Genomic DNA, 55,498 nt, shown 5'->3' with positions numbered 1-55,498 from the left:
TCACCGGTGCGCGGGTGCTCGATCTTGAGCACGTCGGCGCCCCAATCCGCCAGCACCGCTCCGGCAGCGGGGACGAAGGTCCACTGCGCGACCTCGAGCACTCGGACCCCGGCCATCGGTCCACTCATCGCATCCATTCCTCAGCGGTAGCGCAACACCACGGGCAGTCGATCATGCGTATGCACCAGCGCCGACGAGCGCTGCACCCGCTGGCCGACAACCTGAATACCGCTGGCACGCTTGGCGATCTCGTCGAGCAGCAGGCGCGCCTCGCGCCGAGCCAGTGCGGCGCCCATACAGAAGTGCTCGCCGACACCGAACCCGAGATGGCCGGCGGCGTCGGCGCGGTTGATGTCGAACTGTTCGGCGGTGGGTCCCCAGTGCTCCTCGTCCCGGTTGGCCGAGGCATAGGCCATCAGCACTCCGTCACCTTCGTTGACCGTCACGCCGCGCAGCTCGACATCGTGGGCGGCCTGGCGGGCCATGCTCATCACCGGTGTCCAGTAGCGCAGAACTTCTTCGACGACGTTGCCGCTCAAGCTGGGATCGGCGAAGAGCTTCTCGGCCTGGTCGGGATGTTGGTCGAGACAGTCGGCGACGCCCGCGATCAGGCTTTGCGTGGTCTCGCTTCCCGCCGCGAGCAGGGTCAGCGCGTAGATCATCACCTGGGTCTCGGAGAACGGCTCGCCGTCGACTGTGACGGTCGACAGCATGGTCAGCAGGTCATCGGTCGGTTTCTCCGCCCGTTCGGCCACCAATCCCAGCAAGTAGGGGCCGATCTGATTGAAGATCAACTCCATGTCGCCGTCGCTCGCCAGCCCGCTGCCCACATTGGCGATCGTGGTGGCCCAATTCGCGACCTTCGGCCAGTCCTCTTCGGGTACGCCGAGCAGGTAGGCGAAGACGTACACCGGGATGGGCTCGGCGACCTTCTCGATCCAGTCGAATTCGCCGTCGGGCAACGCGTCGAGGGTGTCGCGGACAACCTGGCGAACCCGGTTCTCCATCTTTGCCACCGCAGCCGGCGTGAAACGCACGCCGATGGCCTTGCGATGCGCTCGGTGCTCTGGGGGATCCATGAACATGATGCCGCGGTTCTGGTAGCCCCAGGGGTCTTGACCGTACCGGTGAGCGATCAGGTCCATCATGATCCCGATGCGCTCTGAGCGGAATTTCTCGGGCCGGGCCGAAATGTTCTTGATGTCTTCGTACTTGGTGATGACCCAAAACTTGCCCTCCTCGTACCAGTGCACCGGGTCGGCTTGCCGCAGTTCCCTGAACGTCGCGTTGGGGTCGCCGAGGTAGAACGCCGGATCGTCGAAGCGGGCTGTCGTGATCGTCGCCATAGATGGAACAATAGAACACTCACTGTTAATCTGCGAGAACCGGGCCGATACTGAGGTTCCCACCGGCGCAATTGTCAGCAGAACACTTTTTGTTTTATTGTTGCATGGTGACCGGCGCGCTGTCCCACCTCCGCGTGTGCGACCTCAGCGGGCAGCTCGCCGGGGCGGGAGCCACCAAGATCCTGGCCGCTTTCGGCGCGGAGGTCATCCGTGTCGAAGACCCGGCGACCCAGGGTCTGTGGGACGCCATGCGTGGAGTTGGCCCCTACATCGACGATCGCCGCGGCGTGAACCTCGGCGCGGGCTTCAACAATCACAACGTCGGCAAGCGCGGCGTGACGATCAACTTACGGACCGACGAGGGCAAGGAGTTGCTGCGTGAGCTCATCGCGGTCAGTGACGTTGTGTGTGAGAACTTCTCGTCCGGCGTGTTCAGCGGGTTCGGGTTCAGCTATGACCACCTGCGTCAGATCAAGCCAGACATCATCTACGTGTCGAACTGTGGATTCGGCCACACCGGACCGTATCGGGACTTCAAAACCTGGGGGCCCATCGTGCAGGCCGCAAGCGGGCTGACGTTCACGGCCGGCCTCCCGGACACCGAACCCTGTGGATGGGGCTATTCGTACATGGATCACGGCTCCGCGTTTTACATGACGATCGCCATCCTGGCTGCCCTGCACCACCGCGAGCGCACCGGCGTGGGACAGCACGTTGATCTGGCCACCGTGCCGGCGGCCATCGCGATGCTGCCGACCGAGGTGCTGGACTGGACCGTCAACCGGCGTCGCAGTATGCCTGGTGGCAATCGCGCCGACTTCGACGAGATGGCTCCCCACGGCATTTATCCATGTCAGGGCGAAGACCGCTGGATCGCCATTGCGTGCCGCGACGATCGGGAACTCGGACTGCTTGCCAAGGTGCTCGATGAACCGGCGCTGGCATCCGATCGGTTCGGCACCCTCGAACAGCGGGTGCGGGCATGCGACGAGTTGGACCGGATCGTCGGTGCTGCCACCGCATCTCGGGACGCTGTGCTGCTCGCCGAGGATCTGATTGCGGCCGGTGTGCCGGCGAGCGTGGTCAAGAGCCCACGTGAGCGCATCGACGACGACCCCGAGCTGGCCGCGATGGGCTTGTTTCCGACGGTGGTGCACCCGGACATCGGAGAGGTCCGGGTGGAGGGGATTCCGATGCAATTCTCGGCAACGCCGTGGCATATCGCGTCTGCGGCGCCCCGGTTGGGCCAGCACAATCACGAGGTGTTCGGCGAGCTTCTGGGTCATAGCGACGACGAACTCGCGGCGTGGTCCGAGCGAGGTGTGATCTGAGCGCATTAACCGATATTCGGGTCGTCGAGCTCACCGGCCAGTACACCCCGGTGGGTGGCCGCGTGCTGGCCGAGCTCGGAGCTGACGTCGTGGTGGTCGAACCGCCGGACGGGTCGCCGCAGCGGTCCCGTCCCCCGTTCGTCGACGACGAACGCGGTGACGACCGGAGCCTGCGCTGGTGGGGTCAGAATGCCGGCAAACGAGCCGTCACTGTGGGCCTCGACACCGCCGAGGGCATCGAGACGCTGCAGCGGCTGATCGGCACGGCCGACGTCGTGATCGCCGAGGGCGACCAACTCGCCGACGGTGCGGTCGGCTACCAGCGCAGTCGAGGTGGCCACGACGGATTGATCTGGATCTCGGTCAGCCCATTCGGACTGCACAGCGCCCGTGGCGGTCAGCCGGTGACCGACCTGACGATGCTCGCCGGCGGCGGCCCGGTGTGGAACTGCGGGTATGACGATCACACGCTGCCCCCGATCTGCGGCGCGGGGGACCAGTCGGTCAACGTCGCGGGAATGTACTGCGCCATCGGCGCACTCGCGGCCTTGGCCTTCCGGGACCAGACCGGGCAGGGCCAGCTCGTCGACCTCAATGTCAGCGCCGCCTGCAATGTCACGTGTGAACAGACGACCTACCACTGGCTGGTGAATCAGGGTGTGTGCCTGCGACAGACCGGCCGGCACGCCTACCCCGAACCCAGCGCGCCGGTTCAGGTGCGTTGCGCCGACGGGTATTACGCCACCACGGGAGTACTGCCGCGCAAGCCCGAGGACTTCGCGCGGCTGTCGGTCTGGCTTGACGAACTCAATCTCACCGACGAGCTGCCCGAGGCGGTGTTTCTCGAGCTCGGCGCGCAGCGTGACACACCCGTAGACCTCGCCATGATCGGCGCGGACGATGAAACGACAGCGATCCTGAGCGCGGCCCGCGACGCCATCCGGCTCATCGCCGCCCGGCTGCCGGCCATGGAATTCTTCATCACCAGCCAGAGCCGAGGCTTTCCGGCCGGCGCCGTGCTACCGCCGGACGCCGCTTTCGACGACGACCACACCGTCGCCCGGGGCTTCCACGTCCGCGTCGACCACCCGGAACTGGGCAGAACCATCACCTATCCGGGCACACCGTACCTGTTCAGCGAAACGCCGACCGTCGCGCCCGCGCGGCCGCCGTCGCTGGGCGAACACAACTCATTGCTGCACACGTTGATCGAACGGCAGACGTGAACACGGGCCACCGATTGACCCACATCGGGTTGTGCGTTCGTGACATCCAACGCTCCACCGAGTTCTATCGCACTGCACTGGGATTCAGCGAAGTGGGCCGGATGAAGGTCGACGACGACGCGAGCGCCCGACTGCTCGGTGTGCCCGGCCTGGTGCTGGAGCTGGTTTATCTGGAACGGGATGGCTTCCGCCTGGAGCTTTTGGGATATGCCACACCGCGAACCGTCGATTGCGGCGGGCTCCGCCCGATGAACGCGTTGGGCTTTACCCATCTTTCGTTTCGCGTCGACGATCCCGACCGCCTCGTGGACGCGATCACGCGGCTGGGCGGCGAACTTCACGCCGAGCGCACAACCGTCTTCGGCGGCGGCAATCGCGGGCTGATGCTCACCGATCCGGACGGTAACTGGCTTGAGCTCATCGAGCGTGCACCCCCGACTGGGCAATAGCTGAGCAATTAGGCACTATTCGTTCGATTGTTCAGCCTGATGGTAGAGTTTGGCCGTGCCGGCCACCAGCGAGTTGATGTACTCGCCGTTCTCGAAGGCGGTCTTCGACGACCCGTACCCGGTGTATCGCAGACTGCGCGACGAGGCGCCGGTCTATCGCGATCCGAACGCGCGATGGTGGGTGCTCTCCCGGTTCGACGACGTGTCGGGTGCGCTTCGGGACTGGGAGACCTACTCCTCCAAACGTGGGCCTGCCCCGGAGAATCCGGACGACGATGGTCGCAAGTATTCGGTCATCTCGATGGATCCGCCGCGCCATGACCGGATCCGCGGAGTCCTCAAGGGTTTCTTCAACCCCAGGGCGGTCGCCGCGATGGAGAACGCGCTGCAGGCAGTGGTCAACCGGCACTTGGATCGATTGAGCCGCGGCAGCACCATCGACGCCATGGAGGCGTTCGCGTTCTCGGTGCCTACCGACGTGATCGGCGACCTGCTGGGTGTGCCCCACGCTGATCGTGAGCAGTTGCGCGTGTGGTGGGAGGCATTCCTCACCCGCCATGAGGGCGAGGCGTCGATGCCGCGCGCCGCCGTCGAGGCCAACCGCAAGATCAGCGCTTACATCGGTGACCTCATCGAAGCGCGGCGCACCGATCCCGGCGACGACCTCATCAGCGTCGTGCTGCGGGCGACGCTCGACGATCCCGAGGTCGGCGAAAAACGCTCGCTGTCGCCGCACGAGGTGTTGATGTTCGCCAACCTGCTATCGGCGGCAGGCTCCGAAACCACTCAGAAGTTGATCTCCAACGGGCTGGTGGCGTTGCACGAGCATCCGGACCAGTGGCAGCGGATCGTCAACGACCGCCGTCTGATTCCGGCCGCCGTCAACGAAGCATTGCGTTACGACACGCCCAGCCATTGGGTGGCGCGCACCTTGACTCGCCCGGTGGAAAAGCACGGCGTCAGGATGGACGCCGGCGACTGGGTGCTGCTGCTGCTGGGCAGCGCCAACCGAGACGAGCGCCGCTACGACGATCCCGACCGGTTCGTCCTCAACCGGCCGCGCGGGACCGATGTGTACTTCGGCTGGGGCATCCACATCTGCCTCGGACAGTGGTTGGCGCGCAGGGAAGCCCAGCTGGTGTTCGACTACATCGCGACGAAATTTCCGGACTACGCGATCGGCGCCCGCGAGCGCGTACTCACCGCGACCGTGCGCGGGTACACCAGCGTGGAAATGACGTTGCGCTGATCTAGCCCGGTGCTGCTATCGGAAAACGCCGGGCGACTCCGAGTAATCCACCGTCGACAGCTCGGTCATGCCGCCGTCGATGTGCAGCACGGTGCCTGTGATGAAATTGGCGTCGTCGCTGGCTAAAAAGACGACGGCGGGGGCGATTTCGGAGTCGGGGTCGGCGCCGCGCTTCATCGGTGAAGCCGCCGCGGTCCGGGTGTAGTTGTCCCACTCGGTGCCGATCATGTCCCGCTGCACGTCGGTGAGCGCGAAGGGGCAGACCGCGTTGACGCGGATACCATGCCGGGCCCACTCGTTGGCGGCGACTTTGGTCAACGCCTGGACAGCTCCTTTGGCCGCCGAATATGGTGCCGTGTAAGCGATTCCGGCAAGCGCAGAGCCGGACACGAAGTTGATCACCGACGCCTTGCCGGACTCTCGTAGGTAAGGAAACGCGGCCTGCATGAAGCGGAAACTGGCCTTGGGCCCGGTCGCTTCGGAGAGTTCCCAGTCCTTGTCGCTGACCAGTTCGAACGCCTTGGGCATGGCGAAGTACTGGGCGGCATTGACCAACACGTCGAGTCGCCCGTCGACAGCCGCGATGCGCACCGCGGCCTCGATGTCCTCACGTTTGGCCACGTTGGCCCGCGCGAATTCCGCGGTGCCGCCCGCCGAGGTGATCAGCTCGACGCATTCGCGCGCTTTTTCCTCGTTGAGGTCGACCACGGTGACCCGGGCGCCCTCTTCTGCCAGCCGGCGGGCGATCGCCCGGCCCAGCCCCTGCGCACCGCCTGAGACGAGGGCGTTGCGGTTACTCAACCGAGACAAGGTACGGCCTCCCGGATAGGACAATTGAACACTGAACGTTCTATCATTCACAATATGTCAGATCGTCCCGGCGGTTGGCATACCGGGCCGTCACCGTTGGCTTCACCGGTAACGTCAGGAAAGGGGAACTGGATGCGCGTGGAGGTGGATCCCGATCTGTGCGAGTCCAACGCGGTGTGTGTGGGTTTGGCACCCGACATTTTCGAACTCGGAGACGACGATCTGGCCGGCTGAGCGCCGGTAGGTCTGGTAGCAATGCACATCGGGCTCACCGACGAGCAGCAACTGTTGCTCGACACGGCTTCGCGGCTTGCCGACAACGTGGCGACGGCCGATCCCAGTGACATTCCGAAAGGCGAAGCGCTCGACGATCACTGGCGTCAGGTCGTCGAACTGGGTGTGCCCACCCTGCGATCCCCCGCCCTTTGCGGGCTGGACGCCAGCGGTGTCGAAACCGCCCTCGTCGTCGAGCAATTGGCCAGGACACTATGCGCGGTCCCCGTCCTCGGCCAGGCCGTCCTCGCTACCGAACTACTCGACGCGGCAGGGGCGGAGAAAGAGCTCGGGCTCGTCGCCGAAGGCACCCGGCGGCTGGCACCGGCGCTGTCGCACGATCTCCTGGGATTCGGGACGCCGAACGCACCGGTGGTCGCCTTCGACACCGCGGGCGCCACCCATGCACTGCTCACCACGACGTCCGGCGATCAACGACAGCTCGTCTGCGTCCCCCTCACCGGCGAGGGCGCCGGCCTGGACCTGACACGCGAATTGCGGACATTGGTCGGTGATCTCGACGAGTTCGCAACCCCGATCGGAGAGCCGATCGACCCACATCGGTGGCATCGGGTGGAGGCTCTCGCCTTGGTCGGGGCTGCCGCCGATTTGGTCGGCGTGATGCAGGGCGCCTTGGACGATGCGGTGCGTTATGCCGGAGAGCGCACTCAGTTCGGCATCAAGATCGGGACATTCCAAGCGATTCAGCACCTGCTGGCCGATGCGCTCGTGCGTGTGGAAGGCGCCAGAAGCTGTCTCTGGCACGCGGCGTGGGCTATCGATCACCTGCCGCCCGACGACGCCCGGCTGGCCGCGATGACCGCCAAGGCCTACGCCGCCGATGCCGGACGCGAGGTTGTGGAGGCCTCGGTTCAGGTATTCGGCGGCATCGCGATCACCTGGGAACACGTCGCGCACTTACGAGTTCGTCGGATGCTGCTCGACCGGCGTCTGTTCGGCGACGAGTCGATACAGTACGACGCGATCGCCGCGATGCGGCTGGCGGACGGGGATCTGGGGTAGCCGATGGACTTCAACGACACCGCCGCCGAAGCCGAGTTTCGCGCCCGGCTGCGGCAGTGGCTGAGCGAACACAGCGCGCAGGCGAGCATTCCCGACGACCCCGCAGCGCGGGCAGACGCGCAGAACTCCTGGCACCAAACGCTTTACGAAGCGGGCTACATCGGACTGTCCTTCCCCGTCGAATACGGCGGCCATGGTTTACCACCGATCTACGAAGCGATCCTCAATGACGAATTGGGCCGGGCGGGAGCGCCCCCGATCGAAGGCGTCGGCCACCTCAGCAACGCCCTCCGGTTATTCGGGACCGACCAGCAGCGCGCCGACCTGTTGCCCGGCCTGCTTTCCGGGGCCGTCCGCTGGTGTCAGGGCTTCAGCGAGCCGGAGGCAGGCTCCGACCTTGCGGGCCTGAAGACCAAAGCAGACCTCGTCACGGTCGACGGCAGGCTACTGTTCCGCGTCACCGGCCGCAAGATCTGGACGAGCTTCGCCGCCGTCGCGGACTGGTGTTTCCTGTTGTGCCGCACCGAACCCGATGCCCCGAAACACGACGGAATCTCGGTGCTGCTGGTACCGATGTCCTCACCGGGGATTGAGGTGCGGCCCATCGTCAACGCGGCGCGCAACCGCGAGTTCGCCGAAGTCACTTTCGACGATGTCGAGGTTCCGGTGCAAAACCTGCTCGGCCGGCGGGGCGAGGGCTGGTCGATCGCCAACCAGCTGCTGGCCTATGAACGCGGACCGAGCGACATCAACTGGATCAGTCGATTGTCGCGACAGCTGCGGGACCTGGAGAAGGACGTTCGTCTCGGCAGGCTGGCGGACTCGCCGTCGACCCGCGCGCGCCTGGGGCGCGCGTATGTGGAGTTGCGAGCGCTGCAGATCAAGGTGCAACGCTCATTGAGCGACCGGCAGCGAGGCAAATTGCCCGGCCCGGAGGGATCCGTCGACAAGCTCTTGATGACACGCGCCGACCAGGTCTTCGGACATACCATGATGGACCTCCGGGCCGGCGAGCCGTTGCTGGCCGAGGGTCTGGAATGGGACATCTACGTCTGGTCGCGCGCGGCCGGAATCTATGGCGGAACCGCCCAGATTCAACGCAATATCGTCGCGCAGCGGGTCCTGCGATTGCCGCGCGGCTGACGCTCAGCTTTCGCGCATGCGCGCCAGCGCCTCCTTCATCGCATCCAACCTGCGCTGCTGGATCTCGTCCGCCTGGCCTGCCTCAGCCTTTTTGCCCAGGTCGGCGATCTCAGCCTCGAGCCGCTCGGCCGCTTCATCGCGCGTCAGCAGATCCTGGTCTGCCCAGTCGTCGTGCGGAATGCGGTCCTTGGGATCCATCGGATGCCTCCTGCGGGAAAGCGGCCGGTTGAGCCCGGCCCCCATCCAGCGATATAGTCAGTTGAGCAGAATATGTTTAGTTGTACTGTCACCATTATAGCCTGGAAGGGTTGAGGATCGCGCGATGCCGCTGCAACCATCGATGAAGCTGTTGTCCGTTGACGATCACCTCATCGAACCCCCGCATGTCTGGTCGGACCGGCTACCGAAGAAATACCTGCAGCAGGGTCCGCGCATCGTCGAGTTCCCGAAAAAGGGCGCCGAGCCGGTACAGCAATGGGTGTATGAGGGGCGGGCCTATCCGAATATCGGCCTGAATGCCGTTGCGGGGAAGTCACCGGAGGAGTTCGGCGTCGATCCGGTGCGCTACAAGGACATGATTCCGGGCTGCTACGACCCCAAAGCCCGACTGGCGGACATGGACATCGACGGCGTACACGCCATGTTGTGCTTCCCCTCTTTCCCCCGGTTCTGCGGGACGGTGTTCCTCGAAGGCGACGATAAGGAGTTGGCGCTGCTGGGTGTGCGAGCCTGGAACGATTTTTCGCTCGACGAATGGTGCGCCACCGATCCGGCCCGGTTCATCCCGATGGCAATCACGCCGTTGTGGGACACCCAGCTGATGGTCACAGAGATCGAGCGGGTGGCCGCCAAAGGAGCGCGGGCAATCGGGCTTCCGGACAACCCGACAAACTTGGGTTTGCCGAGCTATCACACCGCGGACTGGGATCCGGTGTTCTCGGCGCTGGAGGAGACCAACTTGACTGCCGTGATGCACTTCGGTTCGGGCGGATTCCCGCCGCAGACCGCTCCGGAGGCGCCGTTCGCGGTAATGGTGACTCTGATGGGTACCACCTCGATGGCAGCAGCCACCGAGCTGATCTTCTCTCCGGTATTTCACAAACACCCCAATCTGAAGGTCGCATTTTCCGAGGGTGGCGTGGGTTGGATGCCCTACCTAGTCGAACGTGCCGACTACGTCTGGCGCAAGCACAAGTACTACCAAAACATCCATCCCACCGTCGCCCCGTCGGAGCTGTTCCACCGCAATATCTCTGGGTGCTTCATCGAGGACGAGGTGGGGATGTCGCTGCGAAACGCGATCGGCGTCGACAACATCACCTGGGAGTGCGACTACCCACATTCGGATTCATTCTGGCCCAAGAGCCGTGCTCGCGCCGAAGAGATGCTCGCCAACGTGCCCGACGTAGAAGCCCACAAAATCGTGGAACTCAACACGCGCCGCTGGTATGCGTTCCCCGAGGAAGGCTTCAAGTCGCGCATGGCCGACGCTGGATGGCGCCCCAACGATGGAAAGCCATCGGACTACGACTACGACGCGGTCATGGCCGACCATGGCGGTGTCGGCTACAACGCATTCCTCGAAAATCTCGCCGAGCAGATGGCCAATAAGGAGAGCTAGGACGCGCCGGCGCCGGATAATGCTTGCGGCGCAACAGCTCCATCACGTCGAGCTAGCGTCCTTGATCTCCGCAGGCCAGTCATCGACGGCCACCAGCCGACCCGACGAAGCCAGCGTCATGTACAACGCCGCGCCATCCGCGCTCAACGTCATGTTGGTGGTCATCGGATCATCAGCGGGGATTGCCCCCAACAGATCACCGTCGGGCGAGAAGACGGTCACCCCACCGGCGCCCAGTGTCGCCACCAGGATTCGACCTTCGGCGTCCACACACAGTCCGTCGGCGCCACCGATGTTGAGCGGACCCCCACTGGGGACGGTCGCGAGCCCGCGTGCACGCCGCACCCTGCCAGGACTGTCGAGCTCGAATTCCCAGATCCGGCGCGTCCTCGTTTCGGCCACATAAACTTTGGTTCCATCAGGTGAAACCGCGGTCCCGTTTGGCATTTCGAGCGGATAGACAACTTCGCGCAACTCGCCGTCGGCGGTGCCGTACAACAGCCCGGTCACGCTGCGGGTGCGCCCGTGCACCGCTCCACCGTCGGTGACGTAGAAGCCGCCGTACGCATCGACACAGACGTCGCTGGGGCGGACGAGCGGCTGCTTCTGGCCGCTGCGCGTGGTGAATTCGGTGGCGAGCGTGCTGGAACGCCCGGTCGCGTCAATCAGTTGCAGCTGCGGGGTCACCGGCGTCTGCGCGGGCCCAGTCGGGCGGAACAGCATCGCAGCGCCGTCGAAGTCATACGGCCACGGCCCGATCCCGAATCGCGAGCCACCGTTTTGACAGACGACCAGGCGCCCATCCGGCAGACGGCCGACGCCGTTGGGTCCGCCGCCCGTGTGCGCGGCGATCTCAGTCGACCCGTCCGGCCGGACCCTGGTGATGCGCCCCGCGGCCATTTCCGAGACCAGCACCGAACCGTCTTCATATGCGACCGGACTCTCCGGGAATGCGAGGCCGTCGACGAGGCATCGGGCGGTCGTTGTCATCGACGACTCCCCCACCAGTCCCGAAATAAGCTGTCGGACAACGGGATGTCTCCTACACCGATCTGACTGGCCGGCCAGTCTGCGGCCGGTTGGTCCAAGGGCGACTCACGGTGGGAGACGCCGTACCACAGTCGATGCTTGCGATGCAGGAACAACCAGCGGCCGCCGTAACGCTCGTAGCGGTCCTCGTACTTGATGAGTTGCTCGACAAATCCGTCGACGGGGTTCTGAGCGAAGCAGTGCGCCCAGACTTGACCACGGGCCTGCTCGTCGCCCACGAGCTCGATCAGATGATTGGCGACAAGGATGACTGCGAAGACGCTGTCCTGGAGGCGCTGTGCCATAAGCCGTCGCAGCCCGTCAGGCCCATCACCGAACTCACCGAAGCGGGCATGGGGCGAAAACAGCTCGACCATCGCGTCGGTGTCGCGCGCCTCGATAGCGACGGCATACCGAAGGGGAAGCTGTCGGATCTCCTCCCGCGCGAGCAGCGCCGTGAGACCAGCCGGTTCACTCATTACCTCAGCCTCCCGTGACGTGGATGTCCTGTCCGGTGATCGCCGAAGAAGCGTCTCCGGCCAACCAGATCGAGAGCTCGGCGACCTCGTGGGGCTGCACCAGCCGGCCCAACTTGTTGAGCCCGACCAGCCTGCGACGTATCTCGACCGGGCTGACCCCCGCTGCCTGTGCACGCCGGCCGACGTAGGTGTCGAACAGCTCGCCGGCTACGGCGCCGACCACCAACGTGTTGACGCGGATGCCGGTGGCCCCGACCTCCAACGCGAGGGTTTGGCAGAGCGCCGTCAAGCCGAGTTTGGCGGCAGCGTAGTGAGCCTTGAGCGGTTGGACATTGTGAGCGGCAGCCGAAGAGAGGAACTGGATGTTGCCCGCTTTCGCCGGAATCATCGCCTGGCACAGTGCCTCTCGTGATAGCACCATCGGTGCGACGAGGTTGGTCGCCAGGACGTTGTTCCAGTTTTCGGTGCTGGCCTCGGCAACGGCTTGGTCCGCACCGGGCACTGCAGCGTTATTGACCAGCACGTCGAGGCGCCCCCACTGCGACACCGTCGCGGCAATGACGTCACGACACTGCTGCTCGTCGCGGATGTCGCCGACCAGGACGAGAGCATCGCCACCTTCTTCGCTGATCGCGGCCGCGGTCACATTCAGTTCGTCGGGCCGCCGGGCGACAAATGCGACTTTGGCGCCGCTGTGCGCATAGCGGCGGGCCAACACACGTCCGATGCCGCCGCTGGCGCCGGTGATCAGCGCGACACGGCCGATCAGGTCACTCACCTGGCGCGCCCTACCCGTCCGGCAGCATCGTGGCCATATCGGCGCTCATCGTGTCTCCCTCAGAACACGGCTTCCAGGCCGGAAGCCAACTGACGGTCCTTACAACAGTACACATTATGTATTGTCGTTTAGGAAGTGACAGCGACCGCGGCCGGCGGCGCGCGCCGCGCCAAGGCGCCGGTACCTCGACACCAAGACCACCTTCCTGGCCTGAGGGCAACACGTTGATGACTCACGAATCTCCGCGCCGGAGAGTCGGTGTGGGTCTCGCCGTCGCTGCCGGCGGAGTGGCCCACTTCGTGTGGCCACAGCGGTTCGAACCACTCAACAAAGCACTCGGATTCAGCCGGCGCACACGCCTGCACGTCTATGCCAATGGAGCAATTGAGACGACGCTGGGTCTGACGATGATCAGCCGGAGAACCCGCAACCTGAACATCGCGCTGTCGATTGGCTATCCGATCTATCTGGCCACCAATGCTTTTCGGGCACGCCGTCTGAGCTAGGCCGGCGTGAGGCGGACCGGCAAATGCGTCGGTCCACGCAGGGAGGTGTTGGTCGACCACGTCGTCTCTCCTGCCGGGGCGATGGCGGCCGCCTGGGTGATCAGTTCGCGAAGTACCGCCTGCGCCTCCATCCGGGCCAACGGAGCGCCGAGGCACATGTGGGCACCGTAACCGAATGCGAGGTGGCTGCGCGGGTTGCGGTCTGCCCGATATTCATCGGGGTCCTCGTAAACCAGGGGATCTCGATTGGCGGCCGCGAACGACAGCAGGATCCGCGAGCCGGCGGGAATGGTCACGTTGCCGACGCGATAGTCGGAACGGGTGTAGCGGTACAGATTCTGGATCGGTGTGGAGAACCGCAACTGTTCCTCGACTGCCATACCGACGAGATCGGGGTTGGCGCGAATGAGCTCGAACTGATCGGGGTTGTGAGCCAGTGTGTCGAACATGCCGCCGAGTAGGTTGGTCGTCGTCTCGTTGCCCGCGATCAGCAACAACATCGCGATGAAGAACAACTGGTCATCGGTGAGGGCGCCATCGTCGTTGTGCGTGAGCAGCCTGCCGAGCACGGTGTCCGAGCCCTTGAGTCCGCCGGCGGCGAACTGTCGCTTGAAATATCGTTGCAGGGCGGCGATCGAGGCCACCGCCTTTGCAGACCGAACAATGCCGTGCAGCGTCGGTTCGAAGTCGACAATGTGGATGCCCGCGTCGGACCAGTGCCGGAACTGCTGGACGTCGCAGTCGGGAATGCCCATGATATGAGCAATCATTCGCACCGGCATCGGAATCGTAAGCCGCTGCACCACGTCACAACCGGGGTTCGCCAGCACGTCGGCGACCAACTCCTTAGCCAGTTTGTCAGTCATGGCCTGCCAACTCGCCATAGCACCCTTGCTGAATCCGGGCTGCACCTGCTTGCGCAGCCGCGCGTGTTCCTCACCGTCGGACAACACCAGGACCGGCGCCGAAATCTTGAAACGCGTGACACCCTCTGCACTGGTGACCGCGTCGGTGTCGCGCAGCGCCGCGCGGACATCTTCATGGCGGCTGAGAATCCACGTTGAGCGCTTGGGGTTGTAGTGCACCCCACCGCGGCGGTGCAGGGCGCGGTACGCCTCGAACGGCTGCGCCGCGGTGGCCCGATCCATCGGGTCGTAATCGGTATTGACCGCCCCGGCCCAGCCGCGGTACCCGCGTCGTCGCGTTCGGATCGCAGCGCCGATGTTCAGCCGGACCGCACTTACCAGTGGCTGCACGATCGTGTCCGGGACTCGTAGTGCCTGCATGATGTCCGTCAATTCAATCTCCCCGAGTGTGTGCTGATGACCGACGTACCGAACTGTTCGATGGCTTCCAGGGCGTGCGCGAGGCTGTCGCCCGGCACGCTCAGCTGCACCGCGCTCACACCGAGGTTCGCGAGTCGTTCCAGCTCGGAAAGGTAGGCGTCGACGTTGAATTCGGCTGTCCCCGGGGTGCCTCGCAAGCCGTTGAACGTGATGACGATCGTCGAGTGGTCTCGCCCCGCGGTGTCGCTGCGACGGCGCAAGTCCTCGATTCCGGCGGCAAGGCTGTCCCCGGCGTCCATGGCCGCAGTCTTGGTGACCCGAGCCAGAAGCGGTGCCGCAGCGAAGGGGCACCACCCATCGCCGTAACGAACGACGCGTTCCCGGGCGGCCGCCGTGTTACCGCCGACCCAGATCGGCGGGCAGCTAGCCGGACGGGGGTGCGCCGTGATCCCTTGCGCGGCGAAGTGCTTGCCAATGAAGGAGACATTGTCGGTGGTCCAAATGGCACGGACAACCTGCAGCGCCTCGTCCATCAGGGCGGCCCGCTGGTCGAAATCCACGCCGAGCGCGGCGAACTCGGCCCTAAGATAGCCCACCCCGACCGCCAACATAAATCGGCCACCGGACAAAAGATCGAGGGTGGCGCCGGATTTTGCGACCAGGAAGGGATTTCGATAGGGCAGTACGACGAGGTTGGGAATCAGCCGCAACGTCGTGGTGGCCGCCGCGGCGTAGGCCATGGCCACAAAGGGATCCAGCGCATCGTGGCCGCCGGATTCCAGCCACCGTTGGGTCGGCGCGGGATGATCGGTGAAGCCGAAGCCGTGGAATCCGGCCTGCTCGGCCGCCGACGCCACCGCGCCGATCGCAGATCCTGTCACCAGCTCGGGGTTGTAGGGATGCGTGTGCATCGGGTGGGTGATGATGAAACGCAATGGTTTTCGCCTTCCGTAACCGCTGGTCTCAGCGTCCACGGAAGTGCGGATCGCGTTTTTCCATGAATGCCGCGACGCCTTCCGCGACGTCATCGGTGCTCGCCACCTGCTCGACCAACAGAGCCTCGAATTTCAGCGCCGTACTCCGATCGGCATCCAGCGCATGATTGAGCATGGCCTTCGCGGCGGCCAGTGCGCGGGTCGGGCCGCTGGCCAGGCGCCCCGCCCAGTCGGTCAGCTCTGCGACGAACTCGGCATCTGGCACCACCTTGTTGATTAAACCGATCCGTTGAGCCTCCGGGGCAGAAAGTTCGGCGCCGAAGAAGAGCAGCTCCTTAGCCACGTTGAATGGGACCTTGCGGGCGAGAAGGTACGCCGCACCGCCGTCAGGAGCCAGTCCTCGGCGCGCGAAAAGCTCTATTATTCGGGCACTTTCGGCGGCAACGATGAGATCGCAGGCCAAGACCATGCTGGCGCCTACCCCGGCGGCCGCGCCGTTGAGCCCGCAGACGACCGGCTTCTCGCAGTCTTGCAACGCCGCGACGACGGCCTGCGACCCGGTTCGCAGGATGCGGGCGGCCTCGCCGGCGGCCCTGTCCGGGCTCGGGCGCATTTGGGGGTCTCGCAGGTTGGGTCCCGTGCAGAAGTGCTTTGTGCCACTGGCGGTCAGCACGACCGCTCTGATCTCCGGATCGGCCGAGGCTTTGCCCAAGTTGTCGATCAGGTCACGCTGCATCGCTCGCGTTATCGAATTGCCGGTGTCGGGCCGGTCGAGCACGAGCCAGCGCACCGAGTCCTTGGTGCGGGCATCAAGCCCGTCGATCATGTCCGGATCGGAACGCTCGACGGCCCGCGGACCGAGTTGGTGTGCACGAAGTCGACCGCGTCGTCGTCGACGTCCCAGGTGGGGAACCGGGCCAGGGTCTCCTCGATCGCGACCCGCGCCTCGAGGCGGGCCAGCGCGGCGCCGAGACAGAAATGCGATCCGTGGCCAAAGCTGATGTGGCGGATACCCGTTCGATTCACGTCGAAAACGTCGGCGTTCGGGTACTGGCGCTCGTCGCGCCCGGCCGAGCCGGTCAACAGGGCGACCTTGGATCCCGCCGGGATTACGGCGTCATGGTAGGTGGCATCCCGCAGGGTGAAGCGACCCTGCACCGGTGACGGGGCCTCGTAGCGCAGCAGTTCCTCGACCGCTCCGCCGATGAGGCTGGGGTTCTCGACCAGCTTTGCGCGCTCCTGTGGATACCGCGCCAACGTCAGTGCGGCCCATCCGAGTAGCCGGGCGACGGTCTCGTTACCCGCCACGTTGATCAGCGCGATGAACATCAAGACCTCGCCGTCATCGAGCCGACGGGTTTTGTGTCCCGGCTGCACAAGATCGGAATCCATCAGGTTGCTGACGATGTCTTCAGTCCGGGTGGCCCGCCGTTTGTGGACTTGATCGTAGTAGTAGCCGATCAGTTTCTCGTTGGCCTGCTTACCGATCTCGCCGAGCTCTGGGCTGCCCTCCTCGCGGTGGAGCTGTGCATCCGACCACTCCCTCAGGCTGTCGTGATCCTCCTCGGGAAACCCCAACAACGAGCTAATGACCATCACCGGCAGCTTCATTGAGAAATCACACACGTAGTCGAACCCACCGGCTCCGACATAGCCGTCCAAGTATCCGCGGCACAATGTGCGCACTCGATCCTCTAATTCGGCGACCTTGCTGCGAAAAAACGTGCGGTTCACCATCTTTCGCATCGCTGTGTGGTCGGGCGGATCCATCATGATCATCGCCTTCGGCGATGCCCACGGTTCGTCGGTGATCGCGTCGAGCGTCACGCCGTGCTCCGAGGAAAACGTGTCGGTGTCCAACGACGCCTCCATGACATCGGCGAACCTGCTCAACACGTAGAAGTCGTATTGTTCGTTGTGATAGAGCGGTGCCTCGTCGCGCAGACGTCGCCACACCCCGTACGGGTCTTTGTGCAGCGTGCGGTCGAACGGATCCCAGCGCAAATCCGCGGTCACCATCGGCACAGTCCTTTCCTCGGACGGGACGGGGCGCTAAACAATGGTACACTGCGCGTATCTCTGTTTAACAGTGGCGTCGAAGGGACGAGACACGTTGGAAACGCGCACTCTCGATCACGTCATCTACGAGAAGGACGGCCCGATCGCCCGGATCATCCTCAACAATCCGGAACGCGCCAACGCCCAGACGTCCCAAATGGTGCACAGCGTCAACGAGGCCCTCGACGATGCCCAGTACGACTACGCGATCAAGGTCGTCATCATCAAGGCGAACGGAAAGGGATTCTGCTCTGGGCACGTGCCTGACGGTAGCTATCCGGAGTTCAAGGCCGAACTCGATGCGTCCGGAAAAGTCTGGCGCTCGGCCGCGCAGTTGTTCCTGTGGCCGGTGCTCAAGCTCTGGGAGTTCCCGAAACCCGTGATCGCACAGGTGCACGGCTACGCCATCGGCGGCGGCACGACATGGGCATTGGTTCCCGAGATCACGGTCTGCTCGGATGACGCGTGGTTCCAGATGCCGCTCGTTCCCGGGTTCGGCCTGCCCGGATCGGAAACGATGTTCGAGCCGTGGGTCTTCATGAACTACAAGCGCGCCGCCGAATACCTCTACACCGCGCAGAAGATCACCGCCGAACAAGCGCTCGAGTTCGGCTTGGTGAACCGCGTCGTTCCCGCGGATCAGCTTGAGACCGCCGTCGAGGAACTGGCCGCCAAGATCGCCAAGGCGCCGCTGATCACGCTGCAAGCCACCAAGGCCGGCATCCTGCGGGCTTGGGAGAACATGGGTTTCCGGACTCACCAGCAGGCCAGCAACGATCTGCAGGCGGTCGTGACCGGGTCCAGGGAATTCCAGGAATACATGGCCGGACTGATGAAGAAGGCCGCCAAGCCCGCCGACCGGGTCTGAGCTATGCCGCTGAAACCGATCGTCCGGTTCGGTGGCGGCGAGCACGTCGATGCGCTGCGGAGCCGGGTGCGCAGGTGGCTCGACGAACATCTGCCCGACGAGTTTCGGCGCACTGCCGCCAACCCGGACTACCTGCCCCGTGATGCGCATGAGCGAGCGGTCGGGTTCTGCCGCGAGCTGCACGGCCAGGGCTGGTTCGTGCCGCACTGGCCAGCCCGATACGGGGGTGGTGGCCTCGGCGTCGTCGAGCAGGTGGTCATCCGCGAAGAGCTTGCCTACGCCGGCGCCCCGATAGTGAACACCAACGGCGTCAACATGCTTGCGCCGGTGCTGTTTGCGTTCGGTACACCGCAACAACAAGGCGAGCACTTACCAGCTATCGCACGCTCGGAGCGGATGTGGGCGCAGGGATACTCCGAGCCCGACGCCGGTTCGGATCTCGCGGCGCTGCGGATGACCGCTCGTCGAGACCACGACTGCTACGTGCTGGACGGGCAGAAGACATGGACGAGCAATGGCGTGCTCGCCGACTGGATCTTTGTGCTTGCCCGAACGTCGCCCGTGGGTGACAAGCGGCAAGCCGGCATATCGTTTTTCCTCGTCGACCTGTCGACGCCGGGGATCACCCGTCGCCCGATCAATTCGATGACCGGCTATCCGACCTTCGCCGAGGAGTTCTTCGACGGTGTGCGCGTCCCGGCGGCGAATCTGGTCGGCGGCGAGGGCGAAGGCTGGAAAGTAGCCAAGGCGCTGCTGGACGCCGAGCGGTCGAACGTCACCCGGGCTGGGCAGGCACAGCGCTTTCTCGACGAGCTTGTCGATTGGTGCCACGGCCAGCGCGGATCGGCCCACGATCCGCTGGCCGATCCGATGAACCGGATGGCCCTGGCGCGTGCCGTCGAGCGAGTGGAGGTGGGCCGCGCACTGTCCTACCGCGTGGCGCACCTGCAGGCCGCGGGTGCGCTGGACCGGGCGCTTCCGTCGCTGTCGAAGCTCTACCACTCCGAGCTCACTGCCGAGCTGCGCCAGCTCGGTGCCAAGATCCTCGGTCCTGCAGGCGAGTTGATGCCCGACGATCCCGAAGCGCTGCTGCACGGTCACTTCTCGGAGGGTCTGCTGCTGTCGTTGCTGCACACGATTGGCGGTGGGACGAGCGAGATTCAGCGTGATCTCATTTCGACCACGGGCCTCGGGCTTCCCCGCTAGCGGAACGCTGCTGGGCGACGGTGGCCATCGCCAACTCCAGGGGGTGAAACGCCGACAGCTGCGCCGCTTCGGCGGCGTTGATCAGCCGCTTGGTCATCTCGATCGCGCCCGCGTCGGACTTCGCGAGTTGCACGGCGGTGTGTTCGGCGTGCGCGATCGCCGAACCGGGCTCGACGACGTCGGTCACCAAGCCGACGTGCTGGGCCTCCACAGCGGACAATCGCGTGCCGCGCAACAGCAGCGAGGCGGCGCGGTGCCGGCCGAGCTGTTGGGTCAGTCGCCAGGCCAGCCCCCCGTCGGGGACGACCGCCCGGGCGACGAAGGGTGCGCTGAAAAACGCATCGGAGGCACAGATCACCAGATCGCACGACAGCGCGAGACTCCAACCCAGACCGACCGCGGCACCCTCGACCGCCGCAATGGTCGGCACCGGCATCGCTTTGAGCTGTTCCATCACTCGCTGCGCGTGCTCGACGCGACCCGCCGGACCTAGAGGTCCCGAGCCGTACGCCGGTCCGGTCTTCAAATCGCCGCCGGCACTGAAGAACCCGCCCGTGCCGGCGATGACGATGCCGCGCACATCATCGTCGGCCACCACCTCGGCGAGAACGCGCGACAACTCCGTCCACGACTCGTAGCGCAACGCGTTGCGCTGACCGGGCCGATTGAGCATCACCCGCGCGACGGCGCCGTGGTCCTCACGCACTATCAGAGCTGCGTCGGTATCGACCATCGACCACTTACCTGTTCAGGAACTTGTCGATAGCGGCCCGATGCTCGGGAGTTGTGAAACATTCAGTCTCCGCGGAAATTCCATATTCTAGGACTGCGGTGATCGCCCGTTCAGCGTGCAGGTTCAGCGTGCGCTTGGTGTCCTGCACGGCGCGCGCCGGCAGCGCCGCGAGCCGGTGCGCCAGGGCGAGCCCCTCCTGTTTGATCGACTCATGCGACACCACCCGATTGGCCAGGCCGAGCTCCACCGCCTTGTCCGCCTTGATCCGCTCTCCGAGCAGCAGGTACTCCTTGGCCTTAAGGAGGCTCATCAACAGCGGCCATAAGACCGAACCGCCATCGCCGGCGACCAGACCGCTGGCAACGTGGGTGTCGGCGAAGAATGCGCGGTCGGACATCAGCACGATGTCGCACAAAACTGCAATGCTGCAACCGAATCCGACCGCGGGTCCGTTGACCGCGGCGACGATCGGCAGCGGGAAGTCGACCATGTCACGCACGATCCTTCTGGCATCGCGCATGCCGGCGCGGCGCGTCACCGGGTTGTTGACATGGGTCTCGAGCCACTCGACGAGGTTTCCGCCCGCCGAGAAGTAGTCACCGGTACCGGTCACCAGTACAGCCCGCGCGTCGGCGTCTTCGCTAAGCCTGCTCCACAGCCGGGCGAACGCACCGTGCATCGCATTGTTCACCGCGTTGGCATCGCCAGGGTTGTTCAGCGTCACGATCCGCACCGGACCGTCGTTGGCCACCAAGATCTCCTCACATCCGGTGAGCTCCGACGTGCCGGGTGGCAGCCCGGTCATCGTAGAGCCCCGCACAAGCGCTCGTTGATGATCTCTTCGGCCTCACTCACGATTCGGGACACCAACTCACCCGCCGTAGGGATGTCGTCGATCAGACCCATCGAGGTCCCGATCCACCAGATGCCGGCGTCTAGATCCCCGGACTCATAGACCTTCGCACCGCGTTTCCCCGCAACCAGATGAGCGATGTCGTCGAACTTCCCTCCATGATCAAGGATTTCGACGACTTCACGAGACACCGCGTTGCTCGCGACCCGGCCGGTGTTACGCAACGGCCGGAAGATGAGGTCGGTGTCGAGCTCGCTGCCAGCGACGACAGCTTCCTTGACGTTCTGGTGGATTGCGGACTCCTCCGTGCACATGAACCGCGACCCCATGTTGATCCCGTCGGCCCCCAGCGCCAACGCGGCCACCAGCCCCCGGGCATCGGCAAAGCCGCCCGAGGCGATCATCGGGATCTCGATCTTGGCCGCCGCGGCCGGGATCAACACCAGCCCGGGGATGTCGTCTTCACCGGGATGGCCCGCGCACTCGAATCCGTCGATGCTGATGCCGTCCACGCCGAGGCTCTGCGCCTTGACCGCGTGGCGCACCGAGGTGCACTTGTGCAAGACCTTGATGCCATTGTCGTGGAACATCGGCAGGTGCGGCGCGGGATTAGACCCGGCGGTTTCGACGATCTTGATGCCGGCGTCGACGATCACCCGTCGGTATTCGTCGTAGGGCGGCGGATTGATCGTCGGCAGGATCGTCAGGTTGACCCCGAACGGCTTGTCTGTCATATCGCGGCACCGCGCGATTTCGTTCGCCAGGTCGGCGGGTTTCGGCTGTGTCAAGGCGGTGATTAAACCGAGTGCCCCTGAATTCGCGACGGCTGCAACAAGCTCGGCACGACCGACCCACTGCATCCCGCCCTGTACGATCGGGTGCTCGACACCGAACACCTCGGTGAATCTTGTCGTGATCAACGGCAGTCGATTCCTTTCAGGAGTCGGACGGCATCCACGCCGGTCTGCGGGTCTGGACAAACGCGTCTCGCTCGTGACCCGCGGTCCAGTTGGGGGATCGCTTTTGTAAGAACGCCGTGAAAGCCTCGATCTGCTCGGCGGTGCCCATCGTCGCCCAGTAACCGGATACGTCCACCGGGGGCAACGCCCGCCACATCTCGCGCTTCATCGCCGCGCGGGCGGCGGGGCCGGTCATGCGGACCCGTTCCAGCAGCGTCTCGGTTTCCGACTCGAGCGACTCGTGCGGCACCAGTTTGCCGACGATGCCCAGCCGTTCGGCTTCGGCCGCGTCGATCCAGTCGTTTCCGTAGATGAGGTGGTTCGCCCGTAATGTGCCGACACGTTGCGGAATACGGGCCGCGATGAAGGCTTCGAATACCCCGCGAGTGAGATCGGGCACACGGAATTTTGCTCGATCCGAGGCGATGACCAGGTCCGCGAACAGCGTCATCACCAGACCGCCGCCAAGGGCCATGCCGTTCACAGCACACAGAACGATCTTGGGAATCTTGCCGAGCGTCTCAAAGGGTGTCGCGTCATAGGCCTCGGTGAAGGCGTCCCAGCCGCGGTCAGGGTTTCCCACGGCGTTCATGTCGCCGCCGGCGCAGAATGCGTCACCAGACCCGGTGAGCACAAGAAAGTTCAGGTCGGGCTCGTCGGCCACGATCATCGCGGCACGTTTGATGCCGTGATAGCCGTCGGCGGTCAGGGCGTTGCGCTTCTCCGGCCGGTCGATCGTCACGGTCAGGGTATCTCCGCGAATACGACCCGCCAGCTCGGCCGCGCCGAGGTCGACCGACTCGGGCAGCTGCGTCACGGTGCCTCGATCACGGCGAGCAACTCGCCGACCCCGTAGCTGCCCCCGACGTCCACCTTCCAGGTCACCACGCCACTGGCCGGGGCTTCGATGTCCATATCGACCTTGTCGGTGACGATCTCGTACAGCGGGTCGCCCTCCGTGACCGACTGCCCGTCCGCCACATGGACCTGCGTGAGTTCCGCTTCGGTGATCGCGTCGCCCGGTTTGGGCATTCGCACCTCAGTCACACGATCCTCCTGACCGCCTCGACAAGCTGGCTGGTGTTCGGGCGACATGCCGCCTCCAGGCTCGCGGCACGCGGCACGGGCGTGTAGGTGCCCGCCACTCGTTGAATGGGCGCCGACAGCTCACCGAACAGCTCCGTGCCGACGGCAGCGGAGATCTCAGCGCCCGGCCCACAGAAACCAACCGATTCGTGAGTAACCACCAGACGCTTGGTCTTGCGGACAGAGTCCAGGACAGTGACGAGGTCCAGCGGTACGAGCGTTCGAAGGTCAACCACTTCAACGGAAACATCTTCGGCCTCAAGCTCTTTGGCTGCATCCAGCGCCGCATGCACCATCACGCCATAGGTGCAGATCGTGACGTCGCCCCCCGTCCGCTTGACGTCGGCCTGGCCAAGTGGAATCACGTAATCCGCAACGGGAACAGGGCCTTTTCCGCCGCCATAGTAAAGCTTCATCGACTCGATGAACAGACACGGATCGTTCTCGGCCAGGCACGCATTGAGCAAGCCGACCGCGTCGGCCGCGGTGCTGGGCCACACCACGTTGATTCCGGGAATGTGCATCGCCCACGCTTCAAAGGCTTGGGAATGTTGCGGTCCCGCAGCCGTTCCCACCATTGTGCGGATCACCATCGGTGCGCCTTTGCGGCCACCCGACATGTAACGGACCTTGGCAGCATGGTTGCCGATCTGATCCATCGCCACACCGAGGAAGTCCATGAACATCAGCTCGGCAACCGGGCGAAGCCCGCCCAGCGCAGCACCGAGGGCCGCACCGATGATCGACGATTCCGCAATCGGGGTATCGAGCACGCGATTGTCGCCGTACTTCGCCGAAAGACCCGCCGTGATCTTGAACATGCCTCCGCCTGAGGCGTCCCCGATGTCCTCACCCAGCAAAATGATCGAATCGTTGGCCGCCATCGCCCGGTCGAGGGTGCGATGAATCGCCTGGACCAGCCCGAGATCTTCGGTGTCGCCGCGCGGCAGCGTCGCATGGACCTGCCCGCGCACGGCCACTTCGGATCCGTTGCCGGTGAATACATCACGGGTGAGTTCGTCAACGTCAGGTTGCGCAGCATCGCGCGCCGACGCGAACGCTTCCTCGATTTCGGCGGCCAGTGTGGAATCGATCCTGTCGAGGTCTGCCGCCGTGGCGGCGCCTTCCTCGATCAGACTCTTGCGATACCGGGCGAACGGCGGGTCGGCGCGTTTGGCGGCGAGCTCGTCGGGGTCGGCGTAGCCCATGGCGTCGCCGAAGTAATGGCCCTGGAGCCGGTAGGCGACAGCTTCTACGAACGTCGGGCCGTGGCCTGACCTGGCCCGTTCGACTGCATCGTGGACTGCGGTGTAGACCGCCCGCGGATCGGTGCCGTCGACGGTGGCTCCCTGCATCGAGTAGCCGGCGGCCCTGTCCGATAACCGTTTTGAGCGGGTGTACCGCGCCATCGCTGTGCATTCGGCCCATGCGTTGTTCTGGCAGAAGAATACGACGGGCAGCGACCACAGCGCGGCCATGTTCATCGCCTCGTGGACGTAGCCGATGCTGGTGGCGCCGTCGCCGAAGCTGACGAGCACCACCTGCCCGGTCTTGCGATGCGACGCCGCCAACGCGATGCCATTGCCGATGAGTGGGCCGGCGCCGACAATGCCGGTTGTCCAGGCGATTCCGTGGTCGGGATCGAATATGCCCATGGCGCCGGCCTTGCCTTTCGACAGGCCAGTGCGCCGCCCGAGGATCTCACCGAAGTAACCGGCCAGGTCGATCCCCTTGGCGACGACGTCGCCCAGCCCGCGATAGGTGGTGACCAGTTGATCGGAGTGGGACAACGCCAGTGCCGCGCCGGCCGACATCGCTTCCTGCCCGTCCACCGGCCAGTAGCTCATCGCGATCTCTCCGGACGACAAGCCTTTTCGAACCCGTTGATCGGCGTGGTGGACCTTGCTCATCAGGCGATACAACTCAATGGCGCGATCGCTGCTCAGCGTTTCACGCCCGGTGTCTAGCTGCGTGGCCATCACTTCTCCTGTTATGAGATGGACTGGCCACGAGTCTACAATATGACGAATTTTGTTCATTCGTTCGATGTCTCTCAGAGTGCGGCTGTCGGGGAGTTCAGCTGGTCGGCCAGCAGCATGCGGTCGAAGTAACAGCGCTCCAGTATCAGGTCGGGCCCACGAAACCCGAAGAGGTTGATGCTGAGCATGTTTATTGTCGTGCCCGGCGCGGTGGTCCGGGTCTCGACAACCAACCCGTTGTCGCCGTGGTATAGCGCCTCTGCCGAATAGCGCAGCAGCGGAAGATCTTTCCACTGCTGCAGCAACATGCCGCGTACCGCTGCATCGCCGTCGAAAACAGCTCCGGTAGGAATTATTTCGTATCGGGGATGGGTGAAAGTGGCCAACGCCGCATCAACATCGCGAGCATTTTCGGCGTCGACGTGCCGCAGCACCAGGTCTTGTCGGTGCCGTTGCAGCTGAGTTGTCATCGGGGCTCGAACACCGCAAGGTTGCGACCGCCGTCGAGCGGCACCCAGGCCACCGAAACGCGATCTCCGACCGCGGGAGGGACACCAAAGACGTTGGACATCAGGCGAACTCCTTCATCGAGATCCACCAGCACCACCGAGTAGGGCACCGTGTCGGCCAGCGCGGGCAATGCGGCGCGGTGATGCACGCTAACCGCGTAGACGACGCCGTCTCCGCTGAGCTTCTCCCAGCACAGCTTCGACTCGCCGCAGTGTGGGCAGATAAAGCGCGGGTACCACACCAGACGTCGACAGGAATCGCAGCGCTGCATCGTCAGCTCGTGCCGGCGGGTAGCTTCCCAGTACGGAGCCGACGCCGCGCTAGGTTCGGGTACCGGAAGGGCGTCGCTCATAAGGTTGCCTCCGTTCCCAGGATTACCGTCGACGTCGCTGACAGCACACCGCCGGTGCCATGTGCCAGCGCGGTCTGCGCGCCCGCGACCTGCCGGTCGCCGCATTCGCCCCGCAATTGCCGGGTGGCCTCGACGAGCAAGAAGACGCCAAAAGCACCAGGGTGGGTGTAGGCGAGTCCGCCGCCGCTGGTCTGGCCCGGCAGTGCGCCGCCTGGGGCCAAGACGCCGTCTCCGACAAAGGCACCGCCCTCCCCTTTCGCGCAGAAACCGAGGTCTTCCAGCGCCAGCAGCACCGTGATGGTGAACGAGTCGTAGAGCTGCACCACGTCGATCTGATCCGGAGTCAGCCCGGCGGCGGCGAAGGCCGCCGGTCCCGATATGGCGCCGGGCGTGAGGGTGAGGTCGGGCATCTGCGAGATCATCGCGTGCGATGCGGCCGACGCGGCGCCCAGCACGTAGGCCGGCGGCTTGGCAAGCGAGCGGGCCCGCTCGGCGCTGGTGACGACGACGGCGGCCGCCCCATCGGTCACCAGGCAGCATTCGAGCTTGTGCACTGGCTCGGCGAGGAACCCCGAGCTAAGTATGTCGTCGATGGTGATCGGGTCACGAAGGTGCGCCCGCGGATTTCGCGCTGCCCATGCCCGGGTGTCGACGGCGATCTGCGCGAGCTGTTCGGCGGTGGTGCCGTAGACCGCCATATGCCGATTGGCCGCGAGCGCGTATGCGCTGATCGGCAACATCACCCCAAACGGCATCTCCCACTCCAGTCGTTCGGGGGTGGCGAACACCCCGAGTCCTTTTTCACCACGCTTGCGCGCGGCGCGCGGTGTCGAGGCGTACACGATCACCACTGTCTCCGCGAGGCCGGCGGCGATGGCGGCGGCGGCGTGTTCGACATACAGTCCGTAACTCGCGCCGCCGATTTGCGTGGCGTCGGTGAATCTTGGTGTGATTCCCAGATATTCGGCCAGCTCCACGGAATGCATCAACGTGCCGCCGGTGCAGCTGCACAGCCCGTCAACGTCACGCAGCGACAACCCCGCGTCGGCCAGCGCAGCGGAAACGACGCGGGCCTCCAACTCCCGCAGCGGTACGTCGATGACGCCGGACGGCGACACCTCGTCGGCGACACCGACTACCGCGGCCGCTCCTCGGGTTTCGACACTCAACTCCGTTTCCCTTCGAACAGTTCGCGCAGTCCGGGCTGGCTGACCTTCAGCGACGGCGTTCGCGGCAGTTCGCCGACGATCACCAGCTTGGCCGGCACCTGATAGCGGGTGAGGCGCTCGCGTGCATAGTCGAGCAGCTCTTCGGTCTCGACTCGGGCGCCGTCGGCGAGTTCGACCGCACCGACCGGCACCGCGCCAAGCCGTTCGTCGGGAATACCGGTGATCCCCGCGTCGCGCACGGCGGGATGGCTGCGCAGCACCGTGACGATGTCGGCGGGAGCGACCTTGAACCCGCCTCGGATGATCACATCGTCGGTGCGGCCCTCGACGTAGAGAAAACCGTCGGTGTCGACCCGGCCGAGATCAGTGGTGCGTACCCATTCGCCGCCCCGGGTGCGAATCTCGATCAGACCTTGCTCCCCGATCGGCAACTCGGCGCCGTCGTCGACAGACACAATGCGGATCTCGCGTCCGCTTTGCGGGCGACCGACGCTGCCGCGCTTGGCCTTTGCCCACTCGCGGTGCAACGCGAGGTTCCAGCCCGCGACGCCGCCGGCGAACTCGGTGGCGCCATAGGACGGCAGCACCGCCACGCCGAAGCGTTCCTCGAACTGCTCCTGAACGGGCACCGGAAGGTGAGCGGTCCCCGAGGTGACCACCTCGACACTCGAGAACACGTCGGGATCAACCTGTGCGTCGAGCACCATCGCCAGCGCGGACGGCACCAGGCTGAGCGCTTTGGGACGGTGACGCACCACTAGGTCGACGAAGTCGGGTACCCGGAATCTGTCCAGCAGTGCGATCCGGCGCCCTTGCCAGATGTTGAGCAGGGCGCGAAACAGCCCGGACATGTGCACCAGCGGTGAGCTGACGATCGCCACCCCGGTCCGCAGCCGCAGGTCGTCGGTGGTGTCGCCCGACCCGTAGTGCGCTGAGGCAGCCGCCACGGTGTGCTCGAATGCTTGATACGCCAACGGTATTCGCTTGGGCGGTCCAGTGGTCCCGCTGGTGAGCATCTCGACGGCGATGCCGTCGGGCTCTTCCCGGAACGGACCGTCGCCGAGCTTGCCCAGCCCCGCAACGGCCGACACGAGCGAGGGTCCGCTGGCCACCTCGATCCCCAGTGAGCCGGATGCGGCCGCGGCGACGCCGGCTCGCTCCCAGTCCGCGCCGAGCCCGATCACCGCGGGAACCCGTAGCTCCTCGATGTCGGCGGCTAGTCCGGCGTCGCCGTGGGATGCGTTGATGGTGACAATGCAGCCGTCGGCCAGTATCACGCCAAGCAATGCCGCCACCATCGCAGGATGATTGCGCAGGACGACGCCAACCGGAGACCCCTCGCTCAAACCCGCAGATCTCAACAAGCTTTCAACTCCGGTGGCGATGTCGCCAATCGCCTGCCAGTCGGTCCAGACGCCCTGGTACTCGATCGCAGGGGCAGAGGGATCGAGCGCCAGGATTGCGCGGATTCGAGCGCTCAGCCGTTGGCTCAAGCCGGCGCCGCCGCGAGCTCGGCCGCCGCCGGAATCACCTCTTCGGCGAACAGTTTCATCGACTCGTAGACCTTGGCCCGGTCCATCGCGCCACCCCGCGACATCCGGAGGATGATGTTGCGCCAGCCCATGTCGACCACGGTGCGCATCTTCTCGATGATCCGGTCCGGGTCACCCATCAGCGTCAGATGAGAATTCAGCACCTGCTCGTAGCTCTGCTTGTCATGTTTCTGGAACCAGTCGGAGTAGGCCTTGTAGTCAGCCGGTATCTCACCGCCGCGTTCGAATGGGTTGGAGTACTGGCGATGGGTCTGGATGGACATCTCGACGCTTTCGCGCGGATAGGTGCGGGCGAACTCGTCGTCAGTGTGACAGAACGCGTTCAGCAGCGCCCAGACGCCACTCGTCTGCGCCGTCCGACCTTTCTTGGCTTGGGTTTCGAGGTAGATGTCAAGCGCGCCCTGCAGGTCCGGGTCGACCTGATAGGGGTTGCCGATGATGGCGCCGAATCCCTTGTCGGCGAGCCACTCGAAGCTCGACGGTGTCTTCATCACCGTGCCCCACACTGGGATCGGATTCTGCACCGGGCGCGGTTCAACGGTCACATCCTCGAGCTGCCAGTACTTGCCCTGGTAGCTCACGTTGTCCTGGGTCAACAGCAAATCGACGATCTCCACGCACTCCTGGTAGCGGGTGGTGGCCTCGTCCATCGATATGCCGAAGCCCTTGAACTCGTGCGCCTGATACCCACGCCCGAAGCCGGCATCGAAGCGCCCGCCACTCAGGCTGTCGACCATGGCGATGCGCTCGGCCAGGTGAATCGGGTCGTGGAAGGGTGCCACCATGCATGCGGTGCCGATCCTGATCCGCTCCGTCTGCGCGGCGATTGCCGCGGCCACCAGCGGGAGATCGGCAAGCGAGCCATACGGCGAGAAGTGGTGTTCGGCCAGCCAGATCTCGTCATAGCCCAGCTCCTCGGCCCACCGCGCCTCCTCGAGCACATTGGCGAAAACCTCCTGGTGGCTGAGGTTGTGGGGCTTGTCGCCGAGGATGAACACGCCGAACCGCATGCCGACACCTCCGTCTAAAAATATAGTTGCAGTTACTGCCACTATATTGCACGATCGAACAGGTATCGTCAATCCGTTCTATCCCAGTGGAGGCCTTGTGACCGTGCCCGCGACCCTCTCCGACACCCTGGTAGGCACCACCCTGGCACCAACGAGCTTCCGGTGGACGAGCGCCGACGTCGTCCTCTACGCGCTTGGCGTCGGGGCACGTCCGCCCGGCGAACTGAACCTGCTCGACGAGCACCGGGGGCCGGAGGTGCTTCCCACCTTCGCGTTGATTGCCAACTGGTGGGCGGTCAAGGATCTGCGCGCCACGCTGAATCTCGGATCCTCGCCGATCGTGCACTCGGCACAGTCGTTACAACTCGACCGGCCGGTTGATTCCAGCGGCGAGGTGAATGTGACAGCGGAAGTCACCGGGATCTGGGACACCGGCAAGCATGCCGCAATCGAGGTGACCTCACGCGGCGTCGACTCCGAGGGCCCGTTGTTCACCGCAACCGGGGAGACGATGGTGTTGGGCGGCGGCGGCTTCGGCGGGTCCCGCGGCCCAGCGCGGGCGGCGGACCCAACGAGCACACCCGACTCGGTGTACGCCGATGTGGTCCGCCCTGAGCAGGCCGCCATCTACCGCCTCAGCGGGGACCGCAACCCACTGCACATCGATCCCACCGCAGCGCGCAAATTCGGTTTTGACGACGTCTTCCTGCATGGCTTGTGCACCCTGGGCTTCGCCGCGCGGGCGCTGATCAAGGCGGTCGGCGGCGGTGTCCCCCAACGGCTGACCTCGATCGAATGCCGGTTCGCCAAGCCGGTCAAACTCGACGCTGAACTGTGCACCGCTATCTGGCGCACTGGCGATTCCGTCCGATTTCAGACCCGGCAAGGTGACGTTGTCGCGCTCAGTGCCGGCGCGGCCACCATGAGGGGATGCTGACCATGGATCAACGGCGAGCCCGCGGCCAACGCAATCGGGAGTCGCTGATCGCCGCGGCCCTCGACCTGTTCACCGCCAACGGATACGACCAGACGACTGTCGAACAGATCTCCGCGGCGGCCGGGGTCGCCCCACGAACGTTCTTTCATCATTTCTCTACCAAGGACGACATCCTCTTTCACGGCTATGCCGAGCGCCTCGAGGAAGCCACCCGGCGCTTTCGCGCATCGAAGTCGGGCCCGCTGGCCAGTGCGCTCGCCGAAGCTTCCGAGGCCGTCGCGCTGGCCATCAGCGAACAGCCGGAGATCTTTCTGGTCCGGGCACAGATGTACCACCGTCTACCCGCACTACGTGCGACGATGCTGCGGATCAACGAAGACTGGATCGATCAGATGACCGCAGAAGTGGCGCGCTGGCTGGGCACCGACCCGCACCTTGATGTGCGGCCCCGGCTGGCCGCCACGGTGATCAACGGCGCCAACCGCGCCGCGATCGACGTCTGGGTGGCCGGTGGCGGAACGGATGACCTGGTCGCCACTATGGCCGAAACAGTCGCGCTGATGCGACCGTCAATCACCCGCATCGAGCGCGCGGTCAAAGGGAGCAGGGGGCGCCGTGTCGGATGAGCGACGCCCACTTGCGGTGGTCACCGGCGGAGCGCGCGGCATAGGCGAGGCGATCGTCGCCGAGCTGATCGAGGCCGGCTACCGGACCGCCGTCGTCGACGTGAACGCCAAAGCGATCGGGCGCGCCCACGACACTGATGCGGCCCGCGCCGGACTGCTCATCCCGTTGCAGCTGTCGATTACCGACCGTGCCGCGGTCGAGGCGGCGATGAACGACCTAGCCGTCCAACATGGTCCGATTCGCGCACTGATCAACAACGCAGGGATGACGCTGCCGGCCACGTTCTTGGATCAGACCGACGAGGACTGGGACCACATCGTCGACGTCAACCTCAAGGGCACATTCATCATGGCGCAAGTGGTCGCCCGACAGATGGTCGACGAGAGGACGGGAGCCATCGTGAATATCAGCTCGGTGTCGGCACACGGCGTGCGCACCGGCCCCCCGGCCTACGCCGCGGCCAAAGCCGGCGTCGAAGGCCTGAGCCGGTTGATGGCCGTGCAACTCGGACCGCTCGGCGTCCGGGTGAACACGGTGGTGGTCGGCACCACCGCAACCCCGTGGCTGCTGTCGCGCAAGTCCGACAGCGAGATCGAACAGATGCGGGCCTCAACGCTGACCGGGCAGATCGGCGAACCCGGCGACGTGGCCCGCGTGGTCGTATTCTTGTGCTCACCCGACGCGAAACACCTCACCGGCCAGCTCATTTCGGTCTCCGGCGGCCAGTGGATGCCCTGATATCCCCAGGCGGAACGATGAAACATTTCCTGCTAAAGTGTCTAGCGTCGTTAGGCGGTCGAGGCAGGGGACTTTCGTGGATTTGAGGCGAATACTGTTCGACGTCAGCGACCATGTCGCGACGATCACGATCAACCGGCCGGACCGGCTCAACGCCACCGATGACCTGACCCGCACTGAGCTGGGTATGGCGTGGGCTCGCGTGCGCGACGACTCGGACATCCGGGTAGCCATTATCACCGGCGCCGGCGACCGCGCGTTCTGCGCCGGCCAGGACATCCGTGCGACCGCCGAAGGCGGAATCCGCAACAAAGTGCCCGGTTCACGCCTTCACCACAACGTATGGAAGCCGGTTATCTGCGCGCTCAACGGGATGGTCGTCGGCGGCGGACTGCACCAGGTCGCCGATGCCGACTTGATCATCGCTGCCGAGCACGCCGAGCTGATCGATACCCATCTGAAAGTTGGCAACGTATTTGCACTCGAGCCCGCGGTCCTGCTGCGCCGGATGCCGTTGTCGATGGTGATGCAGCTGGCACTGATGACCAAAGAGGGACGCATTACCGCGCAGCGAGGCTACGAGATCGGGCTCATCAACGAGGTGGTACCCGCGCCGCGGTTGCAGCAGCGTGCGCGCGAGATCGCGCTGTCGATCGCACAGCTGTCACCGGCCACCGTGCAGGCGTCGATCAAGGCGATGTGGACCAGCCTGGACGTCGGCCTGCACGCCGCTAACGACGTCGCGTATCGCTATGTGCTGCAGCATCAAATGACGCACCCCGACTACCGCGAGGGAATGGTCGCTTTCGCCGAGAAGCGAGAGCCGCGATGGGTTGTCGATTGAGGACATTCGCCTACGACCCCCTCCCCTATCAGCCGGTGATGCCGAAAATGCTCGCCGAAGTGGTTGCCGCGCATAACCACAGCGAGTTCATCGTCTCCTCGGTGGGCGACGGCACCGATCAGCGGATCAGCTATGCACAGGCCGACACGCGATCTGCCGAGATGGCCCGCAGACTCATTGCGGCCGGGGTGACCAAGGGCACGCGCGTCGGGATACTCGCGCCCAATGGTCCAGATTTCGCCGTGGCCTTTCTGGCGACGACACGCATCGGTGCGGTGGCAGTGCCGATCAACACCTTCTTCCAACCAGCCGAACTGGCCTGGCTGTTGCGCGATGGCGACATCCATACACTGCTGTCCGTCGACACGCTGCTCGGCAAAGACATCCACCAGCGCATCGTCGACACCATCGGCGGACCGACGAACGCCGACGGAACGCTCTACCTGGAACGCGTTCCCCAGCTACGCAAGGTCTTTCGGCTGGGTGAACCCGACCCCGGCTGGCCCGAACCGGCGTCGGAGTCCTTTCTGCACGCATGCGAAGCGACTGTCCGCCCAGCCGACGACCTGATGGTTATCTACACGTCGGGCAGTACATCGGATCCCAAAGGAATCATCCACACGCACGCGACGGCGATCGCTCACTCGCGGTTCATCGCCGGCCAGCACGGATGGGAATCAACCGACCGCGTCTACGTCCCGATGGCATTCTTCTGGGTGGGTGGACTGGTATTCGGTCTGCTGGGCCCGATGCAGCTCGGCGTGACGATATTGACCGAGCACCGGTTCGACGCCGGCGATGTGCTGCGCTTGCTACAGGCCGAACGCGCCACGTATGCAACCGGTTTCCCGCACGTCGGGCCCGCGCTTACCAACCACCCCGATTTCGCCTCGACCGATCTGTCCGCTCTGCGCGAGGGCTATCAGCAGGTGCTGTTGACGCCGGACCGCCGCGCCGACGATCCTTCGCTTCGCGTCGCTCAACTCGGCATGACCGAGACCTGCAGCTCCCATACCTGGTGGCCGCCACACGAACAGGTGCCCGAATCCAAACGGGGATCGCTGGGCCTCTCCGCGCCCGGCTACCAGCACAAGGTCGTCGACCAAGTCGGCGACGAGGTGCCCAACGGCACCGTGGGTGAGATCTGTGTTCGCGGTCTCGCAATGATGCGCGGCATCGTCGGGCGCCAGCATTCGGAGGTATTCGACGCCGACGGCTGGTATCACACCAAGGACGCAGGCTACCTTGACGACGACGGGCACCTGTACTTCACCGGCCGTATCGACGACATGATCAAAACGTCCGGGGCCAACGTCGCGCCGATCGAGGTTGAGGCTGCGATCGGCAGACTCGAAGGCGTCCGGATTGCTTATGTCATCGGAGTTCCCGACCCGGACAAGGGCGCGGTTGTGGGCGCCGTTGTCGTACTCAACGAAGGTGCGAGCGCCGCGCCCGACGAATTGGTCGCCGCTTGCCGCAAAGAGTTGGCCGCATACAAGGTGCCCAAGAGGTGGGTAATCCTGCCCGACGCCGACGGGCTGCCCTACACCACGACGAACAAGATCGACAAGGCCCGGCTGACCGCGCTGGTTTCGACGGGACAACTGTCGTGACGTCGCTCGCAGACCTGCAGGCACGCCTCGAACGCCTGGAAGCGCTCGACGAGATCCGTCAGCTGGCCGCGAAATACGCTGTCGCCCTGGACATGCGCGATCTGGACGCGTTGGTGAACCTGTTCGTCGACGACGTGGGCGTGCCCGGCAAGCGCAGCGGCCGCGCTGCCCTGCGCGCCTGGTATGACACCGAACTGCGCCACGACCTGTTGGGCAGCACCCACGGCGTGCTCGGACACATCATCGACGTCCACGACGCCGGCCGTGCCACCGGACTGGTCTATTCGCGCAACGACCTGGAAACCGAGTCCGTGTGGGTCATAGAACTGCTCGCCTATCTCGACAGCTACCAGCGCCGTGAAGGGCGCTGGTACTTCGCGCGGCGCGTCCCATTGTTCTGGTACCAAACCGATATCACCGATCCGCCGGTCGGCCCGCAAAAGATGCGCTGGCCCGGCTCGGCCCGGCACGACGGCGCTTTCCACGACGCGTTCCCGTCTTGGCAGGAGTTCTGGGTCGCCGACCCCGGCCGCCTGGACACCCCGGTGCCGGCACCCGCTCCCGTCGGCGCGTGGCTGCGTACCCTGCGGCGGAATGCAGACGCTCCTCGGGTAAACCCGACCGGACGCGCCGAGACAGATGAGCGAGATCCGTGAGATGGCCAGCACCGCTGAGGGTTTCGTCCTGACCGATGAGCAACTCGAACTGCGCCGCACGGTGCGCTCATTTTTCGAGCTCAAATCGCAAGAGGCCGAGGTGCGCCGCGTCATGCAGACGCCGGAAGGTTATGACGCTGCCGTGTGGCGGCAGATGGCCGAACAGCTGGGGCTGCACGGTCTGGCCATTCCACAAGAGTTCGGGGGCACCGGTTTCGGCTTCGTCGAACTCGGTGTGGTTCTCGAGGAGGCGGGCCGCGCACTGTTGCCAGGTCCGTTCTTCGGCTCAGTGGTGTTGGCCGGCAACGCCCTCATGCAGTGCGACGACTACGAAGCTCAAGCCCATTACCTTCCCGGGATCGCATCGGGAGACACCATCGCCACGCTGGCGCTAACCGAAGGGTCCGGCCGCTGGGACGCTGAGAGCATTCAGCTTCGGGCACGGCGCCAGGGGGAAGCTTGGATCCTCAACGGCACCAAGATGTTTGTGCTCGACGGATACATCGCCGACCTCGTGTTGGTTGCCGCGCGCACCGATGCCGGCGTCTCGTTGTTCGCCGTCCGGACGTCCGATGGCCTGACCCGACGGACGCTGTCCACGCTGGACCCCACGCGACGTCAGGCGCGCCTCGACTTCTCCGACACCTCGGCAGAGCTGATCGGCAGTGACGGCGCCGCCTGGCCCGTACTGTCCCGCGCATTGGACATCGCCGCCGCGGGTCTGGCCGCAGAGCAGGTAGGCGGTGCCCAGCGCTGTCTCGACCTGGCGGTCGACTACGCGAAGACGCGCCGCCAGTTCGGCAGGCCGATCGGCTCCTTCCAGGCCATCCGGCACAAGTGCGCTGACCTGATGTTGGATGTCGAATGTGCCCGCGGGGCAGCGCAATACGCATTACATGTGGCGGCGAACCTCTCCGAGGAGCTACCCGCCGCCGCGTCGTTGGCCAAGGCGTACTGTTCGGACACCTACGTCCGCGCCGCGGCCGCCAACATCCAGATCCACGGTGGGATCGGCTTCACCTGGGAGCATCCCGCCCACCTGTACTTCAAACGGGCCGAGTCATCCGGGCACCTGCTGGGCGACGCCGCTTACCACCGCCGGTTGCTGGCGGATCGAATTGGGATCTGATCACGTCCTTGCCGGGGACGCGTGCAAGTCCACGCTGCCGTCACGGCCGCGGGTTCGCAGGTACTGCGAAAGTTCTCGGAGGTACAGACCGGACGGGTCGGCAACCCGGTGGCCAAAAGTGCGTGTGCCTTGAACACACGAGCAGCAGCGCTTAGCCGATGAGCGGCATCATGTAGTCGCGGGTCGCCCGCCAGCACGCTGGGGGCGCCCCACAACGTCAGCTCCGACCGGCAAGCGCCCAGGGCGGCGTCGACGATGTCGCCAACCCCAGCCTCCTGCGTCCACGCCTGCGACGCCACTGCGACCTCGCGCGCCGGCGGGCCCTCAGTGAACCGCTCCAGGGCTGTCACCAGCGGCATGGCGCGCACACCCAAGATGCGCAGTGCCAGCGCCGCGTCATCATCGACGACCCCCACGGCCACATCCCAACCCTGGGCGGCCCGGTCAAACAGCCAACCACCGGCCGATTGCACTAAATCAGCGGTGCTGTAGGCGAGAACGTCGAGCCGAAATTCGAAGCCCTCGTCCCGGTCGCGCGACCATCTGGTATCGATTTCCGTGGCAACGGCCATGTTGGACCTCCCGCCTTTACCGCCCATCTTCAGGTAACAGTAGCGGAACAACTAGACAACGTATGTTCAGTTGGTTTCCGGCTTTGCCGGGCGCCGCCGGGCCACTGAACCGAGTGCGCGCCTAGAAGTCGGTGCCCCCGTCGATGTTGATTGTCGCGCCGGTCAGGTACGCGGCCCGATCGCTGAGTAGAAAAGCAATCAGCTCACCGGCCTCGTGCGGGCGCCCGCCGCGGTCGAGTGCCACCCGCATGTTCCACGCCGGGTTGCTCGCCAGATGCGTATAGATGGCATCTTCGAGCGGAACGTCGTACTGCTGCGCCCGCTCAGCGCGGATAAAGTCATTGACTTCGGTATCGAAGAGACCAGGGCACACAGTGTTTACCCGAATCCCGTCTTTCCCGTGGGTTTTGGCCAGGATCTTCGACATTGTCAGCACCGCCGCCTTGAGTGCGTTGTAGGGCGGGATCAGGATCTTGGGCGCCCGCACCGAATAGGCGGCCGTGGTCACCACCGTCCCGCCGCCGTTGCGCGTCAGGTGGGGGATGATCGCGCGGCAGGAGCGCACTGTAGCCATCAAAATCATCTGGTAGTACCAGTCCCACGAGTCATCGCCGTGCTCCAGAAACGGGCCCTGCTGCTTCATCGGGCCGGCGGTAACGGCGAGGCCGCGCAGTGGTCCCAATTCGTCGGCGGCCCGCTGAACCGCGCGATCGACGCCGTCACCGGGCGCGGCGGCGTCGACGCTGATGCCCACAGCGCGCACACGAAACCGGTCGGAGAGCAGCTTCGCCTTGTCTGCGGCGCGGTCGCCGTCGCGCGCCAGCAGTGCGATATTGGCGCCATCGCCGGCAAGCTGCTCGGCCGCGGCGAACCCCATACCGGTGCTGCCGCCCACGATCACGAAATTGCGTCCGCGCAGCCCGAGGTCCAACTCCGCTCCTCCTCGCTTTTGGTGTAGTTCGCCGACTCGGCGGATCGAGGATAAGTTGGCATATTGAACAATAGAACGCAATATGTAGCGGTGATTAACCAGCGGGCTCCGTAAAAATGCAGTTCAGCTTGCCGGGTGTGCCGGATCATCGGAACAGCCGGTGTCGCGCGTACCATGGGGGACTTGACAAACTGATTTCGCGGCGAGGAGCGACATGTCGACTGAGCGAGTCACAGCCGAGCTCAACGACCATCAAGATGAGTTCGACCGCCGTGACCAGATTCTCGAGGCGGCGAACGAGTGCTTCACGCAACTCGGGATCCAGCGCACCAGCGTGCAGGACGTCGCCCGGATGGCCGGGGTGTCACGCGGCACCGTTTATCGCTACTTCGAGGACCGCAACGTCCTGATTGACGCGGCCATCGAGTTCGGCGCGCAAAGGTTCTACCAGCAAGTCGCCGCCGCCATGGCCAAGAAGTCGACCTTAGCCGAAAAGGTCGGCGCAATGGCCGAAACCCACGCCACCATCTTGCTCGAACACCGGACGAGGAACCGGCTCATGGCCGACGACGCCGAGTTGATGCGGCACATGGTCTCCGACGGCGACACGGCCGTACGGCGCACAACAGCGTTCCTGGTTCCCTATGTGCGCGAGGCCCAAGAGCGCGGTGAGGTCGGGGCGAGTGTCGACGTCACCGCCGCCAGCGAATGGCTCGCGCGGATCATCTACTCGTTTTCCACGGTCAATGAGGCGCAGACGTTCGACATGTCCAAGCCCGCGACTGTGCGCCGGTACGTCGAAAAATTCGCAATCAACGGTCTGCGCTGACCTTGTTCCCCAAATGGGGGCAACTGAACAGTCGATGTACTATTGTTCCCTCATGGCCGGATGACGTTGGATTTTCCCCACAGGTCACTCGACTCAGGAGATCCATGTCACGCGTTTGGCGCGAAGAACGATTGCTCATCGACGGACGGTTGGTCGCCGCTGACAACGGTTCGGCAGATATGGACACCGCCATCGCGGCAGTGCGCCGGGCTTTCGACGAGACGGGCGTCGTGACAGCGCAGCGCGCTGTGGCAGAAGGGGATCCTGATGGGTGAACGATCCCTGGCAGGAAAAAGGGTGGTCGTGGTCGGCGCGTCCGCCGGCATCGGCCGGGCGTTCGCGGTCAGGGCCGGCAAAGAGGGTGCCCGGCTCGTCGTCGCGGCCCGGCGGCAGGATCGCCTCACCGAAGTCATTCAGCAGGCCGGCGGCGGATCTGCGGTAGTCATGGACATCTGCCTACCATCAGACTGCCTTCGGGTCGCCGAGGCGGCTGGCGAGGCGCTTGGCCAAATCGATCTGCTGCTGATCTCAGCCGGCTATGCGCCGCTGAAGATGTTCGCAGACACCACCGAGCAAGACCTGCTGGAAGTCTTGCAGACCAATGCGATTGGCGTTCACGAAGTGATCCGGGCCTGCTTTCCTTTGCTGAGCCCAGCGGCGATTGTCGCCGTGTTGTCGTCGGACTCAATTCGCGCCCCGCACATCGGCCTTGGCGCTTACTCGACCAGCAAGGCGGCACTGGAACGGCTGCTCGCCTCGTGGCGACTGGAGAAACCGGGCTACCGGTTCAGCTGCGTGGAAGTCAGCGGCACCGTTCCGACAGAGTTCACCTCGGCGTTCGATCCCAACCTGTTGGGCAGTGTGTCGGGCGAGTGGATCGCGCGGGGCCTGGTCCAACAGAACCTGATGACCCCCGAGGGCGTCGCCGATGTCTTGGCCGGGATCTATGCCAGCGCCGCCGATTACCCCGACATCGGTCTGGAGCACATCGTCGTCAAATCGCCATCCGCCCCGATGCGCCCATGACCTTGCTCGTCGCGTGAGAGGAAAGGGGCACAATAGTGATCAAGAACGGCACCCGCCTACAGAGCCAGGTCGACGACACACAAGTCATCGTTGTCCGGAGCGCAGAAAGCCTGAGCGATCTGCGTTGTGGCGGCGCACCGATGGTGCCGATCGGGGCCGCGCGCTGCGGCGAACTGGATCCTCGATATTCGTCTGGAACGGTGATGGGTAAGCGTTACACCGATGAGACATGCGCCGAGGTGTTGGTCACCAAGGCGGGCGCGGGAACCCTCACCGTCGGTGAGTCGCCGCTGAATCTCAAAGAGGCCAAACCCCTTCCGGCCAGCGACTAGGCTGCGGCGACGACCACTGTCCTGGACACTGGCGCCACCGGAAGGGCTAGCATAGCCGGTCGGCCCGCACTCGATAGGAGGCCCATTCGATGACTACGCAGGTCAAGTCGGCGTGGCCGTCGCATCCCGACTACCGAATCGGGATTGCACCGTGCGCGCATGTCGGGCAGGTCTGGCTCGGCGACCGCCTGCTGGCTGAAAGCGAGAATTGTCTCGTCGTCACCGAAACCGATCATGTTGACCGGCTGTACTTTCCAGAGCCCTCCGTCAACTGGGCGTTGTTCACCGCGACGGAGCACACCACCGTATGCCCGTTCAAGGGCCGAGCGTCGTATTGGAGCCTGACGGGTGCCGGACCGGCGATGCCGAACGTGGTGTGGACATATCGCTCTCCCCTGCCGGAGGTCGCCGGCATCGCGGGACACGTGTCGTTTTACGACGACGCGCTTCGAGTCGTGTTGCGGGAACGCTGGCCCGACGGCACCGAGGTTGCGGCGAAATTCCCGCTCTGGGGCGACGCCTCCGAATTGTTGCGGCTCGTCGACGTCGAGCAGATCGATGATCGGCGATTTGTCGGGCCTGCTCACGGGCCGACCCACCGTGACGTGGTGGAAGGCGGGCAGTTATTGGCCGAAGCCATCGTCGCCACATCGAAAGCTGTCCCGCAGCAGCGGGTCACGTCGGCGTCGATGATCTTCACCAAAGCCGCCTCGTTCGGCGCACCCGTCGATGTCGCGGTCGAGGTACTGCGCCGGGGCGGGACCTTCTCCACAGCGGAAGTCAGGGTGTCTCAGCACGGCTCCCTATGCGGCGCCGCCATCCTGCTGTGCGACTCGGGCGCGCCCGACGTGATCCGCGGCGCTGTCGCGATGCCCGAGGTTCCCGGACCCGATGCGGCCGTCCCGTTTGCGGGATTCGGGATGACCGGACGAGACATCCGGGTGGTCGATGCGGCCTACGATCCCGATCCCGACCGCGTCGGCCCACCCGAGATCAACGCCTGGGCGCGGTACCGCGACGCGCCGACTGAGCGCTACCTGCACGCTGCGCTGCTGGCTCAGTCGACCACGCATTGGACGATTGCTGCGGGGATGTTGCCGCATCATGGATTCGGCGAAGCCCGGGCTCACCGGAGCTTGTCGACCGGAATCATGAAGGCCACCATCGCGTTTCACGACGATGTCGATATCACCGAATGGCTGCTGTACACGAATCGCGCGTTCTGGTCGGGCCAAGGCCTGGTGCAAGGCGACGGCAAGGTGTTCGCCCGCGACGGCCGGTTGGCAGCGTCGTATGTAATCCAAGCGATGGTGCGGGAGTTCCAACGCGAGCCGGCGGCGATGGGGCATGACAGCCGCACGGTTATGTGATCCGGCCCTGCCGATCTAGTTGGCTTGGCGGTTGACAGGCGTTGCGTTGCCCAAAATGTAATGTTCCCCGTCAGGGTGGTGATACCAGCCACCGGCGGCGGCAGTACCACCATCCACGTGCAAGGTTTGGCCGGTGACATACGAGCTCAACCCGCCGGCCAGGAAAACCGCGGCACTGGCCATCTCGTCGACGTGGCCTGCGCGTCCGAGCGGGACCATCAGCTTGGCGTTCTCCGCCCCGGCTGGCGCCATCGTGGCCAGGCTCTCCGTCAACGTGAAGTCTGGCGCCAAGCAGTTGACCCGGATGCCGTGCGGCGCTAGCTCCAACGCGGCGGTTTTGGTGAAGTTGACGACGCCCGCCTTTGCCGCCGCGTAGGCCGCGAATCCGGCGCCGCGCGCACGGCTTCGATGGTGCTGACGTTGATGATGCTCCCATTTACTGCGGCGTCAACCATCGCCCGTGCTACGCGCTGGGTGCATAGCAGCACCTGCGTGAGGTTGATCCGGATCAGCGACTCGCATCCGTTGGGCGAGGTGTCCAGCACCCCCGAGCAGAACACGCCGCCCGCGTTGTTCACCAAAATGCTGGGAACCCCGAGCTTTTCTATCGTTTGGGCCAGCGCGGCGTCGACCTGGTCGTGATCTCGCACGTCGGTGACACATGCGAGCCCATCGATCTCGTCGGCAACCGAAGTTGCGGACGGCTCGCTCCGCTCCCAGATCGCCACTCGTGCGCCAAATTCCGCGAAGGTGGCAGCGATCGCACGCCCGATACCAGCCCCTCCGCCGGTCACCACAGCTACCCGACCGTCGAGGGACACCGCATCACGACGCAGCACCATTGCTCCCCTTGACTCCGCGCATGACAGATTAACACTGAGTGTTCTATTATCCAACGATCGCTTCGCAATACGCAGACGGACCGCATGGAGGGTACATGAATCGCCTGAAGGGCAAAGTCGCCGTCATCACCGGTGCGGGCCGCGGCCAGGGCCGCAGCCATGCCGTGCACCTCGCCGACGAGGGTGCCGACATCATCGCCCTTGACATCTGCGCTGACATCGACTCTAACGAATACCCCCTGGCGACACCCGCCGATCTCGACGAGACCGCCAAGCTGATTGAAAAGTCCGGGCAACGAGTGGTGACGGCGGCGGTCGACGTCCGGGATCGAGCGGCGCTGAAAGTCGCCCTCGATGACGCCGTGGCCCAACTCGGTGGTCTGCACGTCGTGGTCGCCAATGCCGGAATCTGCCCTCAAGGCAAGCACATTCCCTTCCGGGGATTTGTCGACGCCTTCGATGTCGACTTCGTCGGGGTCGTCAACACCGCGCACCTGAGCCTGGACCATCTGACGGCCGGCGGGTCGGTCATCGTCACCGGGTCGATTGCCGGATTGGTCGAGCAGAAGGACCTCGCTTCAGGTGGTGGGCCCCAGGGGCCCGGGGGAGCCGGATACGGCATGGCAAAGAAGATGGTCCGCGAGTACACCAAGGCGCTGGCGCTGACGATGGCGCCGCACCAGATCCGGGTCAACGCCGTGCATCCGACCAGCGTCAACACCGACATGCTGCACAACCTGCCGATGTATCGCGTCTTCCGCCCCGACCTGACGGAGCCGACCCGCGAGGACGCCGAAGTTGTCTTCCCGATCCTGCAAGCGATGCCGATCCCTTACATTGAACCCGAGGACGTTTCACACGCCGTGGTCTACCTCGCGTCGGATGAATCCCGTTATGTCACAGGCCAACAGCTTTTTGTTGACGGCGGCGCCGGGATGAAGTTGGGCATGTAAATCGACTCTGCCCAAAGCGGGCCAAGGCCGTCACGAGCCCTCTCTGCGTGATGCAGGTCTAGGATCGGGCATGACCTTCGAGTGGCATCGCAGACGCATGGACCTACCCATCCGGACGCAACGGGCTCTTAGCCGCAAGGACTCAACGGCCTTCGCAGCTACCACAGTGGTGCCGCCGATGCGGACCCGCGGCATTCGACGGATGACATGCAGCCGGTTGCGATAGGTCGCCAGCGTCAGCTTGGGTTGGTTCCCGTTGTACTCGATCCTCGTCACCTCGCCGACCCGAAGACCACGTCACTTCACGTTGGCCGCCGCGCGCGCGAAGTAGTGCTAGACCCAAATCTTCCCTTCCGCGGCGGCAAGACCGATGTCGGTGCGAAAGTGACCGCCGGGCAACCGAATTGAACCCAAGGTGGCGTAGACGGCTGCGCGTGCGGCGTCCAGGTCGGCGCCGGTGCGCACGACCGAAAGAACCCGGCCACCCGACGAGACCACCGCGCCGTCGTCGCGGCGGGCCGTTCCGGCATGCAACACGCCGTCGGCGTCCGCCCCGACGATGACGTCGCCGACCCGCGGCCGGCCCGGATAATTCTCCGCTGCCAACACCACCGTCACCGCCGCACCATCCCGCCAGCGCAGTTCCTCGAAGCCAGCCAGCTCACCGGTGGCTGCCGCATAGAGCAGTTGCCCCAACGGTGATTCCAGCAGCGCCAGCACCGATTGCGTCTCCGGATCCCCGAAGCGGCAATTGAACTCGATCACCGCGGGCCCGTTCGCGGTGATCGCCAGACCGGCGTACAACAATCCCGTGAAGGGGCTTCCACGCCGGACTAGTTCCGCCGCAACGGGTTCCACGATACGGTTGACCATATCGCGGTAAACGTCGTCGGACAGCCACGGCAGCGGCGCATAAGCGCCCATGCCGCCGGTGTTGGGCCCGGTATCGCCGTCACCGACTCGTTTGAAGTCTTGCGCGGCCAGCAACGGGACCACGGTTGTGCCGTCGACCACGCAGAACAGCGAAACCTCGGGGCCGTCCAGGTAGGACTCCAGTAGCACCGGGTGCCCGGCCTCCAGCAGCCCGGCGGCGTGGGCGCGCGCGATGCTGCGGTCCGCCGTGACCACTACGCCTTTACCGGCCGCCAACCGGTCGTCTTTGACAACCCAGGCTTGGTTGCCGGCCGTCGGCCCGAACCGATCCAGTGCCGCATCCAAATGCGCGGGGTTATCCACGATCTCACTCGAAGCCGTGCGCACGCCGGCGGCAGCCATCACGTCTTTGGCGAAGGCCTTCGAGCCCTCGATCCGGGCCGCGTTCTTGCTGGGGCCGAAACAGGCGATGCCCGCGTCACGCAGGGTGTCGGCCACCCCGAGCACCAGTGGAACCTCCGGGCCAATAACCACCAGGTCGGCCGCAACCTGCCGGGCCAGCGCGACGACGTCGTCGCTGGAAAGGATGTCGACCTGGTGCTGGTCGGCCAGCGCAGCGGTACCGGCGTTGCCCGGCGCAATGGCCAGCGCGTCAACCTCGGGGTCGTCGCGGAGCGCCAAGAGCAGCGCATGTTCACGGGCACCTGAACCGATCACCAGGACACGCACGAAAGCTCACCTTAGCCGAGTGACATGGACCCGCCCGACCGGAATCCGATGGCCATACACTTGACGCTCGAGTGTATGGTCTAGTACAAATGTGGTTCACGTCACGCAAGAAGGGTGGTGCCAGGTGACCACGACACAAAGTGCCTGTCCGTTCGGGGCCAGCTTCGACTTCACGGATCCGGACGTCCTGCTGCGCGGGATCCCGATCGCCGAGTTCGCCCAGCTGCGCAAGACCGCGCCGGTGTGGTGGAACGAGCAGCCGCCCGGCGCGACGATCTTCGACGACGGCGGCTATTGGGTGATCAGCAAGCACCAGCACATCAAGGACATCTCCCGGGACAACGATGTCTGGTCAACCAATGTGAACGGTGCCGTGATGCGGCTACCCGACGGCACGACGCGCGACCAGTTGGAGCTCACCAAGGCGCTGCTGATCAACCACGACCCACCGGAGCACACCCGGCTGCGCAAGCTGGTCTCTCGGTTGTTCACCCCGCGGGCGGTCGCGGTCCTGGAGGAGAAGCTGGCCTCGGCGGCCCACGACATCGTCAAGACCGCCGCCGAGAAGGACAGCGGCAACTTCGTCGACGACATCGCGATGGAACTACCGTTGCTTGCGATCGCGGATCTGATCGGGGTCCCCGAAGACGATCGGGAAAAGTTGTTCCACTGGACCAATGCGATCATGAACACCGACGACCCGGACTTCGAAACTGATTACACGATGGCCAACGCCGAGCTGATGGGCTACGCCTACACGATGGCCGAGGAGCGCCGGCGCTGCCCGGCCGACGACATCGTCACCAAGTTGATCGAGGCCGACGTCGATGGGGAGTCGTTGGGCGAAACGGAGTTCGCGTTCTTCGTGATCCTGCTGGCGGTGGCCGGGAACGAGACCACTCGTAACGCCATGACGCACGGGATCAATGCCTTTGCCGAAAACCCGGAACAGTGGGAGATCTTCAAGCGCGACCGGCCCGAAGCCGCGGTCGACGAGATCGTGCGCTGGGCGACGCCCGTGCATTGTTTCCAGCGCACCGCCAAAGTGGACACCGAGATTGGCGGCGTGGCGATCAAACAGGGTCAGCGTGTCGGCCTGTTCTACAGCTCGGCCAACTACGACGAAGACGTCTTCGACAAGCCGTTTGAGTTCAACGTTCTGCGCAACCCCAACCCGCATCTGGCATTCGGCGGACAAGGAACGCACTACTGCATCGGCGCAAGCCTGGCCCGCATGGAGATTCGGCTGATTTTCGACGAGATCGCCAACCAGATACCGGATATCACCAAACTGGCAGAGCCCCAACGGCTTCGGTCCGGCTGGATCAACGGCGTCAAGGATCTGCGCGTCTCCTATCACGGCTAGTGCGCACGCACGGCTGGGGCGGCGCAGCCCCGACTAGCGACGAGGAGGCCGTCGCGCGGATCCTGGCCGCAGCGAGCCAGGCCATCGATGCGCGCGGCGCCGACATCAGCATCGCCGATGTGGCCCGCACGCTGGGTGTGACGCGACAAACCGTCTACCGCTACTTTCCGAGCACCGACGCGCTGCTGGTCGCGGCGGCCACCGAGGCGGCGACCGGCTTTCTGGACCGGTTGGCGGCGCACTTGTCGGGCATCACCGACCCGGTGGACGCGGTAACCGAAGGAATCGCCACCGCCCTGGAGTGGCTACCCAGCGACAAACACATCGGCCTACTGCTCGCCCGCGACCGTGGCAACGCATTCACCGCTGATGTCACCTCGGAGGTGGCGCTGCAATTCGCCGACTCGATGTTGCGGCGATTCGATGTCGATTGGGCCGCAGCGGGTTTGACCGACGACGACTTGACCGAACTGGGCGAGCACCTGCTGCGGATCATTCAGTCGTTCGTGATCGATCCCGGACGTCCGCCCCGGCGCGACGGCGAGTTGCGCCGATATCTGCGCCGCTGGGTGGGCGCGACGGTGCCGGGTTAGCCCTTTCCCTGGTGCATCCGCACCGCGTCGTCGACGTTGGCCTTTTTGTCCTCGGAGGCGCCTTTGGCGGCGGCCTTCTTGCGCTTTGCCACGATGGTGTCGACCGCGCCGTTGAGCCCCGAACCCAGCGGGAATCCGAGATAGTGAGTCAAAAAGACCGCCATCTCCTTCAGTTCGGTCTCGGTGAGCTCTTCATTGAGCAGTGCGGCGTTGATCTGGATCTCGGCCAGGTCGCGGCTTCCGATTGCGGTGACCGCCGTCAGCGTCATGATGCGCTTGTCGCGCATCGACAATCCGGGCCGGGTCCAGATGCTGCCGAACAAGTGATCGACGGTCAGATCGAAGTACGCGTCGCCCTCGATGTTGGGCATTTCCCAGCCGTAAACCTCGTTCATCTTCTCAAGGCCCTTGCGGCGTAACTCGTCCATTACGTCTCTTTCTGTACGTGCGGTACTCCAAGACCCACCGCCAGTTGCTCAAGTGCCAACTCGGCCAGTGGTAAGTGGACCGACAACGCCGTGCCTAACGCCAGCGCGAGGCCCAGATCCTTTTCCCCGAGCCCGCGAGTATGGAGAAAACCCTCGTAGAGGAAGTGGTCCGGGTCAAGAGTTATCGTGTCGTCGCGATACATGATCGCCCCGGGACCGCCGGTCAGCTTGTCGGTGTGGCGTACCACCTTGCCGAGATCCTGCAAGTTCAGGCCGCTGGCCTCGGCTAGCTTCCACGCTTCGCCTACGGCAGCGTAAGAGGTGAACGTCAACATGTTGCGGGCCAGCTTCATTCGGGTGCCCGCACCCGGCTTCCCGGCGTGGATGACCATTGATGCCCATTGCTTGAACGCCGGTTTGATCCGCTCGTACACCTCGCGTTCGGCGCCCACCATGGTGGCCAGTTCGCCCTTCTCGGCGGCACCAGCGCCACCACTGACCGGGGCGTCGACGATGTGAATGTCTTGCGGCTTCAGCTCTTCGGCCAATTCGACAGCTGTTGTGTCACTGATCGTCGAGTGGATCGCGATGACGGTACCCGGCTTTGCGTTGGCAGCCAGCTCGGCGACGACCTCGCGGACCTGCTCGTCGTTGAGCACGGTGACGCTGATGAGATCGGCGGCCGCGATGTCGGCCACGCTGTCGGCCAATGTGGCGCCGGCCTCGGCCAGCGGTGTCATCGCTTCGGCCCGCACGTCAAAGACCGTGAGCCCGCCGGGCCAGTCGACCAGCCGCTTGGCCATCGGCGCCCCCATGTTGCCCAGCCCGATGTAGCCCAGCTTCACATCAGCGCTCATGGCGCCGCTCCTTCTCATCGCTCCGCTCTGCATCGTCGCCGGCGCGGCTCATGATCGGAAAATCTGTCCGCCGTCGACATTGAAGATCTGGCCGGTGATCCAGGAGGCCTGGTCGGATAACAGGAACAGGCACATGCCGACCAGATCATCGGGAGTTCCCATCCGAGACAGCGGGAGGCCCTTGACGATATCGTCGACGATCTCTTTGGGAGTCGTGGTCCGGTTGGCCTCGGTGTCGATGGGGCCCGGCGCAATGGCGTTGATCCGGATGTTCTGTCCGCCCAGTTCCCGCGAAAGTTGCTGCGTCAAGCCATTGATACCCACCTTGGCCAGGCCGTAGAAGTTCGAGTACAGCCAGGCAGCGGTGGACGATTGGTTGATGATTGCGCCGCCACCGCGCTTGGCCATCTTCTTGTACACCGCACGGGTGCACCACAGGGCGCCGTCGAGGTTGACGCTCATGAACTTCTTGTAGTACTCGGGATCAATGGTGAGCAGGAAATCCAGCTTCATGCCCCCGAATATCGCGGCGTTGTTTACCAGGTAGTCGATACCGCCGAGCTCGGACAGCGTGCGGTCGGCCATCGCCTTGGCCGAAACGGGGTCGGAAACGTCGACGGGAATGCTGATGGCTGTGCCGCCGTCGGCGGTGATCTGCTTGGCCACGCCCTCGGCGGCCTCGGCATTGATGTCGGCCACGACAACCGCTGCACCTTCACGCGCCAGCGCCTCGGCATACGCCTGACCGATGCCGCCACCGGAGCCGGTGACGATGGCCACTTTGTTCTCGAATCTCATTGTCTTCCCTTCGGCCGAGTGGCCACTTATCAAGTCAGATTCCTGTTGCAACGAGCTTGGTCTCGAGATACTCCTCGAAGCCCGCCAGGCCCATCTCGCGGCCGTTACCGGACTGCTTGTAGCCGCCGAACGGTGCATCGGCCGAGTACCAGACACCGCCGTTGACGGTGACCGTGCCGACCCGCAGGCGCGATGCCACCGCGACGGCGCGGTCCGGGTCGGCGCTGACCACGGTGCCCGACAGTCCATATGGCGAGTCGTTGGCGATCCGCACCGCGTCGTCGTCGCCGTCGTGGGCGATGACGGTGAGCACCGGCCCGAAAATCTCCTCGCGCGCCACCCGTGCGTCGTTGCCCAGCCCGGTGATCACCGTCGGCTCGATAAAAAAGCCGGCGGTCCTGTCTGCCGGTCGGCTGCCACCGCACGCGAACGAACCGCCTTCTGCCACAGCCAGATCCAGGTAGCTTTGTACCCGGTCGCGCTGGCGTGCCGAAATCAGCGGACCGCAGACGGTCCCCGGATCGGTCGGATCGCCGGGCTTGATCGACGACATGGTGCCCGCCGCGATGGCGACCGCCTCGTCGTAGCGGGCTCGCGGCACCACCAGCCGGGTGGTGATCGCGCAGCCCTGCCCGGCATGCATGCAGGCCGAGAACGCCGACACCGAAGCGGCGCCGGCCATGTCGGCGTCGTCGAGCACGACAAACGCCGATTTGCCGCCCAGTTCCAGGAAGGCCTTCTTGATGGTGGCGGCAGCGTCAGCCATCACGCTGCGGCCGGTGGCGGTCGAACCGGTGAACGTAACCATGTCCACCCGCGGGTCTTTCGCCAACAGCGCACCGACGCTGTGGTCGCTGGAGGTGACGATGTTGACCACACCGGGCGGAAAGTCGGTGTGCTCGATGATGAGTTCTCCCAATACCGCTGCGCACCATGGGGTGTCGGGGGCAGGCTTCAACACGACGGTGTTGCCCGCGGCCAGCGCCGGCCCAAGCTTGGCGAGGTTGATCTGGTGCGGGAAGTTCCACGGAGTGATGGCGCCGACCACGCCGACCGCTTCCCGCGCGATCGTGCGGCGGGTGGGGATGCCCATTGGAGACGCCTCGCCGAGATCCTGGTGCCACGGGTAGGACTCGGCGGTGTCCGCGCTGAATGCGAGGTCGTCGACCGGTCCTTCGAGTTGGGCGCTGGAGGTGAGCATGCGCGGCGCCCCGACCTCGGCCATCGTGATGTCACGCAGTTGCTCGACGTGTTCGCGCATCGCGTCGCGCAATTGGCGCACGCACCGCACGCGCAACTCGGTATTGCGTGACCAATCGGTCTCGTCGAAGGCGCGGCGCGCCGCCTCGACGGCTCGGCCCATGTCGTCGGCATTGCCGTCGGCCGCCGTTCCCAACAATTCCTCGGTGGCCGGGTTGATGGTCGGGAAGGTGCCGGCGCTGCCGGGCGCCAACTTGCCGTCGATGAGCAGAGCGCTGACGCCGTCGGCCAGTAATGCCATCGTTTAATACCGCCTTCTACGGTGGACAGTTGTCCGGAATAATCCAGTCGAACCATAGCGGTCCGGCTGCGCAGGGTGCAAGGGTCGGCTGGGCGCGGCGATCGCGCCGCGGCCCTGCAGCGCGCTATGCAGCGGTTTTACTGCACGGGCTTGCCTGATGGCGCGTCCATCGGATAACTTGGACAAGTGTCCAGCGATGCAGTGGTAGCGATCACGCCGGATCGTGACCGCCAGTCTGGGGAGACGCCGCGCAACCGTCGGCAAGAAGAAACGTTCCGCAAGGTCTTGGCCGCCGGGGTCGAAGTCCTGCGAGAGAAGTCCTACGCCGATTTGACCGTCCGCGCGGTGGCCGCGCGGGCCAAAGTGGCCCCGGCGACGGCGTACACGTACTTCTCGTCGAAGAACCATCTGATCGCCGAGGTCTACCTCGACCTGGTGCGTCAGGTGCCCTACTTCACCGATGTCAACGATCCGATGCCGGTGCGGGTGGACAAGGCGCTGCGGCATCTGGCGTTGGTCGTCGCCGACGAGCCCGAAGTCGCGGCGGCATGCACGACGGCGCTGCTCGGCGGCGGCGCCGACGCTGCGGTCCGTACCGTGCGCGATCGCATCGGCGCGGAGATCCATCGCCGCATCACGTCGGCGATCGGCCCGGATGCCGATCCCCGCACGGTTTCGGCACTCGAGATGACTTTCTTCGGCGCGCTGGTCAACGCCGGCAGCGGCGCCTTCACCTACCACCAGATCGCCGATCGGCTGGCCTACGTGGTGGGTCTGATCCTGGGAGAAAGCTCATGACTGTCGAGACGCCCGAGTTGGTGCTCGATCCCTACGACTACGACTTCCACGAAGATCCGTACCCCTACTACCGACGACTCCGGGACGAAGCTCCGCTGTACCGCAACGACGTGCTGAACTTCTGGGCGTTGTCGCGCCACGGCGATGTGCTACAGGGCTTCCGCAACAGCACCGCGCTGTCGAATAGCTATGGCGTGTCGCTGGATCCGGTTTCACGCACCCCCGACGCGCACAAGGTGATGTCGTTTCTGGCGATGGACGATCCCGGCCATCTACGGCTGCGCACGCTGGTGTCGAAGGGGTTCACCCCGCGCCGGATCCGTGAACTCGAACCGCGGGTGATCGAGCTGGCGCGCATGCACCTCGACACCGCGTTGCAGTCCGAAAGCTTCGACTTCGTCGCCGAATTCGCCGGCAAGCTGCCGATGGATGTCATCTCCGAACTGATGGGCGTGCCCGAACCGGACCGTGCCCGCATCCGCGAGCTGGCCGACGGCGTGATGCACCGCGACGACGGTCTGGCCGATGTCCCGGCATCGGCGATCCAAGCATCGGCCGATCTGATGGTCTACTACGCCGACATGGTCGCCCAGCGTCGCAAGAAGCCATCGCAGGACTTGACCTCGGCACTACTGGAAGCCGAGATCGACGGGGACCGCCTCAGCGACCAGGAGATCATGGCTTTCCTGTTCTTGATGGTGGTCGCCGGCAACGAGACAACGACCAAATTGCTGGCCAACGCCGCGTATTGGGGTTTCAAGAATCCTGACCAGCTGGCGAGCGTCTACTCCGACCATTCGAAAATCCCGCTGTGGGTTGAAGAAACACTGCGCTACGACACCTCGAGTCAAATCCTGGCCCGCAGTGTGGCTCATGAGTTCACGCTGTACGACACCACGCTGACCGAAGGCGATGTGCTGCTGCTGCTGCCGGGTTCGGCCAACCGTGACGACCGGGTTTTCGACCAGCCCGACGAGTACCACATCGGCCGCGAGATCGGCTCCAAGCTGGTCAGTTTCGGCAGCGGCGCGCACTTCTGCCTGGGCGCACATCTGGCCCGGATGGAGGCGCGAGTAGCACTTACCGAACTGTTGAACCGGATCAGCGGCTATCAGGTGGACGAGGCGAACGCCGTGCGCGTCCACTCCAGCAACGTACGCGGATTCGCCTGTCTGCCGATCACCGTGGAGACCATGTAAATGCCTCGCTTCCAACCCCATCCGACACGTCGGCCCGCCATCGTCGCCGGTGCATCGTCCGGCATCGGCGCCGCCACCGCTATCGAGCTCGCCGGTCGCGGCTTCCCGGTAGCGCTGGGCGCCCGCCGTGTCGAGAAATGCCAGGAACTGGTCGACGAGATCCGGGCACAAGGCGGAGAAGCCGTCGCGCTGCACCTCGACGTCACCGAGCCCGAGTCGGTCAAGGGCTTCGTCCACCAAGCGACCGAACAGCTCGGCGACATCGAGCTGCTGGTCACCGGCGCCGGTGACACCTTCTTCGGCCGGCTGGATGAGATCAGCACCGACGTCTTCGAATCGCAGGTGCAGATCCACCTCATCGGCGCCAATCGGTTGGCCACCGCGGTGCTGCCTGGAATGTTGGAACGCCAGCGCGGCGATCTGATTTTCGTCGGGTCCGACGTCGCGCTGCGCCAGCGTCCGCACATGGGCGCCTACGGAGCGGCCAAGGCAGCGTTGCTGGCCATGGTGACCAACCTGCAGATGGAACTGGAGGGCACCGGGGTGCGCGCCTCGATCGTGCACCCGGGCCCGACGAAGACCGGCATGGGCTGGAGCCTGCCACCCGAATCGATCGGGCCGATGCTGGAGGACTGGGCCAAATGGGGCCAAGCCCGCCACGACTACTTCCTGCGTCCGGCTGACCTGGCCCGCGCAATCGCGTTCGTCGCCGAAACACCGCGAGGTGGGTTCGTCACATCGATGGAGATTCAACCCGAGGCGCCGCTGTCCAGCGCGCCCGTCGAACGCCAGCAACTGAAGTACCCGGAGGAACCGTGACCAGCCAAGAGCTCAAAGACGTTCCACGTGTATCCGGCGGCCAGGAGGAGCACGGCCACCTCGAGGAGTTCCGCACCGATCCGATCGGGCTGATGCAACGCGTCCGCGACGAATGCGGCGACGTCGGCTGGTTCCAGTTGGCCGGCAAGCAGGTGGTGTTGCTCTCCGGCGCGGAGGCCAACGAGTTCTTCTTCCGGTCCAGCGACGACGACCTCGACCAGGCCGAGGCGTATCCGTTCATGACACCGATCTTCGGCAAAGGCGTGGTGTTCGACGCCAGCCCCGAGCGGCGAAAAGAGATGCTGCATAACTCCGCGCTGCGCGGCGAACACATGAAAAGCCATGCCGTCACCATCGAGCGCGAAGTGCGTCGGATGATCCAGAACTGGGGTGACAGCGGAGAGATCGATCTGCTGGACTTCTTCGCCGAGCTGACCATCTACACCTCGACCGCCTGTCTGATCGGTCCGAAGTTCCGCGAGCAACTCGACTCCAGGTTCGCCCACCTCTACCACGAACTCGAACGTGGCACCGACCCGTTGTGTTACGTCGATCCGTACCTGCCGATCGACAGCTTCCGTCTGCGCGACGAGGCTCGAATAGGCTTGGTGGCGCTGGTTCAGGAGATCATGAACGGCCGAATGGCCAATCCGCCTGCCGACAAAGCGGATCGGGACATGCTCGACGTGCTGGTGTCCATCAAGGACGACGACGGCAACCCGCGGTTTTCCGCCGACGAGGTCACCGGGATGTTCATCTCGCTGATGTTCGCCGGTCACCACACCAGCTCGGGTACCGCGTCGTGGACGCTGATCGAGTTGATGCGCCACCCGGCTGTCTACGCCGACGTGATCAAGGAACTCGGCGAACTCTACGCCGACGGCCAATCGGTGAGTTTTCATGCGCTGCGCCAGATTCCGCGGCTGGAGAACGTGCTGAAGGAGACATTGCGGCTGCATCCGCCGCTGATCATCCTGATGCGAGTGGCTCAGGGCGAATTCGAGGTGGAAGGCCACCCGGTTCACCGAGGCGATTTTGTTGCCGCCTCACCGGCCATCTCCAACCGGATCCCCGAGGACTTCCCCGACCCGAACGACTTCGTGCCCGAACGTTATGACGAGCCACGCCAGGAAGATCTGATCAACCGCTGGACCTGGATTCCGTTCGGCGCAGGACGACATCGGTGCGTGGGGGCGGCATTCGCCACTATGCAAATCAAGGCCATCTTCTCGGTGTTGTTGCGCGAGTATGAGTTCGAGATGGCCCAGCCGTCGGATAGCTACCGCAACGACCATTCCAAAATGGTGGTGCAGCTGGCCCAACCTGGCAAAGTGCGCTACCGCCGCCGCGCCGGGGACTGACGATGGGCTATCACGTGAAGGCCGACCTCGACTTGTGCCAGGGACACGCGATGTGCGAACTGGAGGCCCCCGACTACTTCCGGGTGCCCAAACGCGGACAAGTCGAAATCCTTGACGACGAGCCGCCCGAAGCGGCCCGCCGACAAATCGAGCAAGCCGTGTGGGCCTGCCCGACCCAAGCCCTATCGATCCACGAGACAGGAGAATAACGGTGGCCGGATTTTCCCGCGCTGAACTCGAACAGTGGGTGCAGGCCTGGCTTCAGGCCAACAAGGACTGCGAGGAGTCAGGCGACTGGCAGCCGCTGGCAGATTTCTACGCCCCCGAAGCGACCTACGGCTGGAATATCGGCCCGAAAGAGGACGTGATGTGCGTCGGGATCGACGAGATCCGCGAGATCGCGCTCGGCCTGGAGATGGAGGGTCTGGAGAACTGGCAGTACCCGTATCAAAAGGTGATCATCGACGACCAGCAGGGTGAGATCGTCGGTTTCTGGAAACAAGTGGTGGTCGACGGCGACGGCGGTCAACAGGAGATTTACGGCATCGGCGGCAGCTGGTTTCGGCTGGGCGCCGACAAACTCATCGAGTGGCAGCGCGACTTCTTCGACTTCGGCCATGTCCAGACGCTGTACATGGACTTGATGAAGGCGGGCAAGCTGTCGGCGGGCATGCAGAAGCGGATCGAGCGCAGCCTGGCCGGTGAGAAGCTGCCCGGCTACTACCCGCTTGGAAAGACCCCGGTACCGCTGTGGTGAGCCACGTCACTACGCTGACGCTCGAGTCCTGACAAACAAGCTGAAAGCAGGTTCGCGGTGAAAACAAAGGGCGCGCTGCTCTGGGAGTTCAACCAGCCGTGGTCGGTCGAGGAAATCGAGATCGGCGACCCGCGCAAGGACGAAGTCAAAATCCAGATGGAAGCGTCGGGGATGTGCCACTCCGACCACCACCTGGTGAC

At 64.7% G+C, this 55,498-nt stretch carries 61 protein-coding genes and 2 pseudogenes (2 of these 63 only partly in view); 33 read left to right on the top strand and 30 right to left on the bottom strand.

Going from position 1 to position 55,498, the window contains the following annotated elements:
- A protein-coding gene (locus AC5Y5W_RS01180; protein ID WP_500008679.1) for a CaiB/BaiF CoA transferase family protein crosses the window boundary here: on the bottom strand, positions 1-128 show its 5' portion. 1,093 nt of this gene lie to the left of the window's left edge; the window shows 128 of its 1,221 coding nt (coding positions 1-128); it begins with the start codon at positions 126-128; its stop codon lies off the left edge, out of view.
- Positions 129-140: 12 nt separating this feature from the next.
- Positions 141-1,346 (bottom strand): cytochrome P450, encoded by a 1,206-nt coding sequence (locus AC5Y5W_RS01175; RefSeq protein WP_500008678.1) that lies wholly within the window; start codon positions 1,344-1,346, stop codon positions 141-143.
- A gap of 107 nt (positions 1,347-1,453) precedes the next feature.
- On the opposite strand from AC5Y5W_RS01175, the gene AC5Y5W_RS01170 reads away from it, so the two are divergent.
- The 4 genes from AC5Y5W_RS01170 to AC5Y5W_RS01155 are packed head-to-tail and all read left to right on the top strand — an operon-like array spanning position 1,454 to position 5,601.
- The gene (locus AC5Y5W_RS01170) at positions 1,454-2,677 is read left to right on the top strand and encodes a CaiB/BaiF CoA transferase family protein (RefSeq protein ID WP_500008677.1); all 1,224 of its coding nucleotides are present in this window, start codon (positions 1,454-1,456) and stop codon (positions 2,675-2,677) included.
- Positions 2,653-3,903, top strand: coding sequence for a CoA transferase (locus AC5Y5W_RS01165; protein WP_500008676.1), 1,251 nt, complete (start codon positions 2,653-2,655; stop codon positions 3,901-3,903). The genes AC5Y5W_RS01170 and AC5Y5W_RS01165 overlap by 25 nt, the downstream gene beginning before the upstream one ends.
- Positions 3,900-4,352, top strand: a complete 453-nt coding sequence (locus AC5Y5W_RS01160) for a VOC family protein (protein WP_500008675.1) — start codon at positions 3,900-3,902, stop codon at positions 4,350-4,352. The genes AC5Y5W_RS01165 and AC5Y5W_RS01160 overlap by 4 nt, the downstream gene beginning before the upstream one ends.
- Positions 4,353-4,407: 55 nt before the next feature.
- The gene (locus AC5Y5W_RS01155; protein ID WP_500008674.1) at positions 4,408-5,601 is read left to right on the top strand and encodes a cytochrome P450; all 1,194 of its coding nucleotides are present in this window, start codon (positions 4,408-4,410) and stop codon (positions 5,599-5,601) included.
- Positions 5,602-5,616: 15 nt separating this feature from the next.
- Here the strand turns inward: AC5Y5W_RS01155 and AC5Y5W_RS01150 are convergent, their stop codons facing one another.
- Positions 5,617-6,402, bottom strand: a complete 786-nt coding sequence (locus AC5Y5W_RS01150; RefSeq protein WP_500008673.1) for an SDR family NAD(P)-dependent oxidoreductase — start codon at positions 6,400-6,402, stop codon at positions 5,617-5,619.
- A 141-nt stretch (positions 6,403-6,543) separates the two neighbouring features.
- Between AC5Y5W_RS01150 and AC5Y5W_RS01145 the strand changes: the two are divergent.
- The 3 genes and pseudogenes from AC5Y5W_RS01145 to AC5Y5W_RS01135 all read left to right on the top strand — a co-directional run.
- Positions 6,544-6,633 (top strand): annotated as a pseudogene (locus tag AC5Y5W_RS01145) (ferredoxin); the annotation flags it as partial.
- A 33-nt stretch (positions 6,634-6,666) separates the two neighbouring features.
- Positions 6,667-7,707: an acyl-CoA dehydrogenase family protein gene (locus AC5Y5W_RS01140; RefSeq protein WP_500008672.1), complete on the top strand. Its 1,041-nt coding sequence runs from the start codon at positions 6,667-6,669 to the stop codon at positions 7,705-7,707.
- Between the two features lie 3 nt (positions 7,708-7,710).
- Positions 7,711-8,850 (top strand): acyl-CoA dehydrogenase family protein, encoded by a 1,140-nt coding sequence (locus tag AC5Y5W_RS01135; RefSeq protein ID WP_500008671.1) that lies wholly within the window; start codon positions 7,711-7,713, stop codon positions 8,848-8,850.
- Between the two features lie 3 nt (positions 8,851-8,853).
- On the opposite strand, the gene AC5Y5W_RS01130 is transcribed toward AC5Y5W_RS01135, so the two are convergent.
- Positions 8,854-9,048 (bottom strand): hypothetical protein, encoded by a 195-nt coding sequence (locus AC5Y5W_RS01130; RefSeq protein ID WP_500008670.1) that lies wholly within the window; start codon positions 9,046-9,048, stop codon positions 8,854-8,856.
- 124 nt (positions 9,049-9,172) lie between these two features.
- Here AC5Y5W_RS01130 and AC5Y5W_RS01125 point away from each other — a divergent pair, with 124 nt between their 5' ends.
- A complete protein-coding gene (locus AC5Y5W_RS01125; protein ID WP_500008669.1) occupies positions 9,173-10,471 on the top strand; it encodes an amidohydrolase family protein in 1,299 nt (432 codons plus the stop codon).
- 42 nt (positions 10,472-10,513) lie between these two features.
- Here AC5Y5W_RS01125 and AC5Y5W_RS01120 read toward each other — a convergent pair whose 3' ends face one another.
- From AC5Y5W_RS01120 to AC5Y5W_RS01110, 3 genes are read right to left on the bottom strand one after another with little or no spacing between them, the layout of a single operon-like run.
- A complete protein-coding gene (locus tag AC5Y5W_RS01120; RefSeq protein ID WP_500008668.1) occupies positions 10,514-11,461 on the bottom strand; it encodes an SMP-30/gluconolactonase/LRE family protein in 948 nt (315 codons plus the stop codon).
- Positions 11,458-11,979, bottom strand: coding sequence for a nuclear transport factor 2 family protein (locus tag AC5Y5W_RS01115; protein ID WP_500008667.1), 522 nt, complete (start codon positions 11,977-11,979; stop codon positions 11,458-11,460). Before AC5Y5W_RS01115 ends, AC5Y5W_RS01120 begins: the two co-directional genes overlap by 4 nt.
- Positions 11,980-11,983: 4 nt before the next feature.
- Positions 11,984-12,757 (bottom strand): SDR family NAD(P)-dependent oxidoreductase, encoded by a 774-nt coding sequence (locus AC5Y5W_RS01110; RefSeq protein WP_500008666.1) that lies wholly within the window; start codon positions 12,755-12,757, stop codon positions 11,984-11,986.
- A 260-nt stretch (positions 12,758-13,017) separates the two neighbouring features.
- On the opposite strand from AC5Y5W_RS01110, the gene AC5Y5W_RS01105 reads away from it, so the two are divergent.
- Positions 13,018-13,263, top strand: a complete 246-nt coding sequence (locus tag AC5Y5W_RS01105; protein ID WP_500008665.1) for a hypothetical protein — start codon at positions 13,018-13,020, stop codon at positions 13,261-13,263.
- Here AC5Y5W_RS01105 and AC5Y5W_RS01100 read toward each other — a convergent pair.
- Genes AC5Y5W_RS01100 through AC5Y5W_RS01085 form a run of 4 tightly spaced genes read right to left on the bottom strand, consistent with a single transcriptional unit; the run spans position 13,260 to position 17,503 of the window.
- Entirely contained in the window at positions 13,260-14,549 is a 1,290-nt protein-coding gene (locus AC5Y5W_RS01100; protein ID WP_500008848.1) for a cytochrome P450, read from the bottom strand. The two genes, AC5Y5W_RS01105 and AC5Y5W_RS01100, sit on opposite strands and share 4 nt — an antisense overlap.
- Before the next feature lie 8 nt (positions 14,550-14,557).
- Positions 14,558-15,484 (bottom strand): LLM class F420-dependent oxidoreductase, encoded by a 927-nt coding sequence (locus AC5Y5W_RS01095; RefSeq protein ID WP_500008664.1) that lies wholly within the window; start codon positions 15,482-15,484, stop codon positions 14,558-14,560.
- Positions 15,485-15,512: 28 nt separating this feature from the next.
- Positions 15,513-16,310 carry an enoyl-CoA hydratase/isomerase family protein gene (locus tag AC5Y5W_RS01090; protein WP_500008663.1) on the bottom strand — a complete coding sequence of 266 codons (798 nt, stop codon included), beginning with the start codon at positions 16,308-16,310 and terminating at the stop codon, positions 15,513-15,515.
- Positions 16,307-17,503, bottom strand: a complete 1,197-nt coding sequence (locus tag AC5Y5W_RS01085; protein ID WP_500008662.1) for a cytochrome P450 — start codon at positions 17,501-17,503, stop codon at positions 16,307-16,309. Before AC5Y5W_RS01085 ends, AC5Y5W_RS01090 begins: the two co-directional genes overlap by 4 nt.
- Before the next feature lie 94 nt (positions 17,504-17,597).
- On the opposite strand from AC5Y5W_RS01085, the gene AC5Y5W_RS01080 reads away from it, so the two are divergent.
- Positions 17,598-18,410: an enoyl-CoA hydratase/isomerase family protein gene (locus AC5Y5W_RS01080; RefSeq protein WP_500008661.1), complete on the top strand. Its 813-nt coding sequence runs from the start codon at positions 17,598-17,600 to the stop codon at positions 18,408-18,410.
- A 3-nt stretch (positions 18,411-18,413) separates the two neighbouring features.
- Positions 18,414-19,616 carry an acyl-CoA dehydrogenase family protein gene (locus tag AC5Y5W_RS01075; protein WP_500008660.1) on the top strand — a complete coding sequence of 401 codons (1,203 nt, stop codon included), beginning with the start codon at positions 18,414-18,416 and terminating at the stop codon, positions 19,614-19,616.
- Here AC5Y5W_RS01075 and AC5Y5W_RS01070 read toward each other — a convergent pair.
- The 11 genes from AC5Y5W_RS01070 to AC5Y5W_RS01020 form a co-directional block, all read right to left on the bottom strand.
- The gene (locus AC5Y5W_RS01070) at positions 19,582-20,349 is read right to left on the bottom strand and encodes an enoyl-CoA hydratase/isomerase family protein (protein ID WP_500008659.1); all 768 of its coding nucleotides are present in this window, start codon (positions 20,347-20,349) and stop codon (positions 19,582-19,584) included. The two genes, AC5Y5W_RS01075 and AC5Y5W_RS01070, sit on opposite strands and share 35 nt — an antisense overlap.
- Positions 20,350-20,356: 7 nt before the next feature.
- Positions 20,357-21,154 carry an enoyl-CoA hydratase/isomerase family protein gene (locus tag AC5Y5W_RS01065; RefSeq protein ID WP_500008658.1) on the bottom strand — a complete coding sequence of 266 codons (798 nt, stop codon included), beginning with the start codon at positions 21,152-21,154 and terminating at the stop codon, positions 20,357-20,359.
- Positions 21,151-22,122: an NAD(P)H-dependent flavin oxidoreductase gene (locus AC5Y5W_RS01060; RefSeq protein WP_500008657.1), complete on the bottom strand. Its 972-nt coding sequence runs from the start codon at positions 22,120-22,122 to the stop codon at positions 21,151-21,153. The genes AC5Y5W_RS01065 and AC5Y5W_RS01060 overlap by 4 nt, the downstream gene beginning before the upstream one ends.
- Before the next feature lie 16 nt (positions 22,123-22,138).
- Positions 22,139-22,978 carry an enoyl-CoA hydratase/isomerase family protein gene (locus AC5Y5W_RS01055; protein WP_500021962.1) on the bottom strand — a complete coding sequence of 280 codons (840 nt, stop codon included), beginning with the start codon at positions 22,976-22,978 and terminating at the stop codon, positions 22,139-22,141.
- Positions 22,975-23,208: a biotin/lipoyl-containing protein gene (locus AC5Y5W_RS01050; RefSeq protein ID WP_500008655.1), complete on the bottom strand. Its 234-nt coding sequence runs from the start codon at positions 23,206-23,208 to the stop codon at positions 22,975-22,977. The genes AC5Y5W_RS01055 and AC5Y5W_RS01050 overlap by 4 nt, the downstream gene beginning before the upstream one ends.
- Positions 23,205-25,226 (bottom strand): alpha-ketoacid dehydrogenase subunit alpha/beta, encoded by a 2,022-nt coding sequence (locus tag AC5Y5W_RS01045; RefSeq protein ID WP_500008654.1) that lies wholly within the window; start codon positions 25,224-25,226, stop codon positions 23,205-23,207. The genes AC5Y5W_RS01050 and AC5Y5W_RS01045 overlap by 4 nt, the downstream gene beginning before the upstream one ends.
- A 74-nt stretch (positions 25,227-25,300) precedes the next feature.
- Positions 25,301-25,696 (bottom strand): nuclear transport factor 2 family protein, encoded by a 396-nt coding sequence (locus AC5Y5W_RS01040; protein ID WP_500008653.1) that lies wholly within the window; start codon positions 25,694-25,696, stop codon positions 25,301-25,303.
- The gene (locus AC5Y5W_RS01035; protein WP_500008652.1) at positions 25,693-26,088 is read right to left on the bottom strand and encodes a Zn-ribbon domain-containing OB-fold protein; all 396 of its coding nucleotides are present in this window, start codon (positions 26,086-26,088) and stop codon (positions 25,693-25,695) included. The genes AC5Y5W_RS01040 and AC5Y5W_RS01035 overlap by 4 nt, the downstream gene beginning before the upstream one ends.
- Positions 26,085-27,257, bottom strand: a complete 1,173-nt coding sequence (locus AC5Y5W_RS01030; protein ID WP_500008651.1) for an acetyl-CoA acetyltransferase — start codon at positions 27,255-27,257, stop codon at positions 26,085-26,087. Before AC5Y5W_RS01030 ends, AC5Y5W_RS01035 begins: the two co-directional genes overlap by 4 nt.
- Positions 27,254-28,750 (bottom strand): class I adenylate-forming enzyme family protein, encoded by a 1,497-nt coding sequence (locus AC5Y5W_RS01025; protein ID WP_500008650.1) that lies wholly within the window; start codon positions 28,748-28,750, stop codon positions 27,254-27,256. The genes AC5Y5W_RS01030 and AC5Y5W_RS01025 overlap by 4 nt, the downstream gene beginning before the upstream one ends.
- On the bottom strand, positions 28,747-29,820 hold the full coding sequence (locus AC5Y5W_RS01020) for an LLM class flavin-dependent oxidoreductase (RefSeq protein WP_500008649.1): 1,074 nt from the start codon (positions 29,818-29,820) through the stop codon (positions 28,747-28,749). The genes AC5Y5W_RS01025 and AC5Y5W_RS01020 overlap by 4 nt, the downstream gene beginning before the upstream one ends.
- Positions 29,821-29,917: 97 nt before the next feature.
- On the opposite strand from AC5Y5W_RS01020, the gene AC5Y5W_RS01015 reads away from it, so the two are divergent.
- The 7 genes from AC5Y5W_RS01015 (at position 29,918) to AC5Y5W_RS00985 (ending at position 36,364) form a co-directional block, all read left to right on the top strand.
- A complete protein-coding gene (locus tag AC5Y5W_RS01015; protein WP_500008648.1) occupies positions 29,918-30,757 on the top strand; it encodes a MaoC/PaaZ C-terminal domain-containing protein in 840 nt (279 codons plus the stop codon).
- Positions 30,751-31,383 carry a TetR/AcrR family transcriptional regulator gene (locus AC5Y5W_RS01010; RefSeq protein ID WP_500008647.1) on the top strand — a complete coding sequence of 211 codons (633 nt, stop codon included), beginning with the start codon at positions 30,751-30,753 and terminating at the stop codon, positions 31,381-31,383. Before AC5Y5W_RS01015 ends, AC5Y5W_RS01010 begins: the two co-directional genes overlap by 7 nt.
- The gene (locus AC5Y5W_RS01005) at positions 31,373-32,122 is read left to right on the top strand and encodes an SDR family NAD(P)-dependent oxidoreductase (RefSeq protein WP_500008646.1); all 750 of its coding nucleotides are present in this window, start codon (positions 31,373-31,375) and stop codon (positions 32,120-32,122) included. The genes AC5Y5W_RS01010 and AC5Y5W_RS01005 overlap by 11 nt, the downstream gene beginning before the upstream one ends.
- 76 nt (positions 32,123-32,198) lie before the next feature.
- Entirely contained in the window at positions 32,199-32,966 is a 768-nt protein-coding gene (locus tag AC5Y5W_RS01000; protein ID WP_500008645.1) for an enoyl-CoA hydratase-related protein, read from the top strand.
- On the top strand, positions 32,963-34,579 hold the full coding sequence (locus tag AC5Y5W_RS00995) for a class I adenylate-forming enzyme family protein (protein WP_500008644.1): 1,617 nt from the start codon (positions 32,963-32,965) through the stop codon (positions 34,577-34,579). The genes AC5Y5W_RS01000 and AC5Y5W_RS00995 overlap by 4 nt, the downstream gene beginning before the upstream one ends.
- Positions 34,576-35,235, top strand: coding sequence for a nuclear transport factor 2 family protein (locus tag AC5Y5W_RS00990; RefSeq protein WP_500008643.1), 660 nt, complete (start codon positions 34,576-34,578; stop codon positions 35,233-35,235). Before AC5Y5W_RS00995 ends, AC5Y5W_RS00990 begins: the two co-directional genes overlap by 4 nt.
- Positions 35,219-36,364 carry an acyl-CoA dehydrogenase family protein gene (locus tag AC5Y5W_RS00985; protein ID WP_500008642.1) on the top strand — a complete coding sequence of 382 codons (1,146 nt, stop codon included), beginning with the start codon at positions 35,219-35,221 and terminating at the stop codon, positions 36,362-36,364. The genes AC5Y5W_RS00990 and AC5Y5W_RS00985 overlap by 17 nt, the downstream gene beginning before the upstream one ends.
- On the opposite strand, the gene AC5Y5W_RS00980 is transcribed toward AC5Y5W_RS00985, so the two are convergent.
- Together AC5Y5W_RS00980 and AC5Y5W_RS00975 are read right to left on the bottom strand one after the other, a co-directional pair.
- Positions 36,325-36,936, bottom strand: coding sequence for a hypothetical protein (locus AC5Y5W_RS00980; RefSeq protein ID WP_500008641.1), 612 nt, complete (start codon positions 36,934-36,936; stop codon positions 36,325-36,327). The genes AC5Y5W_RS00985 and AC5Y5W_RS00980 overlap by 40 nt on opposite strands.
- Before the next feature lie 121 nt (positions 36,937-37,057).
- Complete coding sequence (locus AC5Y5W_RS00975) at positions 37,058-37,867, bottom strand: SDR family NAD(P)-dependent oxidoreductase (protein ID WP_500008640.1); 810 nt, start codon at positions 37,865-37,867, stop codon at positions 37,058-37,060.
- A 214-nt stretch (positions 37,868-38,081) separates the two neighbouring features.
- On the opposite strand from AC5Y5W_RS00975, the gene AC5Y5W_RS00970 reads away from it, so the two are divergent.
- The 5 genes from AC5Y5W_RS00970 to AC5Y5W_RS00950 all read left to right on the top strand — a co-directional run bounded on the left by AC5Y5W_RS00970 (position 38,082) and on the right by AC5Y5W_RS00950 (position 41,424).
- On the top strand, positions 38,082-38,696 hold the full coding sequence (locus AC5Y5W_RS00970; protein WP_500008639.1) for a TetR/AcrR family transcriptional regulator: 615 nt from the start codon (positions 38,082-38,084) through the stop codon (positions 38,694-38,696).
- A 104-nt stretch (positions 38,697-38,800) separates the two neighbouring features.
- Entirely contained in the window at positions 38,801-38,971 is a 171-nt protein-coding gene (locus AC5Y5W_RS00965; protein WP_500008638.1) for a hypothetical protein, read from the top strand.
- Positions 38,964-39,722 (top strand): SDR family NAD(P)-dependent oxidoreductase, encoded by a 759-nt coding sequence (locus AC5Y5W_RS00960; RefSeq protein WP_500008637.1) that lies wholly within the window; start codon positions 38,964-38,966, stop codon positions 39,720-39,722. The genes AC5Y5W_RS00965 and AC5Y5W_RS00960 overlap by 8 nt, the downstream gene beginning before the upstream one ends.
- A gap of 35 nt (positions 39,723-39,757) precedes the next feature.
- Positions 39,758-40,054, top strand: coding sequence for a hypothetical protein (locus AC5Y5W_RS00955; RefSeq protein WP_500008636.1), 297 nt, complete (start codon positions 39,758-39,760; stop codon positions 40,052-40,054).
- A gap of 89 nt (positions 40,055-40,143) precedes the next feature.
- Positions 40,144-41,424, top strand: coding sequence for a DUF427 domain-containing protein (locus AC5Y5W_RS00950; RefSeq protein ID WP_500008635.1), 1,281 nt, complete (start codon positions 40,144-40,146; stop codon positions 41,422-41,424).
- Between the two features lie 15 nt (positions 41,425-41,439).
- Here the strand turns inward: AC5Y5W_RS00950 and AC5Y5W_RS00945 are convergent.
- Positions 41,440-42,266: pseudogene (locus AC5Y5W_RS00945) on the bottom strand (SDR family NAD(P)-dependent oxidoreductase).
- A 95-nt stretch (positions 42,267-42,361) separates the two neighbouring features.
- Between AC5Y5W_RS00945 and AC5Y5W_RS00940 the strand changes: the two are divergent.
- Positions 42,362-43,219 carry a mycofactocin-coupled SDR family oxidoreductase gene (locus tag AC5Y5W_RS00940; RefSeq protein WP_500008634.1) on the top strand — a complete coding sequence of 286 codons (858 nt, stop codon included), beginning with the start codon at positions 42,362-42,364 and terminating at the stop codon, positions 43,217-43,219.
- Between the two features lie 333 nt (positions 43,220-43,552).
- Here the strand turns inward: AC5Y5W_RS00940 and purD are convergent, their stop codons facing one another.
- Complete coding sequence (gene purD / locus AC5Y5W_RS00935; RefSeq protein ID WP_500008633.1) at positions 43,553-44,821, bottom strand: phosphoribosylamine--glycine ligase; 1,269 nt, start codon at positions 44,819-44,821, stop codon at positions 43,553-43,555.
- A gap of 124 nt (positions 44,822-44,945) precedes the next feature.
- Here purD and AC5Y5W_RS00930 point away from each other — a divergent pair, with 124 nt between their 5' ends.
- Together AC5Y5W_RS00930 and AC5Y5W_RS00925 are read left to right on the top strand one after the other, a co-directional pair.
- Positions 44,946-46,187: a cytochrome P450 gene (locus tag AC5Y5W_RS00930; protein ID WP_500008632.1), complete on the top strand. Its 1,242-nt coding sequence runs from the start codon at positions 44,946-44,948 to the stop codon at positions 46,185-46,187.
- Entirely contained in the window at positions 46,187-46,780 is a 594-nt protein-coding gene (locus AC5Y5W_RS00925) for a TetR/AcrR family transcriptional regulator (RefSeq protein ID WP_500008631.1), read from the top strand. Before AC5Y5W_RS00930 ends, AC5Y5W_RS00925 begins: the two co-directional genes overlap by 1 nt.
- Here the strand turns inward: AC5Y5W_RS00925 and AC5Y5W_RS00920 are convergent.
- From AC5Y5W_RS00920 to AC5Y5W_RS00905, 4 genes are read right to left on the bottom strand one after another with little or no spacing between them, the layout of a single operon-like run.
- Positions 46,777-47,208: a carboxymuconolactone decarboxylase family protein gene (locus tag AC5Y5W_RS00920; protein ID WP_500008630.1), complete on the bottom strand. Its 432-nt coding sequence runs from the start codon at positions 47,206-47,208 to the stop codon at positions 46,777-46,779. The genes AC5Y5W_RS00925 and AC5Y5W_RS00920 overlap by 4 nt on opposite strands.
- Positions 47,208-48,065 carry an NAD(P)-dependent oxidoreductase gene (locus tag AC5Y5W_RS00915; RefSeq protein WP_500008629.1) on the bottom strand — a complete coding sequence of 286 codons (858 nt, stop codon included), beginning with the start codon at positions 48,063-48,065 and terminating at the stop codon, positions 47,208-47,210. Before AC5Y5W_RS00915 ends, AC5Y5W_RS00920 begins: the two co-directional genes overlap by 1 nt.
- Before the next feature lie 48 nt (positions 48,066-48,113).
- Positions 48,114-48,863: an SDR family oxidoreductase gene (locus tag AC5Y5W_RS00910; RefSeq protein ID WP_500008628.1), complete on the bottom strand. Its 750-nt coding sequence runs from the start codon at positions 48,861-48,863 to the stop codon at positions 48,114-48,116.
- A gap of 34 nt (positions 48,864-48,897) precedes the next feature.
- Positions 48,898-50,364 (bottom strand): aldehyde dehydrogenase, encoded by a 1,467-nt coding sequence (locus AC5Y5W_RS00905; protein ID WP_500008627.1) that lies wholly within the window; start codon positions 50,362-50,364, stop codon positions 48,898-48,900.
- 186 nt (positions 50,365-50,550) lie between these two features.
- Here AC5Y5W_RS00905 and AC5Y5W_RS00900 point away from each other — a divergent pair, with 186 nt between their 5' ends.
- The 7 genes in view from AC5Y5W_RS00900 to AC5Y5W_RS00870 are tightly spaced (at most 57 nt apart) and all read left to right on the top strand, a layout consistent with a single transcriptional unit that may run on beyond the window.
- The gene (locus AC5Y5W_RS00900) at positions 50,551-51,162 is read left to right on the top strand and encodes a TetR family transcriptional regulator (RefSeq protein WP_500008626.1); all 612 of its coding nucleotides are present in this window, start codon (positions 50,551-50,553) and stop codon (positions 51,160-51,162) included.
- Positions 51,159-52,361 (top strand): cytochrome P450, encoded by a 1,203-nt coding sequence (locus tag AC5Y5W_RS00895; protein ID WP_500008625.1) that lies wholly within the window; start codon positions 51,159-51,161, stop codon positions 52,359-52,361. The genes AC5Y5W_RS00900 and AC5Y5W_RS00895 overlap by 4 nt, the downstream gene beginning before the upstream one ends.
- The gene (locus AC5Y5W_RS00890; protein WP_500008624.1) at positions 52,362-53,180 is read left to right on the top strand and encodes an SDR family oxidoreductase; all 819 of its coding nucleotides are present in this window, start codon (positions 52,362-52,364) and stop codon (positions 53,178-53,180) included.
- Positions 53,177-54,541 carry a lanosterol 14-alpha demethylase gene (cyp51, locus tag AC5Y5W_RS00885; RefSeq protein WP_500008623.1) on the top strand — a complete coding sequence of 455 codons (1,365 nt, stop codon included), beginning with the start codon at positions 53,177-53,179 and terminating at the stop codon, positions 54,539-54,541. The genes AC5Y5W_RS00890 and cyp51 overlap by 4 nt, the downstream gene beginning before the upstream one ends.
- 2 nt (positions 54,542-54,543) lie before the next feature.
- Entirely contained in the window at positions 54,544-54,750 is a 207-nt protein-coding gene (fdx, locus tag AC5Y5W_RS00880) for a ferredoxin Fdx (RefSeq protein ID WP_500008622.1), read from the top strand.
- Positions 54,751-54,752: 2 nt separating this feature from the next.
- Entirely contained in the window at positions 54,753-55,298 is a 546-nt protein-coding gene (locus AC5Y5W_RS00875) for a Cif family virulence factor (protein WP_500008621.1), read from the top strand.
- Between the two features lie 57 nt (positions 55,299-55,355).
- Positions 55,356-55,498, top strand: partial view of an NDMA-dependent alcohol dehydrogenase gene (locus AC5Y5W_RS00870; protein WP_500008620.1) — the 5' portion only. The gene runs 985 nt beyond the window's last position; only the first 143 of its 1,128 coding nucleotides appear in the window; it begins with the start codon at positions 55,356-55,358; the stop codon falls past the right edge of the window.

Source organism: Mycobacterium sp. NGS51, from assembly GCF_059812525.1.
This window is presented reverse-complemented; position numbering and strand designations above follow the sequence as displayed.

Bases quoted from the DNA above. Each gene is read 5' to 3' on its own strand.
- AC5Y5W_RS01175 (WP_500008678.1), bottom strand. From the start codon at position 1,346: ATGGCGACGATCACGACAGCCCGCTTCGACGATCCGGCGTTCTACCTC.
- AC5Y5W_RS01140 (WP_500008672.1), top strand. From the start codon at position 6,667: ATGCACATCGGGCTCACCGACGAGCAGCAACTGTTGCTCGACACGGCT.
- AC5Y5W_RS01135 (WP_500008671.1), top strand. From the start codon at position 7,711: ATGGACTTCAACGACACCGCCGCCGAAGCCGAGTTTCGCGCCCGGCTG.
- AC5Y5W_RS01130 (WP_500008670.1), bottom strand. From the start codon at position 9,048: ATGGATCCCAAGGACCGCATTCCGCACGACGACTGGGCAGACCAGGAT.
- AC5Y5W_RS01125 (WP_500008669.1), top strand. From the start codon at position 9,173: ATGCCGCTGCAACCATCGATGAAGCTGTTGTCCGTTGACGATCACCTC.
- AC5Y5W_RS01120 (WP_500008668.1), bottom strand. From the start codon at position 11,461: ATGACAACGACCGCCCGATGCCTCGTCGACGGCCTCGCATTCCCGGAG.
- AC5Y5W_RS01115 (WP_500008667.1), bottom strand. From the start codon at position 11,979: ATGAGTGAACCGGCTGGTCTCACGGCGCTGCTCGCGCGGGAGGAGATC.
- AC5Y5W_RS01100 (WP_500008848.1), bottom strand. From the start codon at position 14,549: ATGCAGGCACTACGAGTCCCGGACACGATCGTGCAGCCACTGGTAAGT.
- AC5Y5W_RS01090 (WP_500008663.1), bottom strand. From the start codon at position 16,310: ATGATCGACGGGCTTGATGCCCGCACCAAGGACTCGGTGCGCTGGCTC.
- AC5Y5W_RS01085 (WP_500008662.1), bottom strand. From the start codon at position 17,503: ATGGTGACCGCGGATTTGCGCTGGGATCCGTTCGACCGCACGCTGCAC.
- AC5Y5W_RS01075 (WP_500008660.1), top strand. From the start codon at position 18,414: ATGCCGCTGAAACCGATCGTCCGGTTCGGTGGCGGCGAGCACGTCGAT.
- AC5Y5W_RS01070 (WP_500008659.1), bottom strand. From the start codon at position 20,349: ATGGTCGATACCGACGCAGCTCTGATAGTGCGTGAGGACCACGGCGCC.
- AC5Y5W_RS01065 (WP_500008658.1), bottom strand. From the start codon at position 21,154: ATGACCGGGCTGCCACCCGGCACGTCGGAGCTCACCGGATGTGAGGAG.
- AC5Y5W_RS01045 (WP_500008654.1), bottom strand. From the start codon at position 25,226: ATGGCCACGCAGCTAGACACCGGGCGTGAAACGCTGAGCAGCGATCGC.
- AC5Y5W_RS01040 (WP_500008653.1), bottom strand. From the start codon at position 25,696: ATGACAACTCAGCTGCAACGGCACCGACAAGACCTGGTGCTGCGGCAC.
- AC5Y5W_RS01035 (WP_500008652.1), bottom strand. From the start codon at position 26,088: ATGAGCGACGCCCTTCCGGTACCCGAACCTAGCGCGGCGTCGGCTCCG.
- AC5Y5W_RS01020 (WP_500008649.1), bottom strand. From the start codon at position 29,820: ATGCGGTTCGGCGTGTTCATCCTCGGCGACAAGCCCCACAACCTCAGC.
- AC5Y5W_RS01010 (WP_500008647.1), top strand. From the start codon at position 30,751: ATGCTGACCATGGATCAACGGCGAGCCCGCGGCCAACGCAATCGGGAG.
- AC5Y5W_RS00985 (WP_500008642.1), top strand. From the start codon at position 35,219: ATGAGCGAGATCCGTGAGATGGCCAGCACCGCTGAGGGTTTCGTCCTG.
- AC5Y5W_RS00980 (WP_500008641.1), bottom strand. From the start codon at position 36,936: ATGGCCGTTGCCACGGAAATCGATACCAGATGGTCGCGCGACCGGGAC.
- AC5Y5W_RS00970 (WP_500008639.1), top strand. From the start codon at position 38,082: ATGTCGACTGAGCGAGTCACAGCCGAGCTCAACGACCATCAAGATGAG.
- AC5Y5W_RS00965 (WP_500008638.1), top strand. From the start codon at position 38,801: ATGTCACGCGTTTGGCGCGAAGAACGATTGCTCATCGACGGACGGTTG.
- AC5Y5W_RS00960 (WP_500008637.1), top strand. From the start codon at position 38,964: ATGGGTGAACGATCCCTGGCAGGAAAAAGGGTGGTCGTGGTCGGCGCG.
- AC5Y5W_RS00950 (WP_500008635.1), top strand. From the start codon at position 40,144: ATGACTACGCAGGTCAAGTCGGCGTGGCCGTCGCATCCCGACTACCGA.
- AC5Y5W_RS00940 (WP_500008634.1), top strand. From the start codon at position 42,362: ATGAATCGCCTGAAGGGCAAAGTCGCCGTCATCACCGGTGCGGGCCGC.
- AC5Y5W_RS00920 (WP_500008630.1), bottom strand. From the start codon at position 47,208: ATGGACGAGTTACGCCGCAAGGGCCTTGAGAAGATGAACGAGGTTTAC.
- AC5Y5W_RS00915 (WP_500008629.1), bottom strand. From the start codon at position 48,065: ATGAGCGCTGATGTGAAGCTGGGCTACATCGGGCTGGGCAACATGGGG.
- AC5Y5W_RS00910 (WP_500008628.1), bottom strand. From the start codon at position 48,863: ATGAGATTCGAGAACAAAGTGGCCATCGTCACCGGCTCCGGTGGCGGC.
- AC5Y5W_RS00905 (WP_500008627.1), bottom strand. From the start codon at position 50,364: ATGGCATTACTGGCCGACGGCGTCAGCGCTCTGCTCATCGACGGCAAG.
- AC5Y5W_RS00895 (WP_500008625.1), top strand. From the start codon at position 51,159: ATGACTGTCGAGACGCCCGAGTTGGTGCTCGATCCCTACGACTACGAC.
- AC5Y5W_RS00890 (WP_500008624.1), top strand. From the start codon at position 52,362: ATGCCTCGCTTCCAACCCCATCCGACACGTCGGCCCGCCATCGTCGCC.
- fdx (WP_500008622.1), top strand. From the start codon at position 54,544: ATGGGCTATCACGTGAAGGCCGACCTCGACTTGTGCCAGGGACACGCG.